The 44,843-nt window shown below is 63.9% G+C and carries 35 protein-coding genes (1 of these 35 only partly in view); 30 read left to right on the plus strand and 5 right to left on the minus strand.

Annotated features, from left to right (window positions below; all coding sequences use genetic code 11):
- The 5 genes from Q8O35_RS04540 to Q8O35_RS04560 form a co-directional block, all read left to right on the plus strand.
- On the plus strand, nt 1-379 hold the 3' end of the coding sequence (locus Q8O35_RS04540; protein ID WP_305571080.1) for a sigma-54 dependent transcriptional regulator. 1,013 nt of this gene lie to the left of the window's left edge; only the last 379 of its 1,392 coding nucleotides appear in the window; its start codon lies beyond the left edge, outside the window; its stop codon occupies nt 377-379.
- Nucleotides 380-647: 268 nt separating this feature from the next.
- The gene (locus tag Q8O35_RS04545; protein WP_305571082.1) at nt 648-1,691 is read left to right on the plus strand and encodes an HD domain-containing phosphohydrolase; all 1,044 of its coding nucleotides are present in this window, start codon (nt 648-650) and stop codon (nt 1,689-1,691) included.
- A gap of 9 nt (nt 1,692-1,700) precedes the next feature.
- Nucleotides 1,701-2,054 (plus strand): hypothetical protein, encoded by a 354-nt coding sequence (locus Q8O35_RS04550; RefSeq protein ID WP_305571084.1) that lies wholly within the window; start codon nt 1,701-1,703, stop codon nt 2,052-2,054.
- The gene (locus tag Q8O35_RS04555) at nt 2,051-2,545 is read left to right on the plus strand and encodes a chemotaxis protein CheW (protein ID WP_305571086.1); all 495 of its coding nucleotides are present in this window, start codon (nt 2,051-2,053) and stop codon (nt 2,543-2,545) included. Before Q8O35_RS04550 ends, Q8O35_RS04555 begins: the two co-directional genes overlap by 4 nt.
- A gap of 74 nt (nt 2,546-2,619) precedes the next feature.
- Nucleotides 2,620-4,389, plus strand: a complete 1,770-nt coding sequence (locus Q8O35_RS04560; protein WP_305571088.1) for a methyl-accepting chemotaxis protein — start codon at nt 2,620-2,622, stop codon at nt 4,387-4,389.
- 92 nt (nt 4,390-4,481) lie between these two features.
- Here Q8O35_RS04560 and Q8O35_RS04565 read toward each other — a convergent pair whose 3' ends face one another.
- Nucleotides 4,482-8,480, minus strand: coding sequence for a PAS domain S-box protein (locus Q8O35_RS04565; protein ID WP_305571090.1), 3,999 nt, complete (start codon nt 8,478-8,480; stop codon nt 4,482-4,484).
- Nucleotides 8,481-8,910: 430 nt separating this feature from the next.
- Between Q8O35_RS04565 and Q8O35_RS04570 the strand changes: the two genes are divergently transcribed.
- From Q8O35_RS04570 to Q8O35_RS04585, 4 genes are all read left to right on the plus strand, one after another.
- Nucleotides 8,911-9,105 carry a hypothetical protein gene (locus tag Q8O35_RS04570; protein WP_305571092.1) on the plus strand — a complete coding sequence of 65 codons (195 nt, stop codon included), beginning with the start codon at nt 8,911-8,913 and terminating at the stop codon, nt 9,103-9,105.
- A 122-nt stretch (nt 9,106-9,227) separates the two neighbouring features.
- Nucleotides 9,228-10,868, plus strand: a complete 1,641-nt coding sequence (locus Q8O35_RS04575; protein ID WP_305571094.1) for a glutamate synthase-related protein — start codon at nt 9,228-9,230, stop codon at nt 10,866-10,868.
- A gap of 135 nt (nt 10,869-11,003) precedes the next feature.
- The gene (locus Q8O35_RS04580; RefSeq protein WP_305571096.1) at nt 11,004-12,161 is read left to right on the plus strand and encodes a sensor histidine kinase; all 1,158 of its coding nucleotides are present in this window, start codon (nt 11,004-11,006) and stop codon (nt 12,159-12,161) included.
- Nucleotides 12,151-12,825: a response regulator transcription factor gene (locus tag Q8O35_RS04585; protein WP_305571098.1), complete on the plus strand. Its 675-nt coding sequence runs from the start codon at nt 12,151-12,153 to the stop codon at nt 12,823-12,825. The genes Q8O35_RS04580 and Q8O35_RS04585 overlap by 11 nt, the downstream gene beginning before the upstream one ends.
- A gap of 340 nt (nt 12,826-13,165) precedes the next feature.
- Here the strand turns inward: Q8O35_RS04585 and Q8O35_RS04590 are convergent, their stop codons facing one another.
- Nucleotides 13,166-14,311, minus strand: coding sequence for a S1C family serine protease (locus Q8O35_RS04590; RefSeq protein ID WP_305571100.1), 1,146 nt, complete (start codon nt 14,309-14,311; stop codon nt 13,166-13,168).
- A gap of 261 nt (nt 14,312-14,572) precedes the next feature.
- Here Q8O35_RS04590 and Q8O35_RS04595 point away from each other — a divergent pair, with 261 nt between their 5' ends.
- The gene (locus tag Q8O35_RS04595; RefSeq protein ID WP_305571102.1) at nt 14,573-17,629 is read left to right on the plus strand and encodes an EAL domain-containing protein; all 3,057 of its coding nucleotides are present in this window, start codon (nt 14,573-14,575) and stop codon (nt 17,627-17,629) included.
- Nucleotides 17,630-17,685: 56 nt separating this feature from the next.
- Nucleotides 17,686-18,147 carry a MarR family winged helix-turn-helix transcriptional regulator gene (locus tag Q8O35_RS04600; protein WP_305571104.1) on the plus strand — a complete coding sequence of 154 codons (462 nt, stop codon included), beginning with the start codon at nt 17,686-17,688 and terminating at the stop codon, nt 18,145-18,147.
- Between the two features lie 144 nt (nt 18,148-18,291).
- Here Q8O35_RS04600 and Q8O35_RS04605 read toward each other — a convergent pair whose 3' ends face one another.
- The 3 genes from Q8O35_RS04605 to pyk form a co-directional block, all read right to left on the minus strand.
- Nucleotides 18,292-19,005 carry a PilZ domain-containing protein gene (locus Q8O35_RS04605; RefSeq protein ID WP_305571106.1) on the minus strand — a complete coding sequence of 238 codons (714 nt, stop codon included), beginning with the start codon at nt 19,003-19,005 and terminating at the stop codon, nt 18,292-18,294.
- Nucleotides 19,006-19,169: 164 nt separating this feature from the next.
- A complete protein-coding gene (locus Q8O35_RS04610) occupies nt 19,170-20,192 on the minus strand; it encodes an HD-GYP domain-containing protein (RefSeq protein WP_305571109.1) in 1,023 nt (340 codons plus the stop codon).
- 3 nt (nt 20,193-20,195) lie between these two features.
- Complete coding sequence (gene pyk / locus Q8O35_RS04615) at nt 20,196-21,614, minus strand: pyruvate kinase (protein WP_305571112.1); 1,419 nt, start codon at nt 21,612-21,614, stop codon at nt 20,196-20,198.
- Between the two features lie 245 nt (nt 21,615-21,859).
- On the opposite strand from pyk, the gene Q8O35_RS04620 reads away from it, so the two are divergent.
- From Q8O35_RS04620 to Q8O35_RS04710, 19 genes are all read left to right on the plus strand, one after another.
- Complete coding sequence (locus Q8O35_RS04620; RefSeq protein ID WP_305571114.1) at nt 21,860-22,312, plus strand: division/cell wall cluster transcriptional repressor MraZ; 453 nt, start codon at nt 21,860-21,862, stop codon at nt 22,310-22,312.
- A gap of 14 nt (nt 22,313-22,326) precedes the next feature.
- Nucleotides 22,327-23,301 (plus strand): 16S rRNA (cytosine(1402)-N(4))-methyltransferase RsmH, encoded by a 975-nt coding sequence (rsmH, locus tag Q8O35_RS04625; protein WP_305571116.1) that lies wholly within the window; start codon nt 22,327-22,329, stop codon nt 23,299-23,301.
- Between the two features lie 5 nt (nt 23,302-23,306).
- Nucleotides 23,307-23,594: a hypothetical protein gene (locus Q8O35_RS04630; protein ID WP_305571147.1), complete on the plus strand. Its 288-nt coding sequence runs from the start codon at nt 23,307-23,309 to the stop codon at nt 23,592-23,594.
- An 18-nt stretch (nt 23,595-23,612) separates the two neighbouring features.
- The gene (locus tag Q8O35_RS04635; RefSeq protein ID WP_305571118.1) at nt 23,613-25,613 is read left to right on the plus strand and encodes a penicillin-binding transpeptidase domain-containing protein; all 2,001 of its coding nucleotides are present in this window, start codon (nt 23,613-23,615) and stop codon (nt 25,611-25,613) included.
- A 47-nt stretch (nt 25,614-25,660) separates the two neighbouring features.
- Nucleotides 25,661-27,076 carry a UDP-N-acetylmuramoyl-L-alanyl-D-glutamate--2,6-diaminopimelate ligase gene (locus Q8O35_RS04640; RefSeq protein ID WP_305571149.1) on the plus strand — a complete coding sequence of 472 codons (1,416 nt, stop codon included), beginning with the start codon at nt 25,661-25,663 and terminating at the stop codon, nt 27,074-27,076.
- On the plus strand, nt 27,073-28,491 hold the full coding sequence (gene murF, locus Q8O35_RS04645; protein ID WP_305571120.1) for a UDP-N-acetylmuramoyl-tripeptide--D-alanyl-D-alanine ligase: 1,419 nt from the start codon (nt 27,073-27,075) through the stop codon (nt 28,489-28,491). Before Q8O35_RS04640 ends, murF begins: the two co-directional genes overlap by 4 nt.
- Nucleotides 28,488-29,564 (plus strand): phospho-N-acetylmuramoyl-pentapeptide-transferase, encoded by a 1,077-nt coding sequence (gene mraY / locus Q8O35_RS04650; protein WP_305571122.1) that lies wholly within the window; start codon nt 28,488-28,490, stop codon nt 29,562-29,564. The genes murF and mraY overlap by 4 nt, the downstream gene beginning before the upstream one ends.
- A 9-nt stretch (nt 29,565-29,573) precedes the next feature.
- On the plus strand, nt 29,574-30,911 hold the full coding sequence (gene murD / locus Q8O35_RS04655) for a UDP-N-acetylmuramoyl-L-alanine--D-glutamate ligase (RefSeq protein ID WP_305571125.1): 1,338 nt from the start codon (nt 29,574-29,576) through the stop codon (nt 30,909-30,911).
- Nucleotides 30,908-32,017 carry a putative lipid II flippase FtsW gene (gene ftsW, locus Q8O35_RS04660; RefSeq protein WP_305571127.1) on the plus strand — a complete coding sequence of 370 codons (1,110 nt, stop codon included), beginning with the start codon at nt 30,908-30,910 and terminating at the stop codon, nt 32,015-32,017. The genes murD and ftsW overlap by 4 nt, the downstream gene beginning before the upstream one ends.
- Nucleotides 32,014-33,105: an undecaprenyldiphospho-muramoylpentapeptide beta-N-acetylglucosaminyltransferase gene (gene murG / locus Q8O35_RS04665; protein ID WP_305571129.1), complete on the plus strand. Its 1,092-nt coding sequence runs from the start codon at nt 32,014-32,016 to the stop codon at nt 33,103-33,105. Before ftsW ends, murG begins: the two co-directional genes overlap by 4 nt.
- 87 nt (nt 33,106-33,192) lie before the next feature.
- On the plus strand, nt 33,193-34,566 hold the full coding sequence (gene murC, locus Q8O35_RS04670; RefSeq protein ID WP_305571151.1) for a UDP-N-acetylmuramate--L-alanine ligase: 1,374 nt from the start codon (nt 33,193-33,195) through the stop codon (nt 34,564-34,566).
- A gap of 12 nt (nt 34,567-34,578) precedes the next feature.
- The gene (gene murB, locus Q8O35_RS04675) at nt 34,579-35,466 is read left to right on the plus strand and encodes a UDP-N-acetylmuramate dehydrogenase (RefSeq protein ID WP_305571132.1); all 888 of its coding nucleotides are present in this window, start codon (nt 34,579-34,581) and stop codon (nt 35,464-35,466) included.
- Entirely contained in the window at nt 35,463-36,314 is an 852-nt protein-coding gene (locus tag Q8O35_RS04680) for a cell division protein FtsQ/DivIB (RefSeq protein ID WP_305571134.1), read from the plus strand. The genes murB and Q8O35_RS04680 overlap by 4 nt, the downstream gene beginning before the upstream one ends.
- Nucleotides 36,315-36,368: 54 nt before the next feature.
- Nucleotides 36,369-37,613: a cell division protein FtsA gene (gene ftsA / locus Q8O35_RS04685; RefSeq protein WP_305571136.1), complete on the plus strand. Its 1,245-nt coding sequence runs from the start codon at nt 36,369-36,371 to the stop codon at nt 37,611-37,613.
- A 62-nt stretch (nt 37,614-37,675) separates the two neighbouring features.
- Nucleotides 37,676-38,905 carry a cell division protein FtsZ gene (ftsZ, locus tag Q8O35_RS04690; protein ID WP_305571138.1) on the plus strand — a complete coding sequence of 410 codons (1,230 nt, stop codon included), beginning with the start codon at nt 37,676-37,678 and terminating at the stop codon, nt 38,903-38,905.
- 6 nt (nt 38,906-38,911) lie between these two features.
- Entirely contained in the window at nt 38,912-40,639 is a 1,728-nt protein-coding gene (locus Q8O35_RS04695) for a radical SAM protein (protein ID WP_305571140.1), read from the plus strand.
- Nucleotides 40,640-40,855: 216 nt separating this feature from the next.
- Nucleotides 40,856-41,365 (plus strand): Spy/CpxP family protein refolding chaperone, encoded by a 510-nt coding sequence (locus tag Q8O35_RS04700; RefSeq protein ID WP_305571142.1) that lies wholly within the window; start codon nt 40,856-40,858, stop codon nt 41,363-41,365.
- Nucleotides 41,366-41,570: 205 nt separating this feature from the next.
- Nucleotides 41,571-43,532 (plus strand): nitrogen regulation protein NR(II), encoded by a 1,962-nt coding sequence (locus tag Q8O35_RS04705; RefSeq protein WP_305571145.1) that lies wholly within the window; start codon nt 41,571-41,573, stop codon nt 43,530-43,532.
- Nucleotides 43,522-44,843: sigma-54 dependent transcriptional regulator (locus tag Q8O35_RS04710; protein WP_305571154.1), on the plus strand; the 1,322-nt coding region annotated here is incomplete at its 3' end. The genes Q8O35_RS04705 and Q8O35_RS04710, both read left to right, overlap by 11 nt.

A 44,843-nucleotide genomic window follows, 5' to 3' on the forward strand; every position in this document is an offset into this window, starting at 1 on the left:
GGACCAGGCCTGCCGCGCCCTGGGCCGCCAAGCCCCGGACTGCTCCCCGGATCTTGCCGCGCGGCTGCGCGCCTATGGCTTTCCCGGCAACGTGCGCGAGCTCAAGGCCCTGGCCCACGACGCCCTTGGCCGGTGCGCCCCGGGGCGGCCCCTCGGCCCGGAGGCCTTCCCGGTGCTGTGCGGCCTGCCCGATCAGGAACCCGCCAAAGCCGCGCACCAGGACATCTTCACCACCCAGCCCGCTCTGCCCACCATCCGCGCCGCCACAGACGCCCTGGTGGCCGAGGCCCTGCGCCGCGCAAGCGGTGTGCAGAAGACCGCCGCCGCGCTACTGGGCATCAGCCCCCAATCGTTGAGCGAACGCCTGAAACGCCATTAACCCTGCCCCACCGCCTCCGCAAAAAATCAGAATCAGGATTTCCTGATTCCATCAGCTTTTCCTGACCCAAAAACAACTCACTGTATTTATACATCTTTCAGTGCAACCAAGCACCAAGCCGCTCAGGAATCCCGAATCTCCGAAGACACATCCCCCGCTCCGCATACGGCCAACCACCTGTAAAAACACACATTTCAAGCACGCTCAACCTTGGCACGCAACTTGAGTATCTGCCACCAGATCCACCTGCGAACAAGGAAGCACCAGCATGGCCAAGATCCTGTGCATCGACGACGAACCCCTCATGCGCCTGACCACATGCGACTTTCTGTCCGACATTGGGCACGAGGTGCTGGACGCCGACACCGGCGGCCTAGGGCTCGAGATGTTCAGGCTGCACAGGCCGGACATCGTCCTCTCCGACCTGCGCATGCCCGGCGGCGACGGATTCCTCGTGGTGGCCCACCTGGCGGAGGAGTCGCCCGACACTCCGGTGCTCATCATCTCTGGCACGGGCACGGTGGAGGAGGCCGTGAAGACCATGCGCATGGGCGCCTGGGACTACCTGACCAAGCCCCTGAGCGACATGCTCCTGCTTGGCACGACAGTGGACAAGCTGCTTGCCAAGGCGCGCGACCGCAAGAACTCGCGGCAGTATCAGCAAGGATTGGAGAGCCGGAACCAAGAGCTTGAGAGCGAGATCGTGAGCTGGTCGCGCAGGCACCAGGACACAGTGCAACGGCTGGAGACGGCGCTTCAGACCAGCATCAACTCCCTGAACCTGGCGGTGAAGGAGAAGGATCCATACACAGCCGGCCACAATGAGCGTGTGGCGCGGGTAGCTGTAGACATCGGCCAGGCTATGGGCCTTGGCAAGGACGAGCTGGACACCCTGCTCATCGCCGGACTTCTGCACGACATCGGCAAGATCGGCGTGCATGAGGCCATCCTCAACAAGCGCAGCTCCCTGAGCGCAAGCGAATTCGAGCAGATCAAGAGCCACGCCATCGGCGGCCACCGCATTCTGGAGAACATACCCTTCGACGGCCCCGTGGCCGAGGCCGTGCGCCAGCATCACGAACGCTTCGACGGCACGGGGTATCCCGAGGCCCTGTCGGGCGAGTCCATTCTTCTGGAAGCGCGCATCCTGGCCGTGGCGGACGTCTACGAAGCCCTCACCTCGAACCGGCCCTACCGCCCCGGGCTTGCCCCGGCGGACGCCGCAGCCCATGTGCTTGAGCGCTCTGGAACACATTTCTGCCCGCGGTGCGTGGACGCCTTCGCGCGGGTGCTTTCCCTACAGAACACCTAGGAGGACCAGATGATCGAGACAGACGACAGACCGGCGTTGCGGGTTTTGGCATACGGGCACAACCAGCCCTGCCAGCTTTCCGGTCTTGCCGAGCACAAGGCTGAACTCATCTCCATGGGCGGAGACAATGCCCGCCTGCGCCTGCGCGCCCCGGCGAAGACGCTGCTGCGCCACGGGGAACGCTGCGTGCTGCGCCACACCATCACGCTGGACGGCGTGTCTCTGCCGCCGACCCCCTGCGTTGTGGAATGGCTGAACGGCCAAGAGGCCGGCGTGACCTTTGACACCGCCCAGAACTTCAGCATGCTTGCGCTGCAACAGGTAATCGCACGGGGCCTGCTGACACGAGAGGAGGCGGCATGACCACCGTCGCAGCCAACATCTCCGGGGACTCCTTGCTCCAGCTCGTCACCTTCAAGGTGGCGGAGGAGGAGTATGGGGTGGACATCCTCTCGGTGCAGGAAATCATCCGCCACACCGGCATAACCAAGGTGCCCAGCGCCCCGTCCTTTGTGGAAGGCATCCTGAACCTGCGCGGCAAGGTCATCCCCATCATCGACATGCGCAAGCGCTTCGGACTGGAGACCAAGGCCCCCGACGGCCAGACGCGCATCGTGGTCTTCGCCCTCGCAAGCGGCGTGGTGGGCTGCCTGGTGGACTCGGTCTCCGAGGTGCTGCGCCTGCCTTCATCAATGGTCGATGCGCCGCCAGCCGTGGTTTCCGGGGTGGACTCCAAGTACATCCTCGGCGTGGGAAGGCTCGATGACCGGCTGCTCATCCTGCTGGATTCAGCCCAAGTTCTTACCGTCGAAGAGCTTGACTCTCTCAAGGGACACGCTATACGTACACAATAACACTAAAGTGTACGCAACAACGCGACGATACAACCACAGCGAATACTGTTCACCGCAACCAGGAGCGAACCGTCATGAACACCCTGCGAAATCTCCAGCTTCGCACCAAGCTGCTTGCAAGCTTTATTCTCACCGCGCTCATCACTCTGGGCGTGGGCTTCTACGGAAGCAACAAAATGCACGAAATCGACAACAACGACACCAGGCTGTACGAGGAGGCCACCGCTCCACTGGGCCTGATCGCCGACGTCTCCACCAGCTTCCAGCGCATCCGCGTCAACGCCCTTGTGGCTGTTCACGCCAAGGACAAGGCTGAAGCTACAGACGCGGTAGAGAGCATCAAGAAGTTCAGGGCCGTCATCAAGGATAACGTCGAGAAATTTGAGAAGACGCTTACCACCAGCGAAGAAAAAAAGTTGTTTGGCGAACTGCAGGAACAGCGCAAGCTCTATATCACAGTGCTGGACAAGCTCATCGCCCTGGTCCTTGAAGGCAAGTCCGCAGAGGCCAGCGCGCTGATGACCGGCGATGTTCGCACCGTAGCTCGGGCCTACCAGGACTCCATCGACAAGCTCATGGACCTTAAGATGGCGCAGGCCAAGCAGCTTTCAGACGGCAACACTGCGAATGCGACCGCCGCCTCCAATATGATGTACATCGTCATGGCGCTGGCCTTCGTCACCGCCGTGGGCCTGGGCTTCATCATCACCACCAACGTGTCGGGACAGTTGGGCGAGGATCCAGGCTACCTGCATGAGGTGGCGGGCAAGATCGCCGGGGGCGACCTGGACGTGGCCTTCCGCGCTCAAAAGAAGGCGGGCGGCGTTTACGAAGTAATGCAAAACATGGTGAAGACCATGAAGGCCAAGATCGCCGAAGCCGACCAGAAGACCGCCGAGGCCGCCGAACAGGCGCGCCTGGCCCAGATCGCCACCAAGGAAGCCAACGAGGCCAAGGCTCTGGCCGAACGCGCCAAGGCCGAGGGCATGATGCAGGCAGCGACTCAGCTGGAGAAGGTCGTGGAGATCATCAGCTCCGCCTCTGAGGAGCTCTCGGCCCAGATCGAGCAGTCCAGCCGCGGCACCGAAGTGCAAAGCCAGCGCGTGGCCGAAACCGCCACGGCCATGGAAGAAATGAACGCAACCGTGCTTGAGGTGGCCAAGAACGCCTCCCAGGCCGCCGATTCCTCGCACAACGCCCGCAACAAGGCCGTGGAGGGCGCGAAGGTCGTTGCCCACGCGGTGGAGAGCATCACCGCCGTGCAGACCAAGTCCGTGATCCTCAAGGAGGACATGGCGGTGCTGGGCAAGCAGGCCGAGGGCATCGGCCAGATCATGAACGTCATCAGCGACATCGCCGACCAGACCAACCTGCTGGCGCTGAACGCCGCCATTGAGGCCGCCAGAGCTGGCGACGCAGGCCGCGGATTCGCAGTGGTGGCCGACGAGGTGCGCAAGCTGGCCGAGAAGACCATGACCGCCACCAAGGAAGTGGGCGACGCCATCCGCGGCATCCAGGAAGGTGCGCGCAAGAACCTGGACAACGTGGAGCACTCGGTGGTCACCATCGAGCAGGCCACCAGCCTGGCCAACGAGTCCGGCGTTGCCCTGAAGGAGATCGTGGCCCTGGTGGAGACCTCCACGGACCAGGTGCGGTCCATCGCCGCGGCCAGCGAAGAGCAGTCCGCCGCCAGCGAGGAGATCAACCGCAGCATCGAGGACATCAACCGCATCTCCGGCGAGACCGCCAGCGCCATGAACCAGTCGGCCCAGGCCGTTGGCGACTTGGCCAGCCAGGCCCAGAGCCTGCGCGCCCTCATCGAGAAGATGAAGAGCGGCGCGTAGCCGGCGCACAAGTACCAGACAGCGCGGCGTTGAGCCGTGGTCAAAAGAAACAAAGCCCCGCCCGGATGAACGTCCAGGCGGGGCTTTTCGCGTCAACTGGCTGCGGTCGGGGGGGGCGCGACATCGGCAGCAACAGCGGCCTGGACGTGGCGGCGCGACAGCGGCAGTTTTATGGTGAAACGCGTGCCGTGGCCCAATTCAGAGACAACGCGCATCTCGCCGCGATGTGTGGCGGTGATAATGAAATAAGACACGGAAAGCCCGAGGCCAGTGCCCTCGCCCACCTTCTTGGTGGTGTAGAAGGGCTCGAACACCCGCCCCAACTGGTCCGGGGGAATGCCGGGGCCGTTGTCCTCCACCTCAATGACGGCATGCTCGCCAACCTTATTCACGCGCACGACGATGGCCGGGCCCACAGTCTTGGCCTCGGCCATGGCCTGGGCCGCGTTTCGCAGCAGGTTCAACAGCACCTGCTCGATCTCCGAGGGAATGCACGGGATGGACGGCAGCGCCTCGGAAAACTCCAGGCGCACGTCGATCTGTCTGAAGTCGTACTTCTTCTTCAGGTCGTAGTCCTTCTCCGCCAGGGAAACGGCCTGGCGCACCAGCGCCTCTGCATCCTGATCCACTATGCCGGAGTCGCTGCGGCGGCTGAAGTTCAACATGTGGCGCACGATCTCCGCTGCGCGCTGCCCGGCCTCGCGGATGCCTTCCAGGTAGCGCAGGATGTTGCGGCGCTCCATATACTCATGCACTGCCTCAAGCTCCACGCCCAGTAATGCGGCCTCCTTGCGGTTGGCCGGTATCGACGGGTCCAGACGGCGCTGCACTCCGAGCACGGACTGGAAGATTATGCCCAGGGGGTTGTTGATCTCATGCGCCATGCCTGCGGCCAGGCCGCCAAGGGACGTCATCTTTTCCGCCTGCACCATGCTCTGCTGCACCAGCTTCATCTCGGTTATGTCTCGGATGAGGCTGATCAGGCAGGTTTCCCCGGCGATGTCGATGAGCTGTGCGGAATTGAGGGCATTGCGAACCACGCCGTCCTTGCGCCGCAGCAGGAATTCAAAGTCCACCACCTTGCCCAGACTTTCAAGCTGCGACAGAAACAAAAGCCTCTGGGCCGGGTCCACCCAGAGACCGAGGGTCTGCGTGCCGCGCCCCAGGGCTTCCTCGACAGAATAGCCGGTCAGGGGCTCAAAGGCCTCGTTGGCGTCCATGAAGATGCTGTCCGGAAGACTCACAATCGAAATACAATACGGCGCCAGGGAAAACACCTTGGAGAACTTCTCCTCCGACTGCCTGAGCATGTCTTCAGCCTGCCTGCGCGCCGTCACATCGCGCAGGAGCGCCAGCAGGTAGCGCGTGTCGCCCACGTCCATGGGCGTCAGCGAAACCTCCACGTCAATAGACGCTCCATCAGCCCGGCGGCTGACCCAATCGAACCTGAGGCGCTGGCCGGAGGCGGCCTGTTCCAGCACATGCTCCATGGCGTCGACGCTGTCTGTCCCGTCCGGCTGCCTTGGCGGCGAGAGGGACGCGGGGGTCTTGCCCATGAGCAGTGATTTGCCGCAGCCGAAAAGGGTTATGGCGCTGCGGTTGCAGTCCACAATGCGCTGGCCGTCCAGAACAAGGATAGTGTCCTCGGCGGACTCGAACAGGGTGCGGTACATCTTTTCGCTGGCGGACAGCGCAAGTTCCGCGTTCTTGCGCGCGCTGATGTCCTGGAGAATGCCCAGCATCTGCACGGGCCGGCCCGATTCGCCGGGCAGGAACACACCGCTTTCGTGCACGTATATGTAATGGCCGTCATGGTGGCGCAGGCGATAGTCTGCCTGAAACTTGCCGCAAGCGAAGTGCGCCTCGGCCAGCTGCCGCAGCACGTCCGGGGCGTCGTCCGGGTGCAGCATGTCCGCCCACTTGTGCAGCGGCCCGTGCAGCTCCTCTGGCGAAAGCCCCAGCACAGCCTGACTGGCCCCGGTCCACAGGACAGAGTCGCTGGCCATGTCGTAGTCGTAGAAAACATGCTGGGCCGCCGTGTTGACGATGTCGAAGCGCTGCATCCAGCGCTGGAGCTCCAGTTCGCGCTCCTTGCGCTCAGTGATGTCCTGGAGGATGCCCAGCATCTGCCCGGCCCGCCCGGTCTCGTCCGGCAGGTACACCCCGCTTTCATACACATGGACGTTATGCCCATCGGCATGGCGCAGGCGGTACTCGGACACGAAATGCCCGCAGCGCTCCCGCGCCTCCTCCGCCCGGCGCAGCACCTCAGGAGCGTCCTCCGGGTGCAGAAGGTCCGCCCACTTCTGGTTCGATCCGCTCATCTCCTCCGGCGACAGGCCAACCATGGCCTGGGTTGCGCCGGTCCACTGGATATCACCGCTCAGCATGTCGTGATCGTAGAATACGTGCTGGGCCGCGGCGTTGACAATTTCGAAGCGCTGTTTCCAGCGCCGGAGCTCCAGCTCCTGCTCCTTGCGCTCGGAGATGTCGCGGGCAATGCCCAGCACCCCCACCAGCGCCCCAGAATCGTCGCGCATGGGGGTCTTGATGGTCTCAAAAAGGCCTCGGTACCCGGTATCCGGGAACGTCAGCCATTCCTCGTTGCGCGTAGGGCGACCGGCCTCCATGGCCTTGCGGTCGTTGGTCAGGAAGAATTCGGCCAGCTCCGCATCCACGAAGTCATGGTCCCTGCGGCCCAGGATGTTCGCCTCCTTGGCGCCGAACAAGCGCTCAAAGGCGGGGTTGCAGCTCAAATACACGCCGTTGAAGTCTTTCAGCCATACAAGGTCGGGAATGCACGCCTTGAGGGCGCGCAGCAGGGACTCGGACTTGCGCAGGGCGTCCTCGGCCCGCTTGCGCTCGCTGATGTCCTCAACGGTTCCGTCCAGCCAGGCGGGATTCCCGGCTTCATCATATTGCAGCGAGGCGTGTATGATGGCGAAGAGCTGGCTGCCGTCCTTGCGTTTGAATTCAATCTCCATGCTCACGGCCTTGGGCGTGGCCAGAAGCGCGTCCAGGAACCGCTTCCGTTCTGATGGAGTGGGATAGATGTCGCGCGACAGATCAACCACGTTGGCCAGCAGTTCTTCGCGGCTGGCATAGCCCAGCATGCGCGCCAGGGTGGGATTGGCCTCCACGAAGCGCCCGCTGAAGGTGGTGCGGTAGATGCCTATGGGCGAATTGTTGAAGATGGCCCGGTATTTCTCCTCGCTCTGCGCCAGCGCCAACTCCGCCTGCCTGCGCGAGGTCATGTCCACGGTGATGGAGATGATGCAAGGCTCTCCGCCGACGGTGACGGGCGCGGAAGAAAAGAGAACATGCGCCACGCTCCCATCGGACCGGACGATTGTCTCCGTCTGGTCCGTAATCCCCCCCTCTTCCTGGATCCTGCGGCGATAGGCCAGGGACTCCTCCGCCGACATGCGGGTGAGGGTCTGCGGGTCGAGCCTCCTGATCTCCTCTTTGCTGAGGCCGATGCTGCGCACGAACGCTGCGTTGACATCAACATAGAAGCCGTCGCTCATACGATTAATGACGATGGCGTACGGGGCGTTCTCGAAAATAGAGCGGAAGCGCGCCTCGCTCTCCGCCAAACTGGCGCGCACGGATTCCGCCTCGGAGACGTCGATCAAGATGCCTACGATGCTTTCAACCGTCCCGTCCGGGGCGAGAAGCGGCTCCGCGTGGAGCTGGAACGCGCCGGCCGCAAGACGCACCACGTCCTGAACCTGCTCGCCGCGCAGGCAGCGCTCATAATAGCCCAGCCAGTCCGCCTGCCCAAGGCCAAGATCCTGGAAGCGACGCCCCTTGTGGGCTCCCTCGGAAAGGCCCAGGCTCTTGAGCCCGCGCCCCTCAGAGAGCAGGATGGTGCCGTCCGGCGCGAGGATGAAAACAATGGATTCGGTGTTGCCGAGCACAGCGCCCAGGCTGGCTTCGCGCTCACGAAGACGGCGCTCCGCCTCCTTGCGCTGCTCAAGCTCCTGCCTCAGCGCCTGCGCCTGCTCTTCAACCTGCGTGCGCAGTCTCCGCGACCGCAGGAGCAAGGCCACCGCCGCGCAAAGGGCGACAAGCAACAGCACAATCACCACGTCCAGCAAGGTGTGGTGCGTGTGCGCATCGTTCGGGACTTGACTCCCCAGGATGCTGGCAGCAGCCTGGGACGCAGAGAGACAAACAGCAAAAACAGCTAGCAGCTGCGCACCGATCCGCCGCATCATCACTCCTCTACCTTCTGGCACAGTGCCGCAGGCCAATCTGGTTTTTTACTGCATAGGCTTAGCAAGTTCCCCGCAAAAGGGGAAGGAGCCCCCTGGCTGCGCGCGATTCGCAGGACAAAATCCCGTAAACGGGAAAATAGCCCAACCACTCTCATACTTTTACCCGGTTCAAATGGCCTTTTCACCTATATCCTACACGGCCACACAGGGATTACAAACTTCTGAATAGGAGTCTTTCCCGGCGGAGCCCAAGGTGCAAGAAGATGCACTGGGGGTGTGATGTTCTTGAATTGGAGGAAACATGCCAAGCAATTCAGAATACGCGCAAAGACAGTTTCGGGCCGAAGCGACCGGACTGGCTGAGAAAGAAATGATGGAGCACGAGCTGCGCACGTTGCGGAGAAAGGTTCAGGCCCTTGAAGAAAGGGTCGCCAGCCTCTCCCACGAGCTCTCCGCCCGGAAGGGAGAGGTGCAGAACCCGCGCGGTTTTTCCTAAAACCGCAACGGACAACGCACTTTCCCAGGCAGGGGGAACAGACCACCGGTTTGAGAGCAGCGCACGCGCCATGGGCAGGGGTTGATGGAATCTTTAGGGGAATCATTTTAGTTGGAGGTAATATGTCCCAGTGGTCTAAAAGCAACGACGTCCTGAACACTGTAAACCGGGGCAATCCCTGTGAATCCGGCCTGTGCACCTTGTGCCGGGCCGACTGCTCCGGCAAGTGCGAAACCTGGCTCTCCAGCTTGAAGGGCAGAAGCCTGCTCTACCCCCGGGATTTCGGCACCGTAACCGCCGGCAGCGCCAACACCTGCCACGTGGGCGTGAGCTACAACTCCCTGCGCATCCAGGGTTACAACTACGGCGCGGACGGCCTGGCCAAGGGCGTTTCCAACTCGCCGGACAACTGTCTGTTCACCAAGGTTGACCTGGAGACCAGCTTCGGCAACGTCGACCCGGTGAAGTGCCGCCTGCCGCTCATGACCGGCGCGCTGGGCTCCACCTTCATCGCCGCCAAATATTGGGATTCCTTCGCCATCGGCGGATCCCTCGTGGGCATTCCCGTTGTCGTGGGCGAAAACGTCGTCGGCGTGGACCGCGAGTCCACCCTCACCGGCAACAAGATCACCAAGGCTCCTGAGCTTGACCGCCGCGTGGAGACCTACCTGCGCTACAACGACGGATACGGCGCCATCATCGTGCAGATGAACGTCGAGGACACCCGCAACGGCGTGGCCGAATACGTCATCGACAAGTACGGCGACAAGGTCTGCCTGGAGCTCAAGTGGGGCCAGGGAGCCAAGAACATCGGCGGAGAGATCGAGGTGAACAGCCTTGAGTACGCCCTGTTCCTGAAAAATCGCGGCTACCTGGTCGACCCGGATCCCGAGGACGCCAAGGTTCAGGAGGCCTTCAAGGCCGGCGCCATCCATTCCTTCGCCCGCCACAGCCGCCTGGGCTACACCGACCTCAGCACCGAGGCCCAGGTGCGCGAAAGCTTCATGGAGTCCGTGGCCTACCTGCGCAAGCTGGGCTTCAAGCGCATCTCCCTCAAGACCGGTTCCTACGGCATGGAAGCCCTCGCCATGTCCATCAAGTACGCCAGCGACGCCAAGCTCGACCTCCTGACCATCGACGGCTCCGGCGGCGGCACGGGCATGAGCCCCTGGAACATGATGGAAACCTGGGGCGTGCCCTCCATCAATCTGCACGCCAAGGCCCGCGAATACGCAGCCCTTCTGGCCTCTCGCGGCGAGAAGGTCGTGGACCTGTCCTTTGCCGGCGGTTTCGCCCGCGAAGACCACATCTTCAAGGCCATGGCCCTGGGCGCCCCCTTCGCCAAGCTCATCTGCATGGGCCGCGCCATCATGATTCCCGGCTTCCTGGGCGCCAACATCGAAGGCGCGCTGAACCCGGACCGCAAGGCCAAGATCCACGGCAACTGGGACAAGCTGCCCAAGACCGTCAGCGACCTCGGCACCTCTCCGGAGCAGATCTTCGCCTGCTACGAAGACGTCAAGAAGAAGGTCGGCGCTTCGGAGATCAAGAACATCCCCTACGGCGCCATCGCCTTCTGCACCCTGGCCGACAAGCTCTCCGCCGGGCTCCAGCAGCTCCTGGCCGGCGCTCGCCGCTTCAAGCTCGCCGAGCTCACCCGCAACGACATCGCCGCCGCCAACCGCGAAACCGCGCTGGAGACGGGCATCGGCTTCATCACCGATGTGCAAGACGAAACCGCCAGGAAGATCCTGGAAAGCTAGACCGGAAACGGGGCTCCTCTCTGCCGCAAGGCCGGGAGGAGCCCCTATCCCGGGCTTGGCGAGGCCGGGCGGGCGTGCTACCGTCAGGCCGTCTCCCGGAACAGACCAGGACGCCAGGCACAAGCAATGCACGACATGCGCAGAACCAAGGCACAGCTCATTGAGGAGCTTGGCAAGCTACGCGAAAGCGAGGCCCGCGCCGCTGTGCTGGATCTGGAGCACGTGCGGGTGCTGCGCGCCCTGCGGGAGCGGGTGAAGGAGCTGAACTGCCTCTACGGCATCTCCCGCGTGGCACAGAACCGCGACCTGCCCCTTGAAGAAATCATCCGGCAGGTAGGCGAACTGGTCTGCGCTTCGTGGCAGTACCCGGAAATATCCTGCGCGCGCATCCGCATGGACGGGCTGGACATCACCACCCGCAACTATAGGCAAACACCCTGGGGCCAAAAAAGTCCTATCCTCATCCGCGAGGAGCACCTTGGCGAGATTGAGGTCCGCTACCTGGAGGCCCGCCCGAAGTGCGACGAGGGGCCCTTCCTGCGCGAGGAGCGCCACCTGCTGGACGCCGTGGCCGAAAAGCTGGCCAGGCTGGCCCAGGCCGCCAGAACCGAGGCCCAGATGCGCGTGCTTTCGCGCGAACTCATCAAGGCCCAGGAAAAAGAGCGCCTGCGCATCGCAACAGAGCTGCACGACCACTTGGCCCAGGATCTGGCGACACTGAAGATGGACCTGGGCGGGCTGATGGAGCCGCAGGCTCCCACGGGACATGAGCTGAAACTGTGCCTCGCTGGGCTGTCGGAGCGGCTCTCCGGGGCCATAACCGACATCCGCGACCTGGCCTACGACCTGCTGCCCCCGGGGCTGGAGGATCTTGGCTTGGTGCGGACCCTGGCCCGCTACTGCGCGGAATTCAGCACGCGCTGCAGGATCGCCGTGGACTTCTTCGCCGACGGCATGGAAGGCCTTCGCCTGGACTTCGAGGCCCAGATCAATATTTACCGCATTGTTCAAGAAGCGCTGACAAACGTGCGCAAGCACGCCAGGGCCGACCAGGTCACGGTGCGCATAATCCTCTCCCACCCCAACGTCATCCTGCGCATTGAGGACAACGGCCAGGGCGTGGACCTGGAGGAACGGCAGGAAGAATTCCGCGACGCCAAGCGCATGGGCCTATGGGGCATGCGCGAACGCGCGCGGCTGCTGGGCGGCACCATAAGCCTGCGATCGCGCCCAGGCCGGGGAATGCTCATACACATTGAAATTCCGGTGGAGAACCGAAATCATGGCCTCTAAATACAAACTGCTCATCATCGACGACCACCCCATGTTCCGCGACGGGCTCAAGACCATCGTGCGGCTGAACCCGGCCTACGAAATCGCCGGAGAGGCGGGCACCTGCGCCGAGGGTCTGGCCCAGGCCCGCAGCATCCGCCCCGATCTGGTCATCGTGGACATCTCGCTTCCCGACGGCAACGGCATAGACCTGGCGCGCGACATTCTTGTCCAGGCGCCGCAAACCAAGGTGGTCATGCTCAGCATGCACGCCAAGGTGGACTTCATCGCCACCGCCTTTCAGGCTGGAGTCTCGGCCTACCTGGCCAAAGAGTCCAGCCGCGAGCAGCTCTTGCAGGCCCTCGACGCCGTAATGGCGGGCAGACAGTACCTGGACGGCTCCCTCTCGCCCCGCGTGGTGACCGAGCTCCTGTCCCGCCCCAGCGAGGAAACCCGCATGGCCGACGCGGCCTACGGCAAGCTCTCGCGCCGGGAGCAGCAGGTGCTGCGCCTGCTGGCCGAAGGCTTGGCCCCGGCGGTCATCGCCGAGCGGCTGTTCATCTCGCGCAAGACGGTGGAGAACCACCGCACCAACATCCTGGCCAAGCTGGGCATCAAGAGCCCGGTGGCCCTTGTGCGCTATGCCGCGCGCCTCGGACTCATCGACCTGGAGACCGAGGACTGATCGCCCGGCGGGCCGAAGCAGCCCGGCGGTGCGTTCCAGCAATTCAACCGTGAGCGCGACTGCCCAACGCCTGGGCCAGGAAGAATTGTCACGAAGTCCAGCGCCATTTGCACGGCGGAGCAGCCATTCATAGACTGTCCCGACGGAATCAACCAAGGCAGCGGCCACGCTCCTTGGGGGTCTCTCCGGGTGCAACCCGGCGCACCCGCTCCACTCGACGAACGATTGTCAATCTGGCATTGGCATGGATGTTCACTCGGTCCCCCCGTCGGCGGTTGAGTTCTCGCAAACCCAACCAGACCGATTTGGACCGAGTGAACAAGCTCCTATATCTTCACAGCTAGCGCGCTGCGGCCCCTTCGGCCTGAAGCATCACCGAACGCTCCTCCTCCTTGCCGTTGCGCAGGATGGTGAGACGGACCTTGTCGCCAGGCCGGAAGTCATCCAGGCGAGAGAGTAGTCCAGGCACGCTGTCCACAGCCTTGCCCTCCACCTGTGTGATGACGTCGCCGGGCACAAACACCCCGTCCCGATCAAACCGCGCGCCCATGAGCCCCGCCGCCTGCGCGCCGGAGCCAGGGCGCACCCGCAGCACCAGCACGCCTTTGATGCCAAGCTCCTGGGCCGCTGTCTCGTTCACGCGCTGGTCCACCTCCACGCCAAGGGCCGGCCGGGCGTAGCCCCCCTTGGCGATGAGCTGCGGCACAACGCGGTTCATGGTGTCCACCGGCACGGCGAAGCCCACCCCGGCGGAAGCTCCTGAAGGGCTGTAAATGGCCGTGTTCACGCCGATGAGCCGCCCGGCGGAGTCGAGCAGCGGGCCGCCGGAATTGCCGGGATTGATGGCCGCATCGGTCTGAATGAGGTGCTCGATGACCCCGCCGTCCTCGCCCTTGAGCGAGCGGTCCAGGGCAGAAACGATGCCGGTGGTCAGCGTCCAGTCCAGGCCGAAGGGGTTCCCGATGGCGTAGACCTTCTGCCCCACCTTGAGATCGCTGGAGGTCCCCAGGGGCAGGGGCGTGCGCTTGATCGCCGTGTCGATGCGCAACACGGCCAGGTCGTGCATTGGGCTTGCGCCCACCAGTGCCGCCGTGTGCTCCTTGCCGTCGGAAAGCCGCACCCTGGCCTCGGCTGCTCCGGCGATGACGTGGAAATTGGTGATGACGTGGCCCTTGTCGTCCCACAAAAACCCAGACCCGGCGCCGCGCGGAATGGTGAAAATGTCGCGGCTCCAGAATTCCCGGACACGCTGGGTGGTGGTGATGAACACCACCGCATCCTTGGAGCGTTCAAAGAGGTCGATGGTGCCCTTTTCGTCCGCTGCCAGGTCGCCGCGCGGGGTGACGGCGCGGGGCGTCGCCGCCTCGCGGATGAGCAGACGCCCGACCCACGGAGCTGCCTGCCAGGCCACAATGAGCCCCAGCAGAGCCAGCGTGGTCCATTTGAGCCGCCGCAAAAAAACATCCCGGCCACTTTTGTCCTGCATGCTTCACGCTCCCGCGCCCAGATGTTGTGCGCAGCCCTCAGGCAACGCTCCGCCATAACCGCCTGAGCCGCATTGTAATATCTCCGCGCCTGTTTTCAAGGGGCTGCAGGTCATCTCGCATCAATTCCCCCACACCGCCAACAGATGCACATGGCGCCCCATGCACATAAAACCAGTTGGCGCCATGGCCGAAACTGATGGTACTTACCCCGAGCAGCCTTTACGCTTTACCTGCACGGAGCTGGATGGTAGCCTTACATTATGCGCCGCGCTACGTATTTCGCTCTGCTGCCCCTGGCTACGCTGCTTTGCGGCGTCCTCTTGTACGGGGCATACGCAGTTGCGCGGCAAGAGGCTGTGCGCAACCTCCAGACCCAGCAAACCATCCTGGCCAGACAGGCGGCCCAAGGCATTCAGGACTACTTCACGCATAGCCGCAGCCTGACGGAATCCATGGCGCAAAACCAGCATGTCATCAATCTTGATGCTGAGGGCCAGGCCTTCCTGAGCGACACGCTGAATGACAACCCGACGACGCTTCGCGCCATCACCCGCGTGGACGAGCGCGGAATCCTGATATTCTCCACACCAGACAACTCTGTGGCCGGGCGCGATGTTTCAGACCAGCCACATATAAAACGCATTCTGACCACTCACAGCCCCACGGTCAGCGATGTCTTCGCCTCGGTGCAAGGGCACCGCGCGGTAGCCCTGCATGTCCCTGTTTATCAGGGAGAGAAGTTCAAGGGCACCCTGGCCCTGCTGCTGGACTTCGACGCTATTTCCAGACGCTACCTGGAAGGGGTGCGCGTGGCCGAAACCGGTTACGCCGTTGTCTACAGCCAGAAGGGCGTGCTGCTTTACAGTCCTGTCGCCGACATTTCCGGCAAACATTATTTAGAGATAACCGCCGGATTTCCGGAACTTCGGGCCACAGTGGAAGCCATGCTGCGCGGCGCAACCGGCGAAAGCACATTCACCTTCGACCGCGTGCGTGAACAACTGCCGGAATCAGTGCTGAAGCACGCAGTGTATCTGCCCATTAAACTGGAAGACACCTTCTGGTCCATCTGCGTGGCCACGCCGGAATCGGAGATCCTGGCCACCCTCAAGCGCTTCGGCCTGTACCTGCTGCCCCTGGGCCTGGTTGTGCTCTTGTGCACTGGCTTGGGAGTCAACCTGGGCCTGCGCCACTTTGTGCTGCAGCGCGAGGTGGTCCTTCGCCGCAAGACCGAAACAGCCCTGCGGGAGAGCGAAGAACGCTACCGTTCAGTCATCGAGAACATTTCCGATGTGTTCTACCGCACAGACAACGAGGGACGGCTGACAATGCTCAGCCCATCCGGCGCCAGCCTTGCAAAATACAACACCACAGAGGAACTGCTGGGTCTCAACATCAACGCCTTCTGGCGAAAGCCGGATGAACGCCAAAGAATGCTTGCGCTCATCCACGAGAACGGCGCGGTGCGCGATTTCGAAGTGGAGCTGCTGGACAAAAACGGGGACATCATCCACGTGGCCACCTCCTCGAACTTCTACCGCGACAAGGACGGCAACATCCTGGGGGTGGAGGGCATCTTCCGCGACATAAGCCAGCGCAAGCGAGACCAGGCCGCCCTGGTGGAGAGCGCGCGCCGCTTCCACTCGCTCTTCGACAACATGACCGATGGCGTTGCCCTGAACACCCTGGTGCGTGACGAAAAAGGACAGGTGGTGAACTTCCGCATTGAGGAAGTGAACAAAAGCTACGAGCGCATCTTCAATGTCCGCGCGGATGACATCGCCCACGCCCTTGCCACTGATGCCCTCAACCAAGGCTCCGCGCCGCGCCTGGAGGACTTCGCCCAGGTTGTGGCCACCGGCCAGCCCATACAGTTCGAGATCAAGCTGCGAGGCATGGGCAAACAGGTCTCCGTGTCAGCCACGCCCTGGGATCGCGACGGCTTCGCAGCCATAATCACGGACATCACCGAGCGAAAGCACATGGAGGAGCAACTGCTCTTCCGCGCCCTGCACGACCCGCTGACCGGCCTGGCCAACCGCACCCTGTGCCTGGACCGCATCGCCCTGGCCGGGGAACGCGCCCGGCGCAGGCCCAACCCGGACTACGCCGTGGTGTTCATGGACCTGGACCGCTTCAAGATCATCAACGACAGCCTGGGGCACGAGGCGGGCGACCATCTGCTGCGAGAAGTGGCGGAACGGCTTTTGACCTGCACCCGGCGCATGGACACCGTGTGCCGCTACGGCGGCGACGAGTTCGCCATGGTGCTGGAGGAACTGCCCGCCAAGGCGGTGCTGCGCACCCTGCGCCGCATCCGTGAAAGCCTCAAGGTGCCCATGAACATCGGCGGCCACAGCATTCAGATAGAAGCCAGCTTCGGCGTGGCCTACCCTCCTCCCGAGCACATCGGGCCGGAAGACCTTCTGCGCAACTCCAACATAGCCCTGCACCGCGCCAAGCAGATGGGGCGCAATCGCGTGGTGGTGTACAAGCCGAGCATGCACGAGGCCGCAATACAGACCATGAGCCTGGAGAATGACATTCGCCGGGGACTGGCGAACGGCGAATTTTTTCTGCTCTACCAGCCGGTCTTCGACCTGAACACGAGCAGTCTGTCCGGATTCGAGGCGCTGCTGCGCTGGCGCCATCCTTCGCGTGGGATGGTCAGCCCTGGGGAATTCATACCCGTGGCCGAGGAGTCAGGCTCCATCTTTGAATTGGGCGGCTTTGCCCTTGATCAGGCCTGCCAGGAAATGGCGACCCTCGGACGCGACAATCCCGCCACCTGCGGGCTCACCCTGGCCGTGAACCTCTCGCCCCGGCAGTTCTCCCGCCAGGGCCTCGCGGAGCAGATCGACCGGGCCTTGACCACAACGGGCCTGCCTCCCAACGCGCTCGTGCTTGAAATCACCGAGTCGTCCATCATGAAACACCCGGAATCCTCGGCCAACATCCTTTCGCGCCTCAAGACCCGCGGGGTCAGCATCGCCCTCGACGACTTCGGCACCGGGTATTCGTCGTTGAGCGCGCTGCAGCGCCTGCCTCTCGACCGGCTCAAGATCGACATGAGCTTCGTTTCGCGCATCACCCACAGTTCTGAAGACCGGGAGATCGTGCGCGCAGCCATCACCCTGGCGCGCAGCCTGCATCTCGTCACCGTGGCCGAGGGCATAGAGACGGAAGCTCAGCGAGTAATCCTGCGCGACTTGGGCTGCGATCAGGGCCAGGGCTTCCTCTGCGCCCCGGCGCTGCCCATGGCCGAAGCCCTCATGACCGGCAACCCGGAAGTCTGCAGGTACGTTCCCACAAACTAACCAGACCTTTCCCTCAACGGCTTGACGATGCCTCGTCAGTTGCATACAGCAACCACATGTACGCAACGACATCGCACTATCTTCTCAAGGATTCCCTGGCGCATCTGGCGATGCAGCTCTCCAAGGCCGCGTTGCGGCGCATCACCCAGGACCTCAAGGCCCAGGGGCACCCCGTCACCAGCGAACAGTGGACCGCGCTCGTGCACGTCTGGAACCAGGATGGCCTGACCCAATTAGAGCTGGGCATACGGTTGTCCAAGGACAAGACCAACATTGCGCGGCTTGTGGCCAGCCTGGAGCAGGCAGGATTCATTCGACGCGAGGCTGGCGCAACAGATCGCCGCGAAAAGAACATCCACCTCACCGCGACCGGGCTGGCAGCCATGCCCTCCCTCGCCGCACTGGTGCAACGCGTACTGGACCATGCGTACGCAGGCATCGACGAGCATGAACTGAGCGTTTGCAGACGGGTTCTCGCCAAGGCCCGGAACAACCTCGCCACGCCCAGAACACCATAGTTGCCCAAGACAACCGCTCCCTCAACCAAGCTGAAGCTCTGGCCAGGATGGTCGCCCCAGCAACGGCCATTAATCCGTTGAAACTGCGGCGGACATCCCCGTTATTGATGCTGAGGTTGTTGACGGCTCTGTGCCGGTCGTGCCTCAGGAAGGCTTGCCCATCTTAGAGTCCCTCTCAAACCCCAGGTAACGCATTCCCAGCTCCCTGGCCTGGCCTGGGTGCACGTTCAAGAAGCGCACACCGGCGCAACACCCCAGTGAACCACGTCTATCACGCCTGCCGCACCAGCAGATGACCACTTCCAGAGGCGAAGGGTCGGACAACTCCAAGATGCGCAGGGTCAGTTCTTCGCCGGGGTCGAACTCCTGCTCGCAGTTGAGCGAACCGCCACAAGCAGAGATGTCCAGAAGGGTGGCGGGAACAACGGCCTCGCCCAAGCCTCCTTTTCTCCGCTGCAGCAATGCGCGCAGCAGCACCGGAACCCGCGGCACATGGCGGGCAGGGCGAGGGCTGAAGCCGCGCACCTCTTCGGCAAAGGCGTTCAGGTCATCTAAATACCTTGGCGCGACATCCTGATTGGATCGCAGTGCCCGCAAAAGCGGAAAGGCCTCGGCCAATTGGAACAGGTGCCCACGGTCAAGAGCATTTGCACGCAACACCGTATCCACCTCAAGCGCAAATCCGCTCACCAGGCGCTCGGACAAAGCATCCTGAAGCCCCTCCACGGATGAGACAAAAATTGGGACCAAACCTGGATCTTTCAAATCGTCTGCGTAGTCCAGCGGGCGCTCCGCCAATACCAGCACGGCCCGCCCCACATTGTTTTGGGTCTGATTCTTCCGTTCTGATTCCCGCATAAGCTCCTCCCTCAATGAATACACACGGATCGTACTACGTATAGCACTCCCGCAAAAAAAAGAAACAGGAATTCTTATTCCAGCATCAGATTATGGCGAAAACATGAGGCTGGCCGCCGGGCAACCCGGCGGCCGAAGAGGTAGAAAGAAGCGGATTTGCGGGACTACTTCGGTTTGATTTGCAGCATCACAAGAGCTTGCAGGACGCGCGAGAATTCCTGGTCGTACCCCTGATCCTGGGACAACAGGGCAACGGCTTTTGCGGGCTCCATGGCCTCGGCAAAGGGGCGCTTCACCGTCATGGCGCAGTAAGAATCCACCAATGCGCACAGCCTCCCCAGTTGGCCGAGGGCGCCAGCCTGCTTCTTCTGCGGATAGCCGGCCCCGTTCAGCCGCTCGTGGTGGTCGGTGACGCACTCCTCGACCTCTGGAAAACGCAGGTCCAGCTTGGCCAGCATCTCGTACCCCACCTGGGTGTGGCGCTGGACTTTGCCGCGATCCTCGCCCGTGAGGGGCTTGTCCTTTTCAAGCAGGAAGGCCGGAACCTTGCTCATGCCCATGTCGTGCAGAAACAGCCCGGCGGTGAGGTGGTCCAGAAACTTGCGTTTGATGTCGCCCGCCTCGTACTGCTTGGCATGGGCCTTGATGTGTACAGCCAACCCCATGACGCCGCAATTGAAGGAGTGGTTGGCCAGGTTATGCACCTGGTGCAAACGCCGCGACAAGGCGCGGATGCGGTTGGAGTCGGCGTAGAGGTACTCGGTGAGCACCATCATGTCGGTCCAGAGCTTGGCGAAGACCATGGGCACGGGCTGGGCGAAGAACTCGCCCAGGCGACGCGTCAGGGCTTGGGTGAAGATGTCGGCGATTTCCGTCTCGTGCAGGTTCTTGTCCACCAGCACCAGATCCAGCTGATAACTGATGTATTTCACGTACACCGAGTGATCGGCACGGGACACGAACACCAGCCCCTCGTCCACAAGCTGCGCCAACTGCTCCACCTGCTCGTTGGAAAGGCGCTCCCCGGCCTTGCAATAGGGCAGCACGCGCGCCACATCCTCCTTGAACCTATACAGGTTCAAGGGCGGGCGATACTTGCTGAAGCTCTCCAGTATGTCCAGATTGATCTGGTAATACTGTTCATCCAACGCATCTGCGATGCTGGCTTTTTTGTCCGACGCCGCCACAGGCTATTTCTCGTAGACCTTGACCACGTTGGTCTGGGTTTGCAGCTGGCCGTGCTTCGGCTGGCCCGCCGTCACCACGATGACATCGCCCGCGATGAACAGGGGAGACTCTCGCACGAAGCGCTCGGCGCGCTCCTGGTGGTTGTCGTCCTCGGCAATGGGAGAAACCGGAGTGACGCCCCAGGACAGGTTGGTGAAGTGGCGCACGCGGTCGTCGGGCGAAAGCGCGTAGATGGGCTGCTTGGGCCGGCAAGCCGCAAGGATGCGCGCGGTGGAACCGGAGGTGGAGTGGGTCACCAGGGCCTTGGAGCGGGTCTTCTGGGCCAGCAGGCAGGCGCAGTAAGCCAGAAACTTGGCCGGGTGCTCCTGGTCGCTGGGCGGCAGGGGAGCCGCGCCCTTGTCCTCGAAATAGTAATCCTCGGCCCAGTTGGCGATCTTGCGCATGAAGCCCACGGCCTTGTCCGGGTACTTGCCGATGGCCGTCTCCTCAGAAAGCATGATGCAGTCTGCTCCGTCCAAGATGGCGTTGGCCACGTCGGTTGTTTCCGCACGGGTGGGCATGGGGCTTGAGACCATTGACAAAAGCATCTGCGTGGCCACGATGACCGGCTTGCCCGCAGCGTTGGCCGCCTTGATGATGCGCTTCTGCAGCGAGGGCAGCTGGGCCAGTTCGCACTCAAGGCCCAGGTCGCCTCTGGCCACCATGACGCCGTCGGACTCCTCAAGGATGCGGTCAAGGCCCAGGATGGCGCTCTGGCGCTCCAGTTTGGCGATGATGGGCAGCACGCGGCCCATGTTGCGCATCTCGGCCTTCAGGTGGCAGATGTCGTCGGCCTTCTGCACATAGGAAAGGGCCACAACGTCCACGCCAAGCTCCAGGCCAATGGCCAGGTCTTCCTTGTCCTTGGCGGTGAAGGCCGCCAGAGGCGTTGTCTTGCCCGGAAAGGCGATGCCCTTTCTGGCCGGGGCGATTCCCGCGTTCTCGGCGCGCAGGCGCACAACCAGGTCGCCCTCGCGTGCGATGACGTTGAACTGGAGCATTCCATCGGAGAGGGCCACGGTTTCGCCCACGTTGATGCTGCGCAACAGTGCGGGCTGATCGAGGCAGATGAAAGGCTCGTCGCGGCCTTCCTCCTGTCCGGGAGCGCCCAGCAGCACCTCTGCGCCCTTGGCTATCTCAAGGGTGCCGCGGCCGATGTCGCAGGTGCGGATCTTGGGGCCGGAAAGATCCTGCAGAATGGTCAGGCTGAGGCCGGTTTTCTTCTCAAGGGCGCGGATGATGGCCACCAGCTTGACGAAGCCCTCCTTGCCGCCATGGGAGAAATTGAGCCGAAAGATGCGCGCTCCGGCCTCGACCAGAGCGGCTATGGCCTCCTCGGTCTCTGTGGCGGGGCCAAGGGTGGCGATGATTTTGGTGTGCATGGCGCGCTCTCCTTCTATTTTTTTGTGCTGCGAATTCGCCTGGCGGCCCGACTGCGGGCGACCCAAGCTTCCAGCATTGTTTGTTCTTCCAAACAGCCCCGGAATGGGCTCCAGTGCTGGTTTGATTACTAACCGCATTTCTTATGGAAGCAAATGTTTTTTGTGTTGACTTTCAGCTGGAATTCATAAAAAAGTGGGGCGAAGTGGTAATACGTGGAAATTAGTGGTTCGGAGAGGGAAAAACAGTGCGACTTTTAGGTCATGCCCACCGCAGTTTGGATTCCAAGGGAAGGCTCATGCTTACCCCGGAGTTCCGCGACCAGTTCCTGGCGGCTTCGCCGGACGGGCGGTTGGTGCTGACCATCTATCAGGGGCAGATCATCGGCATCACCCCCGCACAGTGGGACATCTTCGCCGCCGAGCTGGAGACCAAGCTCACCAGCCCCTCCCCCATGCTGCAGGACGTGCGCCGGGTGGCCTTCGCAGGCTACTCCGAAGTGGTGCTCGACAAGCAGGGCCGCATTCAGCTGCCCACCCACCTGCGCAAAAGCGGCAGGCTGGGCGCGGACGTCGTCCTGGTGGGCGTGGGCCGCTGCTTCGAGATCTGGGATAAGGACCGCTTCGAGGCCCTGCTTGAGCAGCGCAACGAAGACGTCTCCGCCGAAATGGCCAAGGCCGACATCAAGCTGCCGTTCTAGCGGGAGAAAAGACAATGCCTGCGAACGAAAAGGTCCCCCACATCCCGGTAATGCTGGACGAGATCGTGGGGTACCTCTCCCCCCGTCCGGGCGGCCGGTACCTGGACGGCACCCTGGGCCTGGCCGGACACAGCCTTGGGCTCCTGCGCGCAAGCGGAGGCCAGGCCGAACTGCTGTGCCTGGACCGCGACGAGCAGGCCCTGGCCCTGGCGCGCGAGCGCCTGAAGGAATTTCCTGGCCGGGCCAACACCTTCTACTCGCCCTTCAGCGAGTTCGAGGAAGCCCTTGAGGAGCTTGGCTGGGACGGCCTGGACGGCGCAGTGCTCGACCTGGGCGTTTCCTCGCTGCAACTCGACGAGGCCGAGCGCGGCTTCAGCTTCAACGTCGACGGCCCGCTGGACATGCGCATGGACGCCACCAGCGACATGGACTCGGCAAAGGTGCTGGTGAATCGCGAACACTACGAAGAGCTTCGGCGCATCATCCGCGACCTGGGCGACGAGCCCCTGGGCGGCAAGATCGCCCGGGCCATCATCCGCGCGCGCGAGCAGGCTGAGATCACCACCACGTCCAGACTTGCGGAAATCGTCTCCAGGGCGTACCCCCCCGACCGCCGCCGCGAGGCGCGCAATCACCCGGCCACGCGCACCTTCATGGCCCTGCGCATGGCCGTGAATCATGAAGTGGAAGAATTGAAGACATTTCTCGAACGCATCGTGCACCACCTCAAGCCTGGCGGCCGGGTGGCCATCATCTCCTTTCACTCTGCGGAGGACCGCGAGGTGAAGGAAAGTTTCCGCTATTGGGCCAAGGGCTGCCGCTGCCCGCTGGAGCAGGCCTTCTGCACCTGCGACCGTCTGCCCGTGCTCAAGGTGCTGACGAAGAAGCCGCAACTGCCCACACAGCTTGAGGTTGACCGCAATCCGCGCAGCCGCAGCGCCAAACTGCGCGTGGCCGAGCGGCTGCCCATCCCAGAGGTTGCGACGTGAGCCGCATGAAAGGCTGGGTTACGGCGTTCTGCGGCGTCATCGCCATAGCGTTGGTCCTGGGCCTGTCCAGCGTTTGGCTGAACATAGAGCGCATGGACCTGGCCTACGACTTGAACAAGCTTGAGAAGGAGCTGGCCAACCGCACCGCGTTGGTTTCAAAGCTGGAATTGGAGCGCAACAACCTCATTTCGCCCTACCGACTTAAAAAACTGGCGGCAATGTACGGGATGGTGCCCGTCGGACCAGGGCAGATGCGTATCATGACGGGCCAGGACAAGGGCCAGGACAAGTAGCGGCAAGGATTATGGACGATGGCGGTCAAAAGTCGCATCGAGCGCAAGCGGCCCAAAGAGGCCAGAAGCAAGACGGACACAGGAAAGCTGAAGCTGACCTTTGTCGCCTTTGTTTTTGCCCTCATCTGGGTTTCCTTGTGGGGACGCGCCGCCTACGTGCAGTTGTACCTTGGGCCCAAGCTGAGCGACGCAGCGGGCAAGCAGAACCTGGCGACGGAATTCGAACTGGGCGAGCGCGGGCGGGTTTACGCCAGCAACAACGCCATTCTGGCAACCAGCGTGGAGAGCAAGAGCGTGTACGCTTCGCCGGTTGAAATCCAAAACCCGGCCCAGACCGCACAGGCCCTGGCCCAGATTCTCGGCGCGCCGAAGAAGAATCTGCAGAAGGATCTTGCATCGAGCAAGGGCTTCGTTTGGATCAAGCGCCAGATTGATGACCATGAGGCCCAGGAGCTCCAGAAGATCAATCTGCCGGGGATCCACCTCACCAGCGAATTTCGCCGCATGTACCCGAACCGGCATTTGGCCGGGCAGGTGCTGGGCTTCGTCGATGTTGACGGCAAGGGGCTTGAGGGCGTGGAAGGACTCTTCGATGAGCGCATGGCCGGCGGACGCGCAAAATTCGTGGTTCAGCGCGACGCCTCTGGCCGCAGGCTGTACCTGGACGCACAGGGCCGCGAGATGAACATCAAGGGTCAGGACGTGCGCCTGACCATCGACACAGTGGTGCAGGACGCTGCAGAACATGCGCTGGCCGATGCCGTGAACAAATTCAACGGACGCTCCGGCATGGCCATCGTTGTGCGCGTGGAAACCGGCGACATCCTGGCCCTGGCGCACTACCCCTATTTCAACGCCAACAGCCCGCAAGACTCCAAAGCCGCAGCGCGAAGAAACCGCGCCGCACTCGACATCTTTGAGCCGGGCTCCACCATGAAACCTTTCGTTTTCGCCGCCGCCATCGACCAGAAGGTCATCGACGCCAACAAGGTCTTTGACTGCGAGAACGGCAAGTGGAGCCTGCGGGGCAAGATCATCCGCGACACGCACCCGTACCGCTGGCTCTCGGCAAACCGCGTGTTGCGCTACTCCAGCAACATCGGCACGGCCAAGATCGGCATGGCCCTCGGTGCGCAGCCTTACTACACCACTTTGCGCAAGCTGGGCTTCGGGGAGCGCCCCGGCCTGGGCCTGCCTAGCGAGTCGCCCGGAATGCTGCGCCAGCCAAAGGAATGGACCGAATTCGACCTGGCAGCGATATCCTTCGGCCAGGGCATCGGCGTTACGGGCCTGCAGATGGCCAAAGCCTATCTGTGCCTTGCCAACATGGGCATGACCAAGCCCCTGCGCCTGATTGCAGACCCGCCCTTGGAGGGTCTGCCCGAGCCTGAGCGGGTGTTCAGCGCCAAGACCGCCGAATCCGTTCTTTCAATGATGCGCGAAGTCGTTGAAGAGGACGGCACGGGCAAGGTTGCCCGAATCCCCGGCGTCACCATGGCCGGCAAGACCGGCACCGCCCAGAAGGTGGGCGGCTCGGGCAAGGGCTACGGCGAGGGCATCGTGGCCAGCTTTGTGGGCCTTGTGCCCGCAGAGAAGCCGGAATTCATTTTCATGGTCACCGTGGACGAGCCCACGCCAGTCACTTACGGCGGTATTGTCGCAGCTCCAGCCGTGCGCGACATCGCCATCAAGACGCTGTCATATTATGGCCGCCTGCCCGAAGGCAAAGGCGCGCCAGACGCCAACGCCACGGAGCACAGCATGACTGCGCGCGCCACCCATTCACCTACGGCCGATGGCAGCGGCGCAACGGTGCCGAACCTTGTTGGCCTCTCCGTGCGCAGGGCGCTCGAAGTCCTGGGAAAACGAGGCGTGGTGCCTTCGCTCAAGGGCGGCGGAATGGAGATCACCAATCAGAAGCCCGCACCGGGCGAACCCTGGCCGGAAGGCGGCGTTGCCGCGCACGGCGAAGGCTTCGTGCTCTGGCTTGGGCACGGCGAGAAGGAGAAGACGCAGTGAACGGCCCGCGCTTCAATGAACTGCTGGCGATTGTCGGCAGGGGCCTCATGGTCCGCACAGACTCCCGCCAGGTGAATCCCGGCGAGGTTTTCGTCCTTATGCCAAGCGCAGCCGTGAAATCGGACGCATTCCTGGCCGATGCCCTTTCTCGCGGAGCCGGCTGGATCGTGGTCGACCACCAGACCGCGCTGCCAGGCGACATGCAGGCCGCCCTCGTGCGCGTAGATGACACCGCCGAAGCCCTTGGAATGCTCGCCGGAGCGCACTTCCGCACCCGCGAGCAGGCCATGCAGGTGGTGGCCGTCACCGGCACCAACGGCAAGACCACAGTCACCTACCTCTTGGAGGGGCTGCTCTCCGCCTGCGGGCGCAAGGTCGGCGTGCTGGGAACCGTGGCCTACCAGTGGCCCGGCGTGAGCATCGATGCCAGCCTCACCACCCCCGGATGCTGGCGGCTGCACGAGCTGTTCGCTCAAATGTCCAAAGACGGCGTGGACACGGTCATCATGGAGACCAGCTCCCACGCCCTGCACCAGAAGCGCGTCGCAGGCCTTGAGTTCGACGCCGCCGTGCTGACCAACCTGACGCAGGACCACCTGGACTATCACGGCGATTTTGAGTCGTACTACCAGGCCAAGAAGCTGCTCTTCGGTTCGTACCCGCGCGATGACAAGCACAAGACCGCCAACGCAGACGACCCATACGGCCTGCGTCTGCTCAAGGAATTTCCGGACGCCCTGGGCTTCTCCCTGGGCAACGTCCAGGTGAACGGCAACCCCATGCTGCGCGGCACCCTGGTGGAGAGCACGGCCAAGGGCATGCTGCTGCGCATGGAGTGGGAAGGCAAATGCTGGAGCCTGAATTCCGGCCTCGTCGGCGCGCACAACGCCTCGAATCTTCTTGCCGCGCAGGCTGCGGCCCTGGGCCTTGGCATGGGCCCGGCAGACATGCAGCCCCTGGCGCCCTTCACCGGCGTGCCGGGCCGCCTTGAGCGCGTTCAGAACAACCACGACCTGGACGTTTTCGTGGACTACGCCCACACCCCGGACGCGCTCTTAAACGTGCAGCGCGCCCTGCGCGACGCAGGCTTCAAGCGGCTGGTCACGGTGTTCGGCTGCGGCGGGAACCGCGACCGGACCAAGCGCCCGCTCATGGGCCAGGCAGTGGCGAATCTTTCCGACATCTGCGTGCTCACCTCCGACAATCCACGCCATGAAGATCCGCTGGAGATCATGGCCGATGTGCGGCCCGGACTGGCCGCCGCCAAAAGAGTTGTTGAGGATGCGGACCGCTACCAGGCCCTGGTCAAGGCCGTAAGCCTCATGCAGCCGGGCGACGCCCTGCTCATCGCGGGCAAGGGGCACGAGACCTACCAGCAGGTGGGCGACGTGAAGCTTCCGTTCTCCGACGTCGAGGCCGCCAAGCGCGCCATCAATGAAGTCAAAGGCGGGGTGAAGGAATGAACCTGACCCTGCGCGACGTCATCTTGTGCCTCACGGGCATTGTGAACAACGGTCCTGACTCGGACCGCTTGGTAGCCGCCGTGCGCACGGACAGCCGCGCCGTCGTTCCAGGCGACCTCTTTTTCTGCCTCAAGGGCGAGCGCTTCGACGCCCACGACTTTGCTTCCCAGGTGTCGGATGCGGGCGCTCTTGCCATCGTGGCCAGCCGCGAGCTGCCCGGCCTCAAGTGCCCGGTCATCGTGGTGGCGGACACGGAAAAAGCCCTGGGCTGGCTGGCGCGCTTCTGGCGCGACCGCTTCGCCGCCAGCGGCGGCAAGGTTCTGGCCGTTACAGGCACGGCGGGCAAGACAACTGTAAAGGAGCTGCTGGCCCAGACTCTGGCGAGCGTGCTCCCTGTGGCCAAGAACCACAAAAATTTCAACAATCAAGTAGGCTTGCCGCTCTCAATCCTGGCCGCCACAGGTGAAGAAAAGGCCTGGGTCATGGAAGCTGGCATCAGCAAGCCCCACGACATGGACGAGCTGGGCGAGATCATCGCGCCGGACCTGGCCGTGGTGCTGAACATCGGGCCTGCGCACCTGGAAGGCCTTGGCGACCTGGCCGGCGTGGCCAAGGCCAAGGCCGCGCTCCTGAAGCACGTGAAGCCAGGCGGACTTGGCCTGAGCTGCATGGATTACCCCGAGCTCTGGACCGAGGCGCAAGCCGCTCTGCCCGGCGTGTTGGGCTTCTCCGCAAAGGACAGCTTCGCCAAATACTACGCCCGCTTTGAGGAAGCCCTTCCCGGCGGCCGCGGACTTTTCGAGATCATCGTGGACGGCCAGGCCTTCTGGGCCGAGCTGCCCGCCTGCGGCGCGCACTTTGCCGAGAACGCCGCCGCCGTGGCCGGAGCCTGTCATCTGCTGGGCCTCTCGCCCGACCAGATCGCCAGCGGGCTGGCCGGGGCCTGCCTGCCGGACCAGCGCTTCTGCTTCGCCGAGGCCGGAGCATGGTGCGTGGTGGATGACTCATACAACGCCAACCCCCTGTCCATGCGTCGCAGCATCGAGGCCGCACGTCTCATGGCCGGCGAGGCCCCGCTGGTGCTGGTGCTGGGCGACATGAAAGAGCTGGGCGCATGCGCTGCCAAAGCCCATCAGGACCTTGGCGCGGTCATCAAGGCCGTGAAGCCCGTTGCGGTGTTCTACCAGGGCGAGTTCGCCGCCGATGTGGCGCGCAGCGCAGAAGGCGTCGCAGTGACCCCCGTCACCGAGCCGACCCAGGTGATGGCGGCCTTGGCAAAGATGCCAGCCCCGGTTGACGGCGTGCGTGGAACGCTGCTCGTCAAAGGCTCGCGCTCCTGCCACATGGAAGCCTACTCCAAGGCCCTGCTTGAGGGGCTTTCCGCAACCGCGAGCACCAACGGGGGGCAGTCATGATCTACTACCTGCTCGTACCCCTGGCCATCAAGTACTCGCTGTTCAATGTCTTCAGGTACATAACCTTCCGCAGCGTATACGCTCTGCTGACCGCCCTGGTGATTGCCATCATCCTGGGACCGAAGCTCATCGAGTGGCTCAAGGCCCTGCGCTGCCGTCAGCACATCCTGGAGGAAGTCACCTGCCATCAGGCCAAGGAAGGCACCCCCACCATGGGCGGCCTGCTCATCGCGGCTTCGCTCATCCCCAGCGTGCTGCTCTGGGCCGACCTGAGCAACGTTTACATCTGGCTTACGCTGCTGGTTTTTGTCGGCTTCGGCGCCGTGGGCTTCTGGGACGACTACACCAAGGTGGTCAAGAAGCAGAACAAAGGCATCTCCCCGCGCGCCAAGCTTGCCGGGCAGATCCTTGTGGCCGGTTCGGCCATCGCCCTGCTGATCTTCCAGCCCGCTTACTCCACCGTGCTGTCGGTGCCGTTCTTCAAGAACGTGCACCCGGACCTGGGACTTTTCTACCTGCCCTTCGCCGTGCTGGTGCTGGTGGCGGCCTCCAACGCCGTGAACCTGACCGACGGCCTGGACGGCCTGGCCATCGGGCCGCTGGTGGTCAGCGCCGCCTGCTTCGCCCTGTTCATTTACGCCGCAGGCAACGCGGTCATCGCCCAGTACCTGAACATCACCCCGGTGCCGGGCGTGGGCGAGGTGACGGTGTTCTGCGGAGCCCTTGTGGGCGCGGGACTCGGGTTCCTTTGGTATAACGCTTATCCGGCCCAGGTGTTCATGGGCGACGTGGGCTCCCTGTCCCTCGGCGGCACCCTCGGATTCATCGCCGTTCTCGCCAAGCAGGAGCTCATTCTGGCCCTGGTGGGCGGCGTGTTCGTGTTCGAAACCCTCTCGGTGATTCTGCAGGTGGGCTACTTCAAGATGTCCGGCGGCAAACGCATGTTCCGCATGGCGCCGCTGCACCATCACTTTGAGCTTAAGGGCATACCGGAATCCAAGATCATCATCCGTTTCTGGATCCTCTCCATCCTCATGGCCCTTATGGCCCTGAGCACCCTGAAGCTTCGCTAGGTGGCCGGCATGGAAAGGACAGTAGGCATCTTCCAAAGTCTAAAGATTTTTGAGAATCGACAGGCGGTTGTGGTGGGCGCGGGCGTGTCCGGCCTGGCTGCTTGCCGCTTCCTGCTCTCCCTCGGCGCGCGCGTCCGTCTCGTGGATGCCAAGGCCGATCTTCCGCAGGACGTGCTCCTGAAGGTTCATGCCGACCCGGCATCCGTGGGTTTGACCCTTGAGGCCAGAGCCCATACTCCGTCGCAGTTCGCCGATGCGGACCTCATCGTGCTCTCCCCCGGCGTGCCCGTGAAGAAACTCGCCACGGTGCTGAAGCATGTGGACCCCAAGCGTGTGGTGGCCGAGATGGAGTTCGCCTCCTGGTTCCTCAGCGAACCGGTCATCGCCATCACCGGCACCAACGGCAAGACCACCACCACAACCCTCGTGGGGCACATCCTGGAGCACGCTGGCCTGTCCACCTTTGTCGGCGGCAACATCGGCACCCCGCTGTGCGACTACCTCATGGCCGAGAAGCGGGCCGACGTGCTGGTCATCGAAATTTCGAGCTTTCAGCTCCAGAACTGCCGCACCTTCAAGCCCCGCGTGGCCGCCCTGCTCAATTTTTCGGCCAACCATCTGGACTACCACCTGGACATGGAGGAGTACCTCCAGGCCAAGCTGCAGCTCTTCGCCTGCCAGGACCACGGCTGCCTGGCCGTGATCCCCCAGGCCCTGCGCAAGGAGCTTCTCGCCCGCGGCTTCACCAAGGCCCAGGTAGAGACTTTCAGCGCCGAGACGCAGTTCGACTGCCCCGGCCTGCCCGGCGCGCACAACAGAGAGAACATCGCCGCTGCCTGGCGCATGGTGCGTCCCTTTGGCGTCACCGAAGACCAGGCTCGCGCGGCCATCGCGGCGTTCCATGCCCTGCCCCACCGCATCGAGCCTGTGGGCGAGGCGGGCGGCGTGCTCTTCGTCAACGATTCCAAGGCCACTACCCTCGACTCCGTGTGCGCTGCGGTGAAAAGCTACGAGCGCCCGGTTCGCCTGCTGCTCGGCGGCGTGTTCAAGGGCGGCGATGTGGCGTCCCTGCTGCCGGTTCTCGCTGGCCGCACAGCCTCCATCGGTCTCTTCGGCGCATCGCGCGAGGTGTTTGAGCCCGTGCTGGCTCCGCACTTCCCAACTAGCTGGGACCAGACCCTGGAAGCCGCAGTGCGCCGCCAGTTCGCCCAGGCCCAGCCCGGCGACGTGATCCTGCTTTCGCCCGCCACGGCCAGTTTCGACGCCTACAAGAGCTACACCGAGCGCGGCCGCGACTTCGCCCGCGTGGCCCAGGCCCTCATGGCGGAAAGCGGGGGTGCCGGATGAACCAGAAGCGCAACTCGCAGTACTTCCCCATGGACTACTGGCTGCTCTTCTCCGCCCTGTTGCTGGCCGGACTGGGGCTGATCATGGTCTTCTCGTCTTCGGGCATCATGGCCGAGCGTTTTTATAACGACAAATATCTGTTTTTTAAGAAGCAGGCCATGTTCGCTGTCATCGGAACAGGCGTGATGATCTTCTGCGCCCGGGTGAACCGCCGCTTCTTCTACGACCTGACCTACCTCTGGGTCTTCCTTGTGGTCGTGCTGCTGGTGCTCTGCAAAGTCCTTGGCGTGTCCATCGGCGGCAGCAAGCGTTGGATCCACATCGGGCCGTTTTCCTTGCAGCCCCTTGAGTTCGCAAAGATCGCCCTGGTGTTCTACCTGGCCTTCTTCTTCGCCAAAAAACAGGAACTGGTGCAGACAAAGACCTTCGCCGTCGGCGTCATCCCGCCGTTCCTGGTCACGGGCGTGTTGTGCTTCCTGCTTATGATCCAGCCGGACTTCGGCGGCACGGCGTTCATGTGCTTCATCCTGTTCTGCATGTGCTTCGTCGGCGGCACTCGGGTCATCTACCTTGTGGGCTCGGCCATGGGCGGCGCCTGGGCCGGTTGGATGCTCATCGCCTCCACGCCATACCGCCTCAAGCGTTGGACGGCCTTCCTCGATCCCTTCGCCGTGGCCAAGGACGAAGGCTATCAACTTGTGCAGTCCCTGTACGCCTTCGGCTCCGGCAAGTTCTTCGGCTCCGGCCTTGGCGCAGGCAAGCAGAAGCTATTCTTCCTGCCCGAGGCGCACAACGACTTCATCATGGCCGTGGTGGGAGAAGAACTGGGGTTCTTCGGAATCTCCCTGATTTTCATGCTGGTGGCCTTTTTGCTTGTGCGGGGCTTCCGGGTGGCCTTCCTGCAGGAGGACCTGCTGGACCGCTTCACCGCCTTCGGCATGTGCGTGATCCTCGCCCTGGGCTTCTGCCTGAACCTGGCGGTGGTGCTCGGCACCGTGCCGCCCAAGGGCGTGCCCATGCCCTTCATCAGCTACGGCGGCAGCTCGCTCATCGCCTCCTTCATCTGCGTGGGAGTGCTGCTGAACCTGTCGAGGAACCGCTCATGAGCGCCCGGCAACATCTTTCGCGTCTGGTGGTGACAACCGGCGGCACGGGCGGACACATTTTTCCGGCCCTTTCCGTTGCTGCGGAGGTCAAGCGCCGCAACCCAGAGGCCCACGTCCTGTTCCTGGGCGCGCATGGCCCGGAAGGTGATCTGGCGCGCAAGGCCGGGCTGGACTTCCAGGCGCTGCCCGCCAGCGGCGTGCTAGGCAAGGGCGTCAAGGCCCTGCTTTCAGTCATCTGGGTCAGCAGAGGCGTCATCCTGGCCACCCGCGCCCTGCGCCGCTTCAAGCCGGAGGCCGTCATCGGGTTCGGCGGGTACGCGGGCTTCTGCCCGGTGCTGGCCGCCGCGCTCTTGCGCATCCCATCGGCGGTGCACGAGCAGAACTCCGTGCCCGGCGTCACCAATCGGGTGCTGGGCAAGCTTGTTGAGCGCGTGTTCGTGTCCTTCGACGACCGCAGCCGCAGCTTCCCGCCCGTGAAGGTGCAGCGCACCGGCAACCCCGTGCGGGCCGACATCGCCGCCATGAAGCGCGGCGAAGGGGCTGGCCGCAGAAATCTCCTGATCCTTGGCGGCAGCCAGGGCGCAAAGGCCATCAACGACGCGGTGGTGGCCGCCCTGCCGCAGCTTTTGTCCGCGCGGGTGAATCTTCTGCACCAGACCGGCGCGGCCGACGAGGCGCGCATCCGCGAGGCTTACGCCAAAGCCGGCGCAAACGCCGACTGCGTGCACGGCTTCATCGAAGGCATGGCTGCGGCATACGGCTGGGCGGACCTGGCCCTGTGCCGCTCCGGCGCGTCCACGGTGTTCGAACTGGCGGTCACGGCAACCCCGAGCGTGCTGGTGCCCTTTCCCTTCGCCGCCCACGACCACCAGCGCGTCAACGCCCAAAACCTGGCCAACCTGGGCGCGGCGGTGCTCATGGACCAGAAAGATCTTTCCGCCCAGTCCCTGGCCGATCTCGTGGCCGGGCTCATTGGCGACACGGCCCGGCTGGCCTCCATGAGCCGCGCGGCCAGAACCTTTGCCAGACCGGAAGCCGCGAGCCTCATCGTGGACGGCCTGGAGGAGCTCCGCCGCGAGGCGGCCTGACGCCCGCGCGGAAGCAAAAAGGAAGAACGCATGGATATGACGAACGAAAAACGCATCCCGGTACCCGGACGCAGCGCAAGCCCGGCCATGTACAGCCGCGTGAGCACCGTGCATATGGTGGGCATCGGCGGCTCGGGCATGAGCGGCATCGCAGAGGTGCTCCTGAACATGGGCTTCACCGTCACCGGCTCGGACATGTCCGCCGGTGCTGCAGTTCACCGCTTGAAGAAGCTCGGCGCGCAGGTCTTCATCGGCCACGGGGCCGAGAACATCGGCAAGGCCGACGTGGTGGTCAAGTCCACCGCCATCCAGGACACCAACCCCGAGCTGGTGCGCGCCCGCGAGATGAGCATTCCCATCATCCCGCGCGCGGAGATGCTGGCCGAGCTCATGCGCATGCGCACGGGCATCGCCGTTGCCGGAACCCACGGCAAGACCACCACCACGTCGCTGCTCGCCACCATATTTACCGAGGCAGGCCTCGATCCCACGGTCATCATCGGCGGACGGCTGAACACGTACGGCAGCAACGCGCGCCTGGGCGAAGGCGAGTTTCTCATCGCCGAGGCAGATGAGTCAGACGGCTCATTCCTCTGCCTCTCGCCCATCATGACTGTGGTCACCAACGTGGACCGCGACCACATGGATTTCTATGCGGATCTGGCGGCCATCGACCGCTCTTTCACCACGTTCATGAACTCCATACCCTTCTACGGGGTCAATGTGGTCTGCGGCGACGACCCCGGCGTGCAGCGCCTGTTGCCTGCCATCAAGCGTCCCTGCCTGACCTACGGTCTTGGCGCGAAGAACCGCCTGCGCGGCGAGATCGTCACCACAGGCCTGCGCAGCATCTTCAACGTAAGCCTCGACGGCGAGCCCTGGGCCCAGGTGACTCTGGCCCATCCCGGGATTCACAACATCCTGAATTCCCTCGGCGCCATCGCCGTGGCACTGGAGGCAGGCCTGCCCAAAGACGCCATCCTGCAGGGGCTGGCCAACTTCGGCGGCGTTGGTCGCCGTTTCGAGAAGAAGGGCGAGAGAAAGGGCGTGCTGGTGGTGGACGACTACGGGCACCACCCGGCGGAGATCAAGGCCACCCTGGACACCGCCAAGGCCTGCTACCCGGACCGGAGACTGGTGGTGGCCTTCCAGCCCCACCGCTTCACGCGCACCCAGGCGCTGTTCGGTGAATTCTGCACCGCCTTCGCCCAGACGGACCTCTTGCTGCTCACCGAGATCTACCCGGCCAGCGAGTCCCCGATCCCGGGCGTCAACGGCATGTCCCTGGCCCAGGGCATCAAGCAGGTGAGCAAGACCAAGGTGCGCTTCTTCCCGGATTTTGCGGGCATTGAGCGCCAGTTGAAAGAGATTTTGAAGCCCGGCGACCTGTTCCTGACTTTGGGCGCGGGCAGCATCTGGAAGATCGGCGAGAACTGGCTCAACGCAACTGACGAAGAATAACGAGGCAGCCCCATGACCCTGGCTTTGATCCACACCCCGCGCCTTTGCGAGCGCACCACACTTCGCCTGGGCGGCCCCGCCCTGGCCGAGGCCGTGGTGTTTGCAGAGGCCGACCTGGATCAGCTGGGCAAGGAGCTTTCCTGCCTGGGTGGCCGCCCCCTGGCGCTGGGAGCAGGCAGCAACCTCCTGGCGGCGGATGGCCCCAGCGACCTGGTCCTGGTGCGGCCCGTGAACAACGCTGTTCCGCAGGTGGTGCAGACCGGAAACTCCGCCCTGGTGCGCGTGGGCGCGGGCTTTGGCCTGCCCCGGCTTCTGGGCCTTTGCCAGCGCCTGGGCCTCAGCGGCCTTGAGGGCCTCACCGGCATTCCCGGCAAGGTCGGCGGAGCCGTGGCAATGAACGCCGGCTCCTACGGCGTGGAGACCGGATCGCTGCTCACCCGGGTGCGCCTGTGGACCCCTGAGGGCGGGCTCATCTGGCGCGAGGCCAAGGACTGCGCCTTCGGCTACAGGCATTTCGACGCAGGCCTTGGCTCGGGATTCAGCGTCATCTGGGAGGCGGAGTTCCTGCTGGCGTCCGATGCGCCCGGAGCCATTCGCGCGCGCATGGAGGCCACCTACGCCAAGAAAAAGGCCGTGCAGCCCGTGACGGCCAGAAGCGCTGGCTGCGTGTTCAAGAACCCGGCGGGGCTTCCCGCAGGCGCGGGCAAGCTGCTGGACGAGGCCGGAATGCGCGGGCGCGTCCTTGGCGGTATGGCCTTCTCCAGTCTGCATGCGAATTTTCTGGTGAACCTGGGCGGGGGCACCGCAGCCCAGGCGCTGGAGCTTTTGGACCTTGGGCGCAGCGCCGTGCGCGCGCGCTTCGGCGTGGAACTGGAAACGGAAGTGGTGGTGGTTTCATGAGCTTACGCCCCAGCTCTCCGCAGCGCAGATCGCAGCCGGCCCGCAAGGCCCCGGTGCGCCTGAACCGGCCCCGCAAGGATGACGGCCCCTCGATGTCGCTCAATCCCAGCGGCGCGGTGAAGGGCTTCGTGCTCTTCCTGGCCTCGGTGCTGGTGCTGGGCGTGCTGGGCACAGGGCTCATCTACACCTACAGGCTCGTCACCACCACGCCGGCGCTGGGCCTCACCGAGATCAGCGTTTCCGGAAACCTGCGGCTGGCCTACGGGCAGGTGCTCGAGATCGCCGGATTGCGCCTGGGTCAGAACAGCCTGGGCGTCAACGTCACCCGCGTGGAGTCCGCCCTTTCGCAGAACCCCTGGGTGGAGTTCGTCACCGTGCGCCGCGAACTGCCGGACAAGCTGTTCATCACGCTGGTTGAGCGGCAGCCCTCCTTCTGGGTGCGCCAGGACGGCCAGCTCTACTTCGCGGATGGCGAGGGCAAAATCATCACGCAGCTCTCTCCCGGCGACTCGGCCTCATTGCCACTGCTTGAGATCGCCCCCGGCCTGGGCGACCGGCGCGAAATCGTTGCGGCCATGGTTGCCCGCATGAACAGGCAGGACCTGCCCTTCGCCCTGGGCCAGATGGCCTGGGTGAAATTCACCGAGTCTGGGCAGGTGGAGATGTATCTGGACGCGCTGCGCATCCGTGTGCGCGCGGATCTGGCCGACTGGGAGACGCATTTCAGGCACATTGAGCTGGTTTGGCGCGACTTGAAGCTGCGCGGCGAGACCGGACAGGTGGCCGCAATCGAGGCCAGCGCTGGTAAGATTTCTGTTGAGAAGAGGCAGAAGCCCGGGCCTTCCTGACGGGGAAGAATAGGGAAGACCCGGTATTTGGCGAGACAACCAAGGGAGGAGAACATGGCCAAGAGCGACATCATCGTCGGCCTGGACATCGGCACCACAAAGATTTGCGCTGTGGTGGGCGAAGCCAGAGACGACGGCATGGTGGACATCATCGGCATCGGCACCAGCCCCTCGACGGGACTGCGCCGAGGCGTGGTGGTGAACATCGAGCAGACCGTGCAGTCTATCAAGAAAGCCTTGGAGGAGGCGGAATTGATGGCTGGTTGCGAGATCCACTCGGTCTATGCCGGGATTGCCGGCAGCCACATCAAGGGTTTCAACAGCCACGGAGTCATCGCCGTTAAAGGCGGCGAGGTGACCCAGAAGGACGTGGACCGCGTCATCGAGGCCGCCAAGGCCGTGGCCATTCCCCTGGACCGCGAGGTGATTCACACCCTGCCCCAGGAGTTCATCGTGGACGACCAGCGCGGCATCGCCGATCCTCTCGGCATGGCGGGCGTGCGTCTTGAGGTTAAAGTGCACATCGTCACCGGCGCGGTGACCTCGGCCCAGAACATCGTGCGTTCGTGCCACCGCTCGGGCCTCGACGTGGCCGACATCGTGCTTGAGTCCTTGGCCTCCAGCAAAGCCGTCTTAAGCTCAGAAGAGCGCGAGATAGGCGTGTGCCTGGTGGACCTTGGCGGCGGCACCACGGACATCGCCATCTTCTCCAAGGACTCCATCAAGCACACGGCAGTGCTGGCCCTTGGCGGAAACAACCTGACCAACGACATCGCCTTCGGCCTGCGCACGCCCATGACTGCGGCTGAAAAGATCAAGATCGAGAACGGCTGCGCCCTGGCTGAGATGGTCAAGGTGGACGAGAGCATCGAAGTGCCTTCCGTGGGCGGACGCGAGTCCCGCGCCATGAGCAAGCGCGTGCTGGCCGAGATCTGCGAACCTCGCTGCGAGGAGATTCTGGCCCTGGTGGACCAGGAGCTCATCAAGAGCGGTTACAAAAATCAGATTGCCGCGGGCGTCGTTCTCACCGGAGGCACCTCGCTCATCAACGGCATGCAGGACCTGGCCGAACAGGTCTTCGATCTGCCGGTGCGCATCGGCTACCCCGAGTATGTGGGCGGCCTCTACGACATGGTCAATAATCCCAAGTACGCCACGGCGGTGGGCCTTCTGCTCTACGGAGCCGAAAAGCGCCAGACTTCGCCCGGAAGCGGCGGCGGGGATTTCAGAATCCGCGAGGACAACGTCTTCAACAGGATTCTGGGACGCATGAAGAAATGGTTCGTCGACATCGCCTAAGAAGGCGTTTCGATCAGGGGAAGGTCTACGCACTTTAGCCACTGTTGAGGGAGGAGGAACCCATGGCACATTTCGAAATCGAGAACGACATGAGCGCGAAAATCAAGGTCATCGGCTGCGGCGGCGGCGGCGGCAACGCCATCAACAACATGATTCAGTCCCGGCTCACCGGCGTGAGCTTCATCGCCGCGAACACCGACGCCCAGGACATTGAGAAGTCCCTGGCCGACTACACCATCCAGTTGGGCGGCAAGCTTACCAAGGGCCTTGGCGCCGGCGCCAACCCGGAAGTGGGCCGCAACGCCGCGCTGGAAAGCATCGACCAGATCCGCGAAGTGCTGCAGAACACCGACATGGTGTTCATCACCGCGGGCATGGGCGGCGGCACCGGCACCGGCGCCGCCCCGGTCATCGCCCAGGCCGCCCGCGAAGCGGGCGCGCTCACCGTGGCCGTCGTCACCAAGCCCTTCTACTTTGAAGGCCGCCGCCGCATGCAGCAGGCCGACAAAGGCATCACCGAGCTTCGCCAGGTGGTGGACTCCATCATCACCATCCCCAACGACCGCCTGTTGCAGATGGCGGCCAAGAAGGCCGGTTTCGGCGTGATGCTGAAAAAGGCCGATGAAGTCCTCTACTACGCGGTCAAAGGCATCGCCGACCTCATCACAGTGCATGGCCTCATCAACCTCGACTTCGCGGACGTGAAGGCCATCATGACCAACTCCGGCTTGGCCCTCATGGGCACGGGCATCGCCTCCGGCGAGAACCGCGCCCGCGAAGCGGCGCTGAAGGCCATCACCAGCCCGCTGCTGGAGGACGTGTCCATCGCCGGAGCCCGCGGCGTTCTGTTCAACATCACCGCCAGCGAGGACATGAGCACCGACGAGATCCAGGAGGTCTCCGACCTCATCGCCAAGGAAGCCCACGAGGACGCCAACATCGTCTTCGGCGTGGTGGCCGACCCCAATTGCGGCGAGGAGATGTGCGTCACCGTCATCGCCACCAGCATTGACCAGCGCGACGCCGCGCCCAAGCCTGAGAAGGAAGTGAAGCAGCTTCTGAACCCGGTGCCCGTCCACCAGCGCGCCGCCACGCGCCGCAGCACCATCTCCAGCGTCATCGCAAGCTCCAACCGCGACCTGCCCGCCTACGTGCGCTACGGCGCGGCCAAAAATGGAGAGGAACGCCAGGGTCATGCCTCCCTGCGCGCCATGGGCGCCGGCGAAGAGGAGTTCCTCTTCGAGGACGAGGCCCTGGATACGCCCGCGTTCATCCGCCGCAACGCGGACTAGGCGCGAATGAAACGCCCTTCCGGGGCGGAGCGCAAGCGCCCAAAAGGACGCGAACGCATCCCCCGACCCGGAGCGGCCCAAGCCCCGCCGCCGGACCATGGTGGCCGCCTTCCCGTGGCGCTCTTGGTTCCAGGCGATGAAGGCATGGGTCTCTCGGCCCTGGGCTGGCAGGTGGTTCACCGCCTGCTGTCCCGGGAGCCGGAAATAGCCGTGGAGAGATTCTTCCTCGGCAAGGGCTTCCACGCGCCAACGTCACACGACAGCGGCAAGGATTTAGTGCTCTTCCCCTTGATGGCGGCGAGCGTCAGTTTCGAGGAGGACTTCCTCCCCCTCCTCAGGACGCTCGCCGCAGCGGGCGTTCCGCCTTTACGGGCGGAACGCCCGGACTACCCCCTTGTTCTGGTGGGAGGACCGGTTGCCTTCTTGAACCCGGCGCCCCTGGCCCCCCTGGCCGATGCGTTCTGGGTTGGCGAGGCCGAGGCCGGGCTCGCGGAATTCTGCCTGGCCATGAAGCGCGCCGTGTTCGAAGGCGTGCCCAAGGCGCAGTTCCTCGAATCCGTCAAAAACATGCCCGGGCTGTACGTGCCGGGCCGCACCAAGCTCCCTGTGCGCAGGGTTGCGGCCATCGATTCCGCAGACACAACGCTGCTCTCCTGCCCTGCCAGCTCCAGCTTCACCGGTCCGCAGGCCGCCTTTCCGGACGCCATGCTGCTTGAGATCAACCGGGGCTGCCCCCACGCCTGCCGCTTCTGCGCCGCAGGCTTCGTATACCGTCCCCCGCGCCATGCCCGCATGGTGGACCTCATCGCCCTGGTGGAAGAGTTCCAGCCGCCCAAAGTGGGATTGGTGGGCACCGCCCTTACCGATTGGCCCGACCTGCTGCCCTTTCTGCGCTGGCTGGCCGGGCGCAAAACTAAATTCTCCCTGTCCTCGCTCCGGGCCGACGGCCTGAACGAAGAGCTGCTGACGTTCCTGCGCCAGTGCGGCATACGCACCATCACCCTGGCCCTTGAAGGCGCAAGCGAACGCCTGCGCCGCGCGGCCAACAAGAAGCTCGATCCCGAGGTGTTCCTGGAGGCCGTCGAGCGCTGCGCGCGTCTGGGCGTGAACCACCTGCGGGTGTACATCATCCTGGGCTGGCCTTGGGAAGGACCGGAAGACTACGACGAGCTTGAGGAATTCCTGGGGCGCATAGTGGACGCGCGAGACCGGGGCCACGGGGCCAAGACCCGCGAGTTCATGCGCATCACCCTGGGCGCAAGCTCCCTGGTGCCCAAGCCCTTCACCCCGCTGCAATGGGCGCCCATGATGGGCGAGGCGGAACTCATCGCCGCACAAAAGCGGCTGGGTGAGATGGTCAAGAAGCTGCGAGGGGTTGCGCTCAACGTAGACGCGCCTTTCCAGGCCCGATTGCAGGGCGTGCTCTCCCGCGGTGGGGAAGAGGCCTTCCGCCTTGTGGAGCTGGCCGCAGCCGAGGGCGGGTGGAAAAAGGCCATGCGACGTTTCGAGCCGGAGACGGCGGAGATTCTGGACCGCGAACGCGGGCCTGACGAAGCCTTCCCCTGGGAAGTCATCGATCTTGGCGTGACGCGGAAATCCTTGCGCCGCGAGTATGAGCGCGCCGCCCGCGCCCTGCACACGCCGGGCTGCCCCGCAGAAGGCTGCTCGGACTGCGGTCTGTGCGGCATGGACACATGGATGGACGCCGCAGCCGATCCGAAAATCCAGAGCTGAATCCCGCACTTCTTGTGCAGCCCTCCAACAGGCCCGCTTGTGCAGACTCGTGCAGCGAAATGCACATATCTGCGTGCATCGATTTTACAACATACCGAATTTATGCACTTTACACTTTGGCACGGCGCATGCTTCTAATGCTTCAAGCAACGCGCAGCGCACGCCCCCCTTGCGCAAAACAGCCAATTTTTTTTAGAAACTTCGGAGGAACTGAACATGAAAAAGAGCATCATCGTCATCATCGCCCTTGCGGCCCTCGTGTCCCTGTCCGCCATGGCCTTTGCGGCTCCCAAGGCCGGACGCGGTCCTGCCCAGCAGGAGCAGAGCGCCATCACTCCAGAACAGCGCGCCGCCATCCAGAAGATCATCGAGGCGCACCAGGACAAGCTCTATGAGCTGCGCGAGAAGATCTGGGCCAAGCACGCCGAGCTCCAGGCCCTCACCAACTCCGGCAAGGCCGAGAAGAACGACATCCAGGCCCTCATCGCAGACATCAGCAAGCTGAGGAGCGCCATGAACCAGGAGCGCCTGTCCATCCGCACCGACATTGAGAAGCAGACCGGCCTCAAGGGCTACGGCGGCTATCATCGTGGAGGAATGGGCTACGGCGGCGGTCACGGCGGCGGCTACGGCGCATGCGCAGACGACTCCGGCTGCCCCTCCGGCTACGGCGGCAAGGGTGCTGGACGCGGCATGAATGGTTGTACCGGCGGTTCCTGCAACTAATTTCCAACCCCCTGCGGAGCATGCCTCCGCATCCAGGCGCACACGGGGCGGCCCGGACCGGAAGCGCAACACCGGTCAGGCCGCCCTGCCTGCGTCCGCACGCCAGGTCCCCGGCTCCGTGGCGGATGTTGACACCCAGACCTGATGCGGCCTAGCACTGCCTGACGGAACCTCTCTGCCTCCAGCCCACACAAGGAACTTGCACATGGAACTGCGCACCTTCAACAGGGACAAGGGTCCGATACTGGCGGCGGTGGTCGCCTTACTGGCTCTTGGCCTGGGCAGCATGTTCCTCACCTGGCAGAACATCCGCCGCCAGCGCGACCTGGTGGACCAGCACATGCAGCTGGCCGGCGGGGCCGTGGTGCATGGGGTCGAGGCCAACCTCATGCGTGTCATGCACACGCTTCGCCGCTCGCCCGATGCGGCTACAAAATTTTTCCCCAGCATCCACGAACTGTTCAAAGAGATGACCGCCTCCGGCGAGGTGGTGTTCATCGGCATTTTCGACGAGGACGGCCATCTTGTGGCCTCGTCCTCTGAGACAGAAGCTCCCCACGACCTCATTCTGCCCGAAGAAATCATCGCCGCCCTGGAAGTGGATGGCCGCTGGTCCGGTCCGCTGGTCTACAGGGACAAGCCCGCCATATTTTCGGCTGTCCGGGCCCGCTCCAGCCTGGCCATGCTGTGCGAAGGCGCGCGCCTGGGCTTTCCCTGCCCGCCGGAAAAAATGTTCCGCCTGGGGTCCAAGGACAGATTCGGCAAGGACGGCCCGCCGCCGGGTCCGCCCCCAGGGTTGGACATGTCCGATGAAACCGGCGTCCCCAGGCCTCGCGGCGTCGACCGCTCTCCCGACGTTCCCTCCATGTTTCTGCTTGCGGGCCTGAACCCCCAGCGCCACCTGGACCAGTTCCAGGCTTACCGCCGCGCGGCCTTGCTTCAGGCTGGCTATGTGTTCGGCGCAGCGTCCCTGCTGTGGGTCCTGGCCTTCGCCTATCTGCGCCGCCGCGACCAGGCGCTCAAGGCCGCGCGCCTGGAGCGCTTCCAGTCCAAGCTCCTCGACAACATGCCCGACGGCCTGGTCACCCTGGGCGCGGACGGCTCCATTCTTTCGGCCAATGGTTCGGCCGCGCAACTGCTGCTGGCGGAAACGCCCGACGCCATGAAGAACACTGCGGCCAAGCACGCAGCGAGCCTGCTGGGCCGCAGCTGGTCGGAGTTCCCCTTCGCCGACATGGCGGGCGGATTGGAGGCGGCCATCCAGGATGGGCACAAGCCGGATGCCGCCACGCCCTACCAGTGGCGGCAGTACAACCACGCCGGACGGGTGCTGGAAATCCTCAGCCTGCCGCTCCAGGCCGACGCCTCGTCCGAAGGCGCCGGGGGCGAACGCATGGTGCTCCTGCGCGACCGCACGCGCATCAAGACCCTGGAGGAGGACCTGGCCGAGGCCAAACGCCTAGCCGCCATCGGCTCCCTGGCTGCGGGCGTGGCCCATGAAATTCGCAACCCGCTCTCCTCCCTGCGCGGCTTCGCCCAGCTCTTCGCCACCAAGCTCAAGGGACAGGAGCCGCTGGCCTCATACGCAACCACCATGGTCCAGGAGGCCGACCGCTTGAACCGCGTGGTGACGGACCTCTTGTTCCTGGCTCGCCCGCGAGATCTCGCTCCCGCCGAAGTGGACCTTGTGCGCCTTACGGAGAGTCTGCGCGGCCTGTTGCGCTTCGACCTGGAGCACAAGACCGTGACGCCCGGCCTGGATTTGCAGGCCCGCACCGTGTATGCAGACGAGGACGCCCTCAAGCAGTGCCTGTTGAACCTGCTGGTCAACGCCCTGGACGCCCTGCCAGAGACCGGCGGCGTCCTGACCGTCGCCTCGCGCCGCAGTGAGGGCAGCGAGGGCGGCGTTCCCGGCGTTTGGATCAGCGTGGCCGACAACGGCAGGGGCATGGATGAAAACGTGCGGAGCAAGGCCTTCGAGCCTTTCTTCACCGATAAGCGCCAGGGCACCGGCCTGGGCCTGGCCATCGTCCAGGGCATCATGCGCGGCCACCGGGGCCGGGCGCTCATAGACTCCACGCCGGGCCAGGGCACCACCCTGCGCCTGTTCTTCCCCGATCATGACGGCCGCGAAGGCGGCGGAGGCTACAATGATGATGCCGAATGACCAGCGCTCCGCACTGGTGGTGGATGACGAGCCCGGACATCGCATGCTGGTGCGCGCAGTGCTGGAGGACGCAGGCTGGCGCGTGACCGACGCGCCCTCCGGCGAGGCGGCCCTGGCCGTGCTTGACCGCGCCCAGCCGCACGTCGCCCTGGTGGACATGAAGATGCCCGGCATGGACGGGCTGACTCTGATGCGAGAGCTCCACGCCCGCATGCCAGCTCTGCCAGTGGTTCTGCTCACGGCTTTCGGCAGCGTGGGCACGGCGGTGGAGGCCATGAAGCAGGGGGCCTTCGATTACCTCACCAAGCCCGCAGACAACGACGAGCTTACTGCGGTGCTGGAAAAAAGCTACGAGTACCGGCGGCTTCTGGAAGAAAACGCCCGCCTGCGCACGGAGCTGCAAAGCGGCGCCACCGAGGCCATGGTGGGCGCAAGCCCAGGCATCGTGCGCGTGCGCGAACTCATCGAGCAGGCCGGGCCCAGCGAGGCCACGGTGCTGATCCTGGGCGAAAGCGGCACCGGCAAGGAGCTGGTGGCCGACGGCCTGCACCGGGCCAGCCCGCGCGCCCGCAAGCCTCTCATAAAGGTCAACTGCGCGGCCCTGCCCGCAGACCTGCTGGAGAGCGAACTTTTCGGCTACGTGAAAGGCGCCTTCACCGGCGCGGTGAAGGACAAGCCAGGCCGCTTTCAGCTGGCCAGCGGCGGCACGCTCTTTCTGGACGAGATCGGCGACATGCCAGCCACATTGCAGGCCAAACTGCTGCGCGCCTTGCAGGAGAAGATCGTTGAGCCCCTCGGCTCCGTGAAGGCCGTGGAGACCGACGTGCGCATCCTGGCGGCCACCAACCGCGACCTGCGCGCCGACGTGGCCTCGGGCCGCTTCCGCGAAGACCTGTACTACCGTCTGGCCGTGCTGGAGATCCAGATTCCGCCCCTGCGCGACCGCGCAGGCGACCTGCCCCTTCTGGCCGGGCACCTGCTGCGCAAGCTGGGAACGAAGAACCACAAGGAGATCCGCTCCATCGCCCCGGCCTTTGTGGATGCGCTCTCGCGGCACAACTGGCCCGGCAACGTGCGCGAACTGGAGAACGTGCTGGAACGCGCGCTCATCCTGTCGCGTTCGGACACCCTTGGGCCGGATCTCTTGCCCCCGCAGATCGCCGGGCTGGCCTCGGCCTCCGGCTGCGCGCCGGGCGAAGGCGCGCAGGGAGTGGACCTGACCTCCGGGCTGCCGGGCGCAATGGAGGACGCGGAGCGCGAAGCCCTGCGCCAGGCGCTGGACGCCTCGGGCGGGCACCGCGAAAAAACCGC

Source organism: Humidesulfovibrio sp., from assembly GCF_030689645.1.
Taxonomy (GTDB): Bacteria; Desulfobacterota; Desulfovibrionia; order Desulfovibrionales; family Desulfovibrionaceae; genus Humidesulfovibrio.

Coding starts and splice junctions, on each gene's coding strand:
- Q8O35_RS04545 (WP_305571082.1), top strand. CDS start 648: ATGGCCAAGATCCTGTGCATCGACGACGAACCCCTCATGCGCCTGACC.
- Q8O35_RS04550 (WP_305571084.1), top strand. CDS start 1,701: ATGATCGAGACAGACGACAGACCGGCGTTGCGGGTTTTGGCATACGGG.
- Q8O35_RS04555 (WP_305571086.1), top strand. CDS start 2,051: ATGACCACCGTCGCAGCCAACATCTCCGGGGACTCCTTGCTCCAGCTC.
- Q8O35_RS04560 (WP_305571088.1), top strand. CDS start 2,620: ATGAACACCCTGCGAAATCTCCAGCTTCGCACCAAGCTGCTTGCAAGC.
- Q8O35_RS04570 (WP_305571092.1), top strand. CDS start 8,911: ATGCCAAGCAATTCAGAATACGCGCAAAGACAGTTTCGGGCCGAAGCG.
- Q8O35_RS04575 (WP_305571094.1), top strand. CDS start 9,228: ATGTCCCAGTGGTCTAAAAGCAACGACGTCCTGAACACTGTAAACCGG.
- Q8O35_RS04580 (WP_305571096.1), top strand. CDS start 11,004: ATGCGCAGAACCAAGGCACAGCTCATTGAGGAGCTTGGCAAGCTACGC.
- Q8O35_RS04585 (WP_305571098.1), top strand. CDS start 12,151: ATGGCCTCTAAATACAAACTGCTCATCATCGACGACCACCCCATGTTC.
- Q8O35_RS04590 (WP_305571100.1), bottom strand. CDS start 14,311: ATGCAGGACAAAAGTGGCCGGGATGTTTTTTTGCGGCGGCTCAAATGG.
- Q8O35_RS04595 (WP_305571102.1), top strand. CDS start 14,573: ATGCGCCGCGCTACGTATTTCGCTCTGCTGCCCCTGGCTACGCTGCTT.
- Q8O35_RS04600 (WP_305571104.1), top strand. CDS start 17,686: ATGTACGCAACGACATCGCACTATCTTCTCAAGGATTCCCTGGCGCAT.
- Q8O35_RS04605 (WP_305571106.1), bottom strand. CDS start 19,005: ATGCGGGAATCAGAACGGAAGAATCAGACCCAAAACAATGTGGGGCGG.
- pyk (WP_305571112.1), bottom strand. CDS start 21,614: ATGCACACCAAAATCATCGCCACCCTTGGCCCCGCCACAGAGACCGAG.
- rsmH (WP_305571116.1), top strand. CDS start 22,327: ATGCCTGCGAACGAAAAGGTCCCCCACATCCCGGTAATGCTGGACGAG.
- Q8O35_RS04630 (WP_305571147.1), top strand. CDS start 23,307: ATGAAAGGCTGGGTTACGGCGTTCTGCGGCGTCATCGCCATAGCGTTG.
- Q8O35_RS04635 (WP_305571118.1), top strand. CDS start 23,613: ATGGCGGTCAAAAGTCGCATCGAGCGCAAGCGGCCCAAAGAGGCCAGA.
- Q8O35_RS04640 (WP_305571149.1), top strand. CDS start 25,661: ATGGTCCGCACAGACTCCCGCCAGGTGAATCCCGGCGAGGTTTTCGTC.
- murF (WP_305571120.1), top strand. CDS start 27,073: ATGAACCTGACCCTGCGCGACGTCATCTTGTGCCTCACGGGCATTGTG.
- mraY (WP_305571122.1), top strand. CDS start 28,488: ATGATCTACTACCTGCTCGTACCCCTGGCCATCAAGTACTCGCTGTTC.
- murD (WP_305571125.1), top strand. CDS start 29,574: ATGGAAAGGACAGTAGGCATCTTCCAAAGTCTAAAGATTTTTGAGAAT.
- ftsW (WP_305571127.1), top strand. CDS start 30,908: ATGAACCAGAAGCGCAACTCGCAGTACTTCCCCATGGACTACTGGCTG.
- murG (WP_305571129.1), top strand. CDS start 32,014: ATGAGCGCCCGGCAACATCTTTCGCGTCTGGTGGTGACAACCGGCGGC.
- murC (WP_305571151.1), top strand. CDS start 33,193: ATGTACAGCCGCGTGAGCACCGTGCATATGGTGGGCATCGGCGGCTCG.
- murB (WP_305571132.1), top strand. CDS start 34,579: ATGACCCTGGCTTTGATCCACACCCCGCGCCTTTGCGAGCGCACCACA.
- Q8O35_RS04680 (WP_305571134.1), top strand. CDS start 35,463: ATGAGCTTACGCCCCAGCTCTCCGCAGCGCAGATCGCAGCCGGCCCGC.
- ftsA (WP_305571136.1), top strand. CDS start 36,369: ATGGCCAAGAGCGACATCATCGTCGGCCTGGACATCGGCACCACAAAG.
- ftsZ (WP_305571138.1), top strand. CDS start 37,676: ATGGCACATTTCGAAATCGAGAACGACATGAGCGCGAAAATCAAGGTC.
- Q8O35_RS04695 (WP_305571140.1), top strand. CDS start 38,912: ATGAAACGCCCTTCCGGGGCGGAGCGCAAGCGCCCAAAAGGACGCGAA.
- Q8O35_RS04700 (WP_305571142.1), top strand. CDS start 40,856: ATGAAAAAGAGCATCATCGTCATCATCGCCCTTGCGGCCCTCGTGTCC.
- Q8O35_RS04705 (WP_305571145.1), top strand. CDS start 41,571: ATGGAACTGCGCACCTTCAACAGGGACAAGGGTCCGATACTGGCGGCG.